General features: G+C 69.6%; 62 protein-coding genes (1 of these 62 running past the window's edge). 17 read left to right on the forward strand and 45 right to left on the reverse strand.

Annotated elements, in window-relative coordinates; genetic code table 11:
• Positions 1–129 precede the first annotated feature (129 nt).
• The 4 genes from ACFVDI_RS18910 to ACFVDI_RS18925 are packed head-to-tail and all read right to left on the reverse strand — an operon-like array spanning position 130 to position 4,833.
• Positions 130–1,521 carry an ABC transporter ATP-binding protein gene (locus ACFVDI_RS18910; protein ID WP_378908030.1) on the reverse strand — a complete coding sequence of 464 codons (1,392 nt, stop codon included), beginning with the start codon at positions 1,519–1,521 and terminating at the stop codon, positions 130–132.
• Entirely contained in the window at positions 1,518–2,345 is an 828-nt protein-coding gene (locus ACFVDI_RS18915) for an ABC transporter permease (protein ID WP_378908031.1), read from the reverse strand. Before ACFVDI_RS18915 ends, ACFVDI_RS18910 begins: the two co-directional genes overlap by 4 nt.
• On the reverse strand, positions 2,342–3,295 hold the full coding sequence (locus tag ACFVDI_RS18920) for an ABC transporter permease (protein ID WP_378908032.1): 954 nt from the start codon (positions 3,293–3,295) through the stop codon (positions 2,342–2,344). The genes ACFVDI_RS18915 and ACFVDI_RS18920 overlap by 4 nt, the downstream gene beginning before the upstream one ends.
• Positions 3,292–4,833, reverse strand: a complete 1,542-nt coding sequence (locus ACFVDI_RS18925) for an ABC transporter substrate-binding protein (protein WP_378908034.1) — start codon at positions 4,831–4,833, stop codon at positions 3,292–3,294. The genes ACFVDI_RS18920 and ACFVDI_RS18925 overlap by 4 nt, the downstream gene beginning before the upstream one ends.
• A gap of 140 nt (positions 4,834–4,973) precedes the next feature.
• Between ACFVDI_RS18925 and rpmG the strand changes: the two genes are divergently transcribed.
• Positions 4,974–5,144 (forward strand): 50S ribosomal protein L33, encoded by a 171-nt coding sequence (gene rpmG / locus ACFVDI_RS18930; RefSeq protein WP_165111447.1) that lies wholly within the window; start codon positions 4,974–4,976, stop codon positions 5,142–5,144.
• 101 nt (positions 5,145–5,245) lie between these two features.
• On the opposite strand, the gene ykgO is transcribed toward rpmG, so the two are convergent.
• The 6 genes from ykgO to ACFVDI_RS18960 all read right to left on the reverse strand — a co-directional run bounded on the left by ykgO (position 5,246) and on the right by ACFVDI_RS18960 (position 7,863).
• Entirely contained in the window at positions 5,246–5,368 is a 123-nt protein-coding gene (ykgO, locus tag ACFVDI_RS18935; RefSeq protein WP_378908036.1) for a type B 50S ribosomal protein L36, read from the reverse strand.
• Between the two features lie 15 nt (positions 5,369–5,383).
• On the reverse strand, positions 5,384–5,620 hold the full coding sequence (rpsR, locus tag ACFVDI_RS18940; protein ID WP_378908038.1) for a 30S ribosomal protein S18: 237 nt from the start codon (positions 5,618–5,620) through the stop codon (positions 5,384–5,386).
• 25 nt (positions 5,621–5,645) lie between these two features.
• Positions 5,646–5,822 carry a 50S ribosomal protein L32 gene (gene rpmF, locus ACFVDI_RS18945; protein ID WP_378908040.1) on the reverse strand — a complete coding sequence of 59 codons (177 nt, stop codon included), beginning with the start codon at positions 5,820–5,822 and terminating at the stop codon, positions 5,646–5,648.
• A 35-nt stretch (positions 5,823–5,857) separates the two neighbouring features.
• The gene (locus ACFVDI_RS18950) at positions 5,858–6,967 is read right to left on the reverse strand and encodes a GTP-binding protein (RefSeq protein WP_378908042.1); all 1,110 of its coding nucleotides are present in this window, start codon (positions 6,965–6,967) and stop codon (positions 5,858–5,860) included.
• A complete protein-coding gene (locus tag ACFVDI_RS18955) occupies positions 6,967–7,227 on the reverse strand; it encodes a type B 50S ribosomal protein L31 (RefSeq protein ID WP_378908044.1) in 261 nt (86 codons plus the stop codon). Before ACFVDI_RS18955 ends, ACFVDI_RS18950 begins: the two co-directional genes overlap by 1 nt.
• 78 nt (positions 7,228–7,305) lie before the next feature.
• Positions 7,306–7,863: a helix-turn-helix domain-containing protein gene (locus tag ACFVDI_RS18960; protein WP_378908047.1), complete on the reverse strand. Its 558-nt coding sequence runs from the start codon at positions 7,861–7,863 to the stop codon at positions 7,306–7,308.
• 73 nt (positions 7,864–7,936) lie between these two features.
• Here ACFVDI_RS18960 and ACFVDI_RS18965 point away from each other — a divergent pair, with 73 nt between their 5' ends.
• Complete coding sequence (locus ACFVDI_RS18965; protein ID WP_378908049.1) at positions 7,937–9,490, forward strand: FAD-dependent oxidoreductase; 1,554 nt, start codon at positions 7,937–7,939, stop codon at positions 9,488–9,490.
• Between the two features lie 3 nt (positions 9,491–9,493).
• Here the strand turns inward: ACFVDI_RS18965 and ACFVDI_RS18970 are convergent, their stop codons facing one another.
• The 5 genes from ACFVDI_RS18970 to rpmB form a co-directional block, all read right to left on the reverse strand.
• Positions 9,494–10,018 (reverse strand): hypothetical protein, encoded by a 525-nt coding sequence (locus tag ACFVDI_RS18970; RefSeq protein WP_378908051.1) that lies wholly within the window; start codon positions 10,016–10,018, stop codon positions 9,494–9,496.
• Positions 10,019–10,106: 88 nt separating this feature from the next.
• Positions 10,107–10,832, reverse strand: coding sequence for a TIGR03943 family putative permease subunit (locus ACFVDI_RS18975; RefSeq protein WP_378908054.1), 726 nt, complete (start codon positions 10,830–10,832; stop codon positions 10,107–10,109).
• Positions 10,833–10,911: 79 nt separating this feature from the next.
• Positions 10,912–11,898, reverse strand: a complete 987-nt coding sequence (locus ACFVDI_RS18980; protein ID WP_378908056.1) for a permease — start codon at positions 11,896–11,898, stop codon at positions 10,912–10,914.
• A gap of 163 nt (positions 11,899–12,061) precedes the next feature.
• A complete protein-coding gene (gene rpsN, locus ACFVDI_RS18985) occupies positions 12,062–12,367 on the reverse strand; it encodes a 30S ribosomal protein S14 (RefSeq protein WP_378908058.1) in 306 nt (101 codons plus the stop codon).
• A complete protein-coding gene (rpmB, locus tag ACFVDI_RS18990; protein ID WP_328530437.1) occupies positions 12,367–12,603 on the reverse strand; it encodes a 50S ribosomal protein L28 in 237 nt (78 codons plus the stop codon). Before rpmB ends, rpsN begins: the two co-directional genes overlap by 1 nt.
• Positions 12,604–12,702: 99 nt before the next feature.
• Here rpmB and ACFVDI_RS18995 point away from each other — a divergent pair, with 99 nt between their 5' ends.
• A complete protein-coding gene (locus tag ACFVDI_RS18995) occupies positions 12,703–13,113 on the forward strand; it encodes a transcriptional repressor (protein ID WP_328530436.1) in 411 nt (136 codons plus the stop codon).
• A gap of 9 nt (positions 13,114–13,122) precedes the next feature.
• On the opposite strand, the gene ACFVDI_RS19000 is transcribed toward ACFVDI_RS18995, so the two are convergent.
• The 6 genes from ACFVDI_RS19000 to dut all read right to left on the reverse strand — a co-directional run bounded on the left by ACFVDI_RS19000 (position 13,123) and on the right by dut (position 17,555).
• A complete protein-coding gene (locus tag ACFVDI_RS19000) occupies positions 13,123–14,577 on the reverse strand; it encodes a PepSY-associated TM helix domain-containing protein (protein ID WP_378908061.1) in 1,455 nt (484 codons plus the stop codon).
• Positions 14,578–14,656: 79 nt separating this feature from the next.
• Complete coding sequence (locus ACFVDI_RS19005; RefSeq protein ID WP_378908063.1) at positions 14,657–15,178, reverse strand: cell division protein FtsQ; 522 nt, start codon at positions 15,176–15,178, stop codon at positions 14,657–14,659.
• Positions 15,179–15,250: 72 nt separating this feature from the next.
• The gene (locus ACFVDI_RS19010; protein ID WP_378908065.1) at positions 15,251–15,997 is read right to left on the reverse strand and encodes a DUF3159 domain-containing protein; all 747 of its coding nucleotides are present in this window, start codon (positions 15,995–15,997) and stop codon (positions 15,251–15,253) included.
• Between the two features lie 11 nt (positions 15,998–16,008).
• The gene (locus ACFVDI_RS19015) at positions 16,009–16,380 is read right to left on the reverse strand and encodes an OB-fold nucleic acid binding domain-containing protein (protein ID WP_378908068.1); all 372 of its coding nucleotides are present in this window, start codon (positions 16,378–16,380) and stop codon (positions 16,009–16,011) included.
• Positions 16,381–16,387: 7 nt separating this feature from the next.
• The gene (locus ACFVDI_RS19020; RefSeq protein ID WP_378908070.1) at positions 16,388–17,050 is read right to left on the reverse strand and encodes a DUF3710 domain-containing protein; all 663 of its coding nucleotides are present in this window, start codon (positions 17,048–17,050) and stop codon (positions 16,388–16,390) included.
• 52 nt (positions 17,051–17,102) lie between these two features.
• Positions 17,103–17,555: a dUTP diphosphatase gene (gene dut / locus ACFVDI_RS19025; protein WP_378908072.1), complete on the reverse strand. Its 453-nt coding sequence runs from the start codon at positions 17,553–17,555 to the stop codon at positions 17,103–17,105.
• 73 nt (positions 17,556–17,628) lie between these two features.
• Here dut and ACFVDI_RS19030 point away from each other — a divergent pair, with 73 nt between their 5' ends.
• The gene (locus ACFVDI_RS19030; RefSeq protein WP_378908075.1) at positions 17,629–18,087 is read left to right on the forward strand and encodes a DUF3093 domain-containing protein; all 459 of its coding nucleotides are present in this window, start codon (positions 17,629–17,631) and stop codon (positions 18,085–18,087) included.
• 35 nt (positions 18,088–18,122) lie between these two features.
• On the forward strand, positions 18,123–18,443 hold the full coding sequence (locus ACFVDI_RS19035; RefSeq protein WP_378908077.1) for a DUF4235 domain-containing protein: 321 nt from the start codon (positions 18,123–18,125) through the stop codon (positions 18,441–18,443).
• A gap of 95 nt (positions 18,444–18,538) precedes the next feature.
• Here the strand turns inward: ACFVDI_RS19035 and ACFVDI_RS19040 are convergent, their stop codons facing one another.
• From ACFVDI_RS19040 to pafA, 11 genes are all read right to left on the reverse strand, one after another.
• Entirely contained in the window at positions 18,539–18,829 is a 291-nt protein-coding gene (locus ACFVDI_RS19040) for a DUF4193 domain-containing protein (RefSeq protein ID WP_378725909.1), read from the reverse strand.
• A gap of 265 nt (positions 18,830–19,094) precedes the next feature.
• On the reverse strand, positions 19,095–19,940 hold the full coding sequence (locus ACFVDI_RS19045) for an inositol monophosphatase family protein (RefSeq protein WP_378908079.1): 846 nt from the start codon (positions 19,938–19,940) through the stop codon (positions 19,095–19,097).
• Positions 19,941–19,965: 25 nt separating this feature from the next.
• Positions 19,966–21,087 (reverse strand): ferrochelatase, encoded by a 1,122-nt coding sequence (locus ACFVDI_RS19050; protein WP_378908081.1) that lies wholly within the window; start codon positions 21,085–21,087, stop codon positions 19,966–19,968.
• A gap of 74 nt (positions 21,088–21,161) precedes the next feature.
• Positions 21,162–23,942: a DEAD/DEAH box helicase gene (locus ACFVDI_RS19055; protein WP_378908083.1), complete on the reverse strand. Its 2,781-nt coding sequence runs from the start codon at positions 23,940–23,942 to the stop codon at positions 21,162–21,164.
• Between the two features lie 43 nt (positions 23,943–23,985).
• Positions 23,986–24,897, reverse strand: a complete 912-nt coding sequence (locus ACFVDI_RS19060) for a diacylglycerol kinase (protein ID WP_378908085.1) — start codon at positions 24,895–24,897, stop codon at positions 23,986–23,988.
• Between the two features lie 16 nt (positions 24,898–24,913).
• The gene (tatC, locus tag ACFVDI_RS19065; protein WP_378908088.1) at positions 24,914–25,759 is read right to left on the reverse strand and encodes a twin-arginine translocase subunit TatC; all 846 of its coding nucleotides are present in this window, start codon (positions 25,757–25,759) and stop codon (positions 24,914–24,916) included.
• Between the two features lie 8 nt (positions 25,760–25,767).
• A complete protein-coding gene (gene tatA / locus ACFVDI_RS19070) occupies positions 25,768–26,061 on the reverse strand; it encodes a twin-arginine translocase TatA/TatE family subunit (RefSeq protein WP_008356628.1) in 294 nt (97 codons plus the stop codon).
• A gap of 39 nt (positions 26,062–26,100) precedes the next feature.
• A complete protein-coding gene (locus tag ACFVDI_RS19075; RefSeq protein ID WP_378908094.1) occupies positions 26,101–27,159 on the reverse strand; it encodes a helix-turn-helix transcriptional regulator in 1,059 nt (352 codons plus the stop codon).
• A complete protein-coding gene (locus ACFVDI_RS19080; RefSeq protein ID WP_378908096.1) occupies positions 27,156–28,139 on the reverse strand; it encodes a helix-turn-helix transcriptional regulator in 984 nt (327 codons plus the stop codon). The genes ACFVDI_RS19075 and ACFVDI_RS19080 overlap by 4 nt, the downstream gene beginning before the upstream one ends.
• Before the next feature lie 27 nt (positions 28,140–28,166).
• The gene (locus ACFVDI_RS19085) at positions 28,167–29,144 is read right to left on the reverse strand and encodes an FKBP-type peptidyl-prolyl cis-trans isomerase (protein WP_378908101.1); all 978 of its coding nucleotides are present in this window, start codon (positions 29,142–29,144) and stop codon (positions 28,167–28,169) included.
• Positions 29,145–29,346: 202 nt separating this feature from the next.
• On the reverse strand, positions 29,347–30,708 hold the full coding sequence (gene pafA, locus ACFVDI_RS19090; protein ID WP_378908104.1) for a Pup--protein ligase: 1,362 nt from the start codon (positions 30,706–30,708) through the stop codon (positions 29,347–29,349).
• Between the two features lie 224 nt (positions 30,709–30,932).
• On the opposite strand from pafA, the gene ACFVDI_RS19095 reads away from it, so the two are divergent.
• The 3 genes from ACFVDI_RS19095 (at position 30,933) to ACFVDI_RS19105 (ending at position 34,021) form a co-directional block, all read left to right on the forward strand.
• Positions 30,933–32,387: a SulP family inorganic anion transporter gene (locus ACFVDI_RS19095; protein WP_378908232.1), complete on the forward strand. Its 1,455-nt coding sequence runs from the start codon at positions 30,933–30,935 to the stop codon at positions 32,385–32,387.
• A 98-nt stretch (positions 32,388–32,485) separates the two neighbouring features.
• On the forward strand, positions 32,486–32,926 hold the full coding sequence (locus tag ACFVDI_RS19100) for a VOC family protein (RefSeq protein ID WP_378908106.1): 441 nt from the start codon (positions 32,486–32,488) through the stop codon (positions 32,924–32,926).
• A 213-nt stretch (positions 32,927–33,139) separates the two neighbouring features.
• Positions 33,140–34,021: a DMT family transporter gene (locus ACFVDI_RS19105; protein WP_378908108.1), complete on the forward strand. Its 882-nt coding sequence runs from the start codon at positions 33,140–33,142 to the stop codon at positions 34,019–34,021.
• Between the two features lie 72 nt (positions 34,022–34,093).
• On the opposite strand, the gene prcA is transcribed toward ACFVDI_RS19105, so the two are convergent.
• The 4 genes from prcA to dop all read right to left on the reverse strand — a co-directional run bounded on the left by prcA (position 34,094) and on the right by dop (position 37,598).
• Positions 34,094–34,936 carry a proteasome subunit alpha gene (gene prcA / locus ACFVDI_RS19110; RefSeq protein ID WP_378908110.1) on the reverse strand — a complete coding sequence of 281 codons (843 nt, stop codon included), beginning with the start codon at positions 34,934–34,936 and terminating at the stop codon, positions 34,094–34,096.
• 2 nt (positions 34,937–34,938) lie between these two features.
• Complete coding sequence (gene prcB, locus ACFVDI_RS19115; RefSeq protein WP_378908113.1) at positions 34,939–35,769, reverse strand: proteasome subunit beta; 831 nt, start codon at positions 35,767–35,769, stop codon at positions 34,939–34,941.
• Between the two features lie 3 nt (positions 35,770–35,772).
• Positions 35,773–35,970 (reverse strand): ubiquitin-like protein Pup, encoded by a 198-nt coding sequence (locus ACFVDI_RS19120; protein ID WP_008356645.1) that lies wholly within the window; start codon positions 35,968–35,970, stop codon positions 35,773–35,775.
• Between the two features lie 116 nt (positions 35,971–36,086).
• Complete coding sequence (dop, locus tag ACFVDI_RS19125) at positions 36,087–37,598, reverse strand: depupylase/deamidase Dop (protein ID WP_378908115.1); 1,512 nt, start codon at positions 37,596–37,598, stop codon at positions 36,087–36,089.
• A 143-nt stretch (positions 37,599–37,741) separates the two neighbouring features.
• On the opposite strand from dop, the gene ACFVDI_RS19130 reads away from it, so the two are divergent.
• The 3 genes from ACFVDI_RS19130 (at position 37,742) to ACFVDI_RS19140 (ending at position 39,383) form a co-directional block, all read left to right on the forward strand.
• Positions 37,742–38,368: a GNAT family N-acetyltransferase gene (locus tag ACFVDI_RS19130; protein ID WP_378908118.1), complete on the forward strand. Its 627-nt coding sequence runs from the start codon at positions 37,742–37,744 to the stop codon at positions 38,366–38,368.
• A 6-nt stretch (positions 38,369–38,374) separates the two neighbouring features.
• Positions 38,375–38,995, forward strand: a complete 621-nt coding sequence (locus ACFVDI_RS19135) for a class I SAM-dependent methyltransferase (RefSeq protein ID WP_378908120.1) — start codon at positions 38,375–38,377, stop codon at positions 38,993–38,995.
• Between the two features lie 136 nt (positions 38,996–39,131).
• The gene (locus tag ACFVDI_RS19140) at positions 39,132–39,383 is read left to right on the forward strand and encodes a hypothetical protein (protein WP_378908122.1); all 252 of its coding nucleotides are present in this window, start codon (positions 39,132–39,134) and stop codon (positions 39,381–39,383) included.
• Between the two features lie 119 nt (positions 39,384–39,502).
• Here the strand turns inward: ACFVDI_RS19140 and ACFVDI_RS19145 are convergent, their stop codons facing one another.
• Both ACFVDI_RS19145 and ACFVDI_RS19150 read right to left on the reverse strand, forming a co-directional pair.
• Positions 39,503–39,844 (reverse strand): hypothetical protein, encoded by a 342-nt coding sequence (locus tag ACFVDI_RS19145; protein ID WP_378908125.1) that lies wholly within the window; start codon positions 39,842–39,844, stop codon positions 39,503–39,505.
• Positions 39,845–39,863: 19 nt separating this feature from the next.
• The gene (locus tag ACFVDI_RS19150) at positions 39,864–39,986 is read right to left on the reverse strand and encodes a hypothetical protein (protein ID WP_378908127.1); all 123 of its coding nucleotides are present in this window, start codon (positions 39,984–39,986) and stop codon (positions 39,864–39,866) included.
• 169 nt (positions 39,987–40,155) lie between these two features.
• Between ACFVDI_RS19150 and ACFVDI_RS19155 the strand changes: the two genes are divergently transcribed.
• Positions 40,156–41,325: a DUF2157 domain-containing protein gene (locus ACFVDI_RS19155; protein ID WP_378908129.1), complete on the forward strand. Its 1,170-nt coding sequence runs from the start codon at positions 40,156–40,158 to the stop codon at positions 41,323–41,325.
• Positions 41,322–41,783 (forward strand): GDYXXLXY domain-containing protein, encoded by a 462-nt coding sequence (locus ACFVDI_RS19160; protein WP_378908131.1) that lies wholly within the window; start codon positions 41,322–41,324, stop codon positions 41,781–41,783. Before ACFVDI_RS19155 ends, ACFVDI_RS19160 begins: the two co-directional genes overlap by 4 nt.
• 192 nt (positions 41,784–41,975) lie before the next feature.
• Here ACFVDI_RS19160 and ACFVDI_RS19165 read toward each other — a convergent pair whose 3' ends face one another.
• On the reverse strand, positions 41,976–42,590 hold the full coding sequence (locus tag ACFVDI_RS19165) for a TetR/AcrR family transcriptional regulator (protein ID WP_378908133.1): 615 nt from the start codon (positions 42,588–42,590) through the stop codon (positions 41,976–41,978).
• Between the two features lie 72 nt (positions 42,591–42,662).
• Between ACFVDI_RS19165 and ACFVDI_RS19170 the strand changes: the two genes are divergently transcribed.
• The gene (locus ACFVDI_RS19170; RefSeq protein ID WP_378908135.1) at positions 42,663–42,968 is read left to right on the forward strand and encodes a hypothetical protein; all 306 of its coding nucleotides are present in this window, start codon (positions 42,663–42,665) and stop codon (positions 42,966–42,968) included.
• Positions 42,969–43,122: 154 nt separating this feature from the next.
• Here ACFVDI_RS19170 and arc read toward each other — a convergent pair whose 3' ends face one another.
• The 3 genes from arc to ACFVDI_RS19185 all read right to left on the reverse strand — a co-directional run bounded on the left by arc (position 43,123) and on the right by ACFVDI_RS19185 (position 47,298).
• Complete coding sequence (arc, locus tag ACFVDI_RS19175) at positions 43,123–44,886, reverse strand: proteasome ATPase (RefSeq protein WP_328530406.1); 1,764 nt, start codon at positions 44,884–44,886, stop codon at positions 43,123–43,125.
• Between the two features lie 148 nt (positions 44,887–45,034).
• Entirely contained in the window at positions 45,035–46,036 is a 1,002-nt protein-coding gene (locus ACFVDI_RS19180; protein ID WP_378908138.1) for a tRNA (adenine-N1)-methyltransferase, read from the reverse strand.
• Positions 46,037–46,104: 68 nt separating this feature from the next.
• A complete protein-coding gene (locus tag ACFVDI_RS19185; RefSeq protein WP_378908140.1) occupies positions 46,105–47,298 on the reverse strand; it encodes a site-2 protease family protein in 1,194 nt (397 codons plus the stop codon).
• Between the two features lie 77 nt (positions 47,299–47,375).
• On the opposite strand from ACFVDI_RS19185, the gene ACFVDI_RS19190 reads away from it, so the two are divergent.
• Positions 47,376–48,257, forward strand: a complete 882-nt coding sequence (locus tag ACFVDI_RS19190; RefSeq protein WP_378908142.1) for a RecB family exonuclease — start codon at positions 47,376–47,378, stop codon at positions 48,255–48,257.
• Positions 48,258–48,358: 101 nt separating this feature from the next.
• Positions 48,359–50,575 carry an acyltransferase family protein gene (locus tag ACFVDI_RS19195; protein ID WP_378908144.1) on the forward strand — a complete coding sequence of 739 codons (2,217 nt, stop codon included), beginning with the start codon at positions 48,359–48,361 and terminating at the stop codon, positions 50,573–50,575.
• A 3-nt stretch (positions 50,576–50,578) separates the two neighbouring features.
• Here ACFVDI_RS19195 and ligD read toward each other — a convergent pair whose 3' ends face one another.
• Positions 50,579–51,538 carry a non-homologous end-joining DNA ligase gene (gene ligD, locus ACFVDI_RS19200; RefSeq protein ID WP_378908147.1) on the reverse strand — a complete coding sequence of 320 codons (960 nt, stop codon included), beginning with the start codon at positions 51,536–51,538 and terminating at the stop codon, positions 50,579–50,581.
• A 49-nt stretch (positions 51,539–51,587) separates the two neighbouring features.
• On the opposite strand from ligD, the gene ACFVDI_RS19205 reads away from it, so the two are divergent.
• Positions 51,588–52,319, forward strand: coding sequence for an AAA family ATPase (locus ACFVDI_RS19205; protein ID WP_378908149.1), 732 nt, complete (start codon positions 51,588–51,590; stop codon positions 52,317–52,319).
• 3 nt (positions 52,320–52,322) lie between these two features.
• Here the strand turns inward: ACFVDI_RS19205 and ACFVDI_RS19210 are convergent, their stop codons facing one another.
• Positions 52,323–53,768, reverse strand: a complete 1,446-nt coding sequence (locus ACFVDI_RS19210) for an RsmB/NOP family class I SAM-dependent RNA methyltransferase (protein ID WP_378908153.1) — start codon at positions 53,766–53,768, stop codon at positions 52,323–52,325.
• Positions 53,752–53,909: the 3' end of a methionyl-tRNA formyltransferase gene (fmt, locus tag ACFVDI_RS19215; protein ID WP_378908181.1), read on the reverse strand. It continues 763 nt past the right edge of the window; only the last 158 of its 921 coding nucleotides appear in the window; its start codon lies off the right edge, out of view — the gene reads right to left on this strand; the stop codon is at positions 53,752–53,754. Before fmt ends, ACFVDI_RS19210 begins: the two co-directional genes overlap by 17 nt.

Raw genomic sequence — 53,909 nt, forward strand, 5'->3', positions numbered from 1 at the left:
AAACGCTCGACTGGGATACCCCAGCCGAGCGTCTGCGTGATCTACTGACAGCCACTTAGGTCATCAGGTGTTGCAAGGACCCCTAGAATCCGCCGTACGACCCGGCCCTTCGTCTGTCTCGCGGTGTGTCTACAGCGCCACCTCGCGGTCGGCGAGCGCCGCCGAGAGGTCGAGGTCATGGGTGACCAGGAGCAGCGCGGCCCCCGATTCGGAGACCTCGCTCATGAGCGCGTCGACGGTCTGCTCCTGGGTGACCAGGTCGAGCCGTGACGTCGCCTCGTCGGCGAAGACCAGCGACGGCCTCGGCAGCATCGCCCGCACGACCGCGATCCGCTGCAGCTCACCGCCCGAGACCTGCCCCGGACGACGCCTCAGGATCTCGTACGCCAGTCCGAGCCGCTCCAGCATGGCCTCGACCCGCGACGCCTCGATGCCGTGGCGCCGCATCACGTCGCCCATCGCCCTCTCCAGGCTGACCCGCTGCGGGAACGACAGCGCCGGGTCCTGGTAGAGCTTCTGCATCCGACCCCTCCCCGCGCCCTGGCCGTACATCACCGATCCGCTGTCGACCCCGGTCAGCCCGAGCAGCGCGTTGCCGAGCGTCGTCTTGCCGGCACCGCTGGGCCCGGTGATGGCGACCCGCTCGCCGGCGCGGACCTCGAGGTCGACGCCGGCGAAGACCGCCGTGCGGGCGTACGACTTCGAGATGCCCTCGGCACGGACGAGCACGTCACCGTCACCCGGGGCACCGGTCCGCATCCACGGGTGTCTCCAGTGCACCGGCTCGGCCGCGAGCAGCCGCTTGGTGTAGTCCTCCGCCGGCGAGGTGAGCACGTCCTCGACCGGACCCGACTCGACCACAGCGGCCTCCCGCATGACCATCACCTCGCCGCCGAGCCGGCGAGCCAGCCGCAGGTCGTGAGTGATGGTGAGCAGCAGGCCGCCCTCGTCGAGGTGACCGAGGAGCAGGTCGGCGAGCCGGTCGACCGATGCCCGGTCGAGCCCTTTGGACGGCTCGTCCAGGATCAGCACCTTCGCGCCACCGACGGTGGCCGCGGCGTACGCCACTCGCTGGGCCATCCCACCCGAGAGAGTGTGCGGATAGGACGAGCCGGCTCCGGCCAGACCCACCTGCCCGAGGCGCATGTCGGCTGCCTCGAGCGCACCGACGCTTCGCGGCCTCCAGCCGGCGACACCCTCGGCGACCTGAGCCCGCACCCGCATCGTCGGGTCGAGCGCGAGCGCCGGCTCCTGCGGGAGCAGGGCGACCTCGCGACCCCACAGCGTGCGTCGCGAGTCCCGCTCGGCCAGGTCGAAGGAGGCGTCCCCGACCGCCAGGGAACCCACCGCCGACAGCTCGCGCGGCAACGTGCCCATCAGGGCATGGGCCAGGATCGACTTCCCCGACCCGCTCTCCCCGACGATCGAGAGCGGCTTGCCGGCCTCGACGTGGACGTCGGGCACGTCGGCCAGGACGAGCGACCCGGCGCGTACGACCACTCCGGTGGCTTTCAGGCTCATCGCCCCTCCTCATTCGATCGCAGCCCGAGCAGGCAGACGGTCAGGCAGAACAGCACCGCGACCGGCGCCAACGGCATCCACGGCGCCGCGTCGTAGAACGGGAACGACTCGGTGATCATCAGTCCGAGCTCCGCCCGCGGCGGCTGCAGCCCGACCTTCACGAAGCCGAGGGTCGACATCGCCAGGATCGAGGTGACCATGCCCAGCGAGGACAGCGTCACCAGGAGCGGCCGCAGAGCCGGCCAGAGGTGGCGGCGTACGACATGGACCCAGCCCAGCTGCAACAGCCCGGCGGCCTCCACCGCGGGCGAGCCGAGCACCAGGGCGCTGCGAGCACGCACCACCCGGAAGAACTCCACCCACTGCACGAGCGCGAGGCCGACGTAGAGGGCGATCATCGATCCGGGTGCGGCCAGGGCCGAGACCAGCAGCACCACGAGCAACGCCGGGACGGCGACAAAGGCCTCCGAGATCGAGCGGAGCAGGGCATCGACCCAGCCGCCGAACCACGCCGACAGCACACCGGCGACGCAGCCGAGGATCAGCGCGGTGGCGACGCACACCGCCGCGAGCAGCAGGGAGACGCGGGTCGCGTGGGCGACGCGGGAGGCGACGCTACGGCCGTAGTCGTCGGTCCCCAGCGGGTCGGCGACCGACGGTGGCTGCAGATAGCGGGCCAGGTCCTGGGCCGCCGGGTCCGGCAGCACCAGGGGTCCGACCAGCGCGAACGCGATGATCAGCCCGAGCCCCACCAGCGACGCGATCCGTGTCCAGGAGCGCACCGGACGAGCTCCGACGGTCTGTTCCAGCATCAACATGCTCATGCCGGCACCGCCCGTCCCCGCGGCCGCGGGTCGAGACCCAGCACGGCCAGATCGACCAGCGTGTTCACCAGCACGATCAGCAGCGCCAGCACGAGGGCCGACGCCTGCAGCACCGGGATGTCTCGCCAGAAGACGGCATGGACCAGCGAGTGGCCCAGCCCGTCCCAGGCGAAGAGGCTCTCGACCACGACGACTCCTTCGATGAGCACGACGAACTGCACGCCGAGGTACGGCACCAGGGAGACGGCCGCGTTGCGCAGCACGTGGCGCGCCAGCACCCACCTCTCGGGCAGTCCCTTGGTCTGCGCGAACTCCACGTAGGCCGAGCCCCGGACCTCCACGACCGCGTCGCGGGTCACCCGGGCGATGAGCCCGGACAGGCTCAGCCCGAGGGTCAGCGCCGGGAGGACGATGCCACCGTCGCCGTGCCCGACCGCCGGGAAGAGCCCCAGCTGGGCCGAGAGCACGATCATCAGCAGCAGACCGAGCAGGAACGGCGGCACGGCGCGTACGCCGGCCACCCACAGCGACGAGAACCGGTCGGCGACGCCACCGGGACGACGGGCAGCGACGACGCCGATCGCGGCACCGACGATCACCGCGATCACGATCGAGAGCACCGCCAGCTGGAGCGTGGCGGCCAGGTAGTGGCTCACCTCGGTCAGGACGGGCTGGGAGGTGACCAGAGACCGGCCCAGGTCGAGCTGGAGCAGGTCGGCGACCCACTCCCCCAGCTGCTGCCACAGCGGCCGGTCGAGCCCGAGCTCGTCACGGACCGAGGCGGCAGCGTCGGCATCGACCATGTCGTAGCCGTAGCGCCCCGCGGCGATCCGGTAGGCGATGTCCCCCGGCAGTCGCTGGGTGATCACGAAGCAGAGCGCCGAGACGCCGATCGCCACCGCCAGCGCCTGGGCGGCGCGGCGGGCGATCACACCACCGAGGCGGCTCATTCGGCCAGCTCGATGTCGGTGATCCGCCAGCTGGTCTCGAGCGCGTCGATCTGGAAGCCCTCGACGCGGTCGCTGACAGCGGCGTTCATCCGGTACCAGGAGACCGGCACCAACGGCAGCTGCTCCTGGGCGGTCGTCACGATCGTCCGGCGGTGCGCGGCCGCCTGCTCACCCTCGGCGCCGGCCATCAGGGCGGCCACTGCCTCGTCGACTGCCGGGTCGCTCCAGCCCATGGTGCCCCAGTCGGAGCCGCCCTCGGCGAAGGTGTCGGCCACGGTCGGCAGCGGGTCGGAGATCAGCGCGAAGGACTTGGCCACGAGGGCCATCTGCAGGCTGCCGTCGCCGTGCTTCGCCGGCACCTCGCTGGAGTTCGTGACCTCGACGTCGATCTTCACCCCGACCTTCTTCAGCTCGGCCTGGATCGCCGTGGCGAGCGCGGGCAGCTCCGGACGGTCCGGGTAGGTCAGCAGCTCGAGCGCGAGCGGCTTCCCGTCCTTGGCGACGGTGCCGTCGGCGCCGGCCTTCCACCCGGCCGCGGCCAGCAATGCCTTCGCCTGCTCGGCGTCGTACGTCAGCGGCTCGAGCTCCGCGTCCCAGTCCGCCAGCGTCGGGGTCAGCAGCTGGGTCGCGGCGATGTCCTTCTCCCGCAGGACCGCCTCGGTGATCGACTCGCGGTCGAGCGCCATGCTGATCGCCTGCCGGACACGTACGTCCTTCAGGGCTGGATCGGCGGCGTTCATCTTCATCAGGATGGTGCGCGGCTGCAGGGCGGAGACCATGTCCACGCCGTCGGTGCTCTCCACGCGCTCGCGGCCGGCCGGCTCCAGGCCGAAGACCACGTCTGCCTGGCCGCCGGTGGCCATGACCGCACGGCTCTCGGCCCGGCCGACCGCCTGGAACGAGACCTTCTCGACGTCGGGCTCCTCGCCTCGCCAGTCGGCGACGCGTACGGTCTCGATGCGGGAGGGAAGCGACACCTCGGCGACCTCGTACGGACCGGTCCCGACGATCTTCTCGACCTTCCCGTCCGCGTCGTAGGACGACGGAGCCAGGATCCCGGTGCTGTAGTGGGACAGCGTCGCGGGAACGGACACGTTCGGCTCGCTGAGCTCGATCACCACCGAGCTTCCGGCGGCGCGGATGGTCTCGACGCCGACATCGGCGAGCGGACTGGCGGCGTCGGCGGCCATCTTCTCGAGCACGGCGACGACGTTCTCGGGCGTCATCGGCTTGCCATCGTGGAACTCGACCCCGTCGGCGAGCTCGAAGGTCCAGACCTTGTTCGCCTCGTCGGCCGACCAGGCGGTGGCGAGGCCCGGGACGAGGTTCCCCTCCACGTCGGCCGTGACCAGCGTCTCGGTGACGTGGAGCCGGGTGAAGAAGTAGCCGTCCGAGGACGGTTCGAGGCTGTGGATCTCGAACGGCCCGGCGATCCTCAGGGTGTCGGAGGCGGCCGACTGCGACGAGCCGCACGCCGTCGCGGCGAGCGCGACGGCGGCGAGAGCCGCGGCGCCACGCAGGTGGGGGCGGGTGATCATGTTGTTGCCTTCCAGTCAGGAGGGCCCACAACCTAGTTGAGAATCGTTATCATCACCAAACCGGTTAACCGCTCGGCCGCCCCTTGGCTACAGGGCTATGATTAAGTGATAACCGTTCTCATTACAGTTAGAGGTTGAGCATGGCAAGCAGGTCATCGGACGTACGCCCCAAGATCAAGCTCCGTTCCACCGCCGGGACGGGCTACACCTACATCAGCAAGAAGAACCGCCGGAACACTCCTGACCGGCTCGTACTGCGCAAGTACGACCCGGTGGTGCGGCGCCACGTCGAGTTCCGCGAGGAACGCTGACGCTCACCGCGCCGCGCGCCGCGGTCTGTTGATCTCGGCTCTCGATGCACAACGGCGCCGAGCCCCCGTTCCCGGGGACTCGGCGCCGTCGCCGCGAGTGATCAGCCCTGACGGGCCTTCAGCCGTGGGTTGAGCTTGTTGATCACGTAGACCCGGCCACGACGGCGCACGACCTGCGAGCCCGGCTGGTCCTTCAGCGAACGGATGGAGTTGACGACCTTCATGATGCGGTTCCTCTCTCAGCCCTTGGTGCTGGTGTAGGGCAGCAGGGCCATCTCACGGGCGTTCTTGACGGCCTTGGTGACCGCGCGCTGCTGCTGCGGGGTGAGTCCGGTGACGCGGCGGGAGCGGATCTTGCCGCGGTCGGAGATGAACGTACGCAGCAGCTGCACGTCCTTGTAGTCGACATCGGTCACGCCGGGGTCGAGCAGCGGCTTACGGCGCTTGCGGACGGGCGCGGGCGGGCGCTTGGGCATGGGGTGAGCCTTTCGGGGATTCGGGTCAGCGGGCCTTGGCGGGATCGATCAGCCCACGCTGGACGGCGCGGACCAGGCGCCTGGGCACGACGTAGGTCTGTCCGTCGACGGTCACGGGCACAAGCGCGACCGGGGTCGCCTTCCAGCTCGACCGGCGGTGACGGGTGTTGCTGCGCGACATCTTGCGCTTGGGTACGGCCATGGCGGCCTCCTTCTGATGGTTGTCGAAAGTCCGGGTCAGGCGGCACGGCCGATGGGGCCGAGCCAGTCCTCGAGACCGTCCCAGGACTCCTCCCAGATCGGACCGCGCTGGGCGATCTCCTGGTCGGTGAGCAGGGCGCGCTCGAAGGCGCGCGGGATCTCGTCCGCCTCGTCGTCGATGCCGACCACGACGATCCGAGTGAGCCGATCGGCGCGGCCCCACTTCTGGGTCGAGCCGACGCTCGCCTGGCCGCCGGCGCCGTCCCACACGCAGATGTCGTCGGGCCGGGTCGGCACCCAGAAGCAGCCGCGCGAGCGGCGCGGACCGCCACCGAGGATCTCCAGCTCGTCCTGGAACCGGATCGGATGGATCGGACGGTCCGAGCGCAGGTCGAGCCGCCACGCACCGCCCTCGGGAAGCGGCGGCAGCTCGTTGCGGCGTACCTCGGCGACCCATGCCTCCACCGCGTGGTGGCGGTGCACACCGGCGACCAGGCCGGCGGCGTCCAGGAGCGAGGGGTCGGTCACCACCGGCGTACGCGGGCGGGCGAGGGTCGCCACCAGCGACTCCTCCTCCGGCTCGGGGGCCTCGGTGATGCAGACGACGTCGGCGTACTCCACGATCGCACTGGCGACCTCGGCCACGCCGCGGCGATCGTCCTCGGAGGTGGCCAGACCGCGCTCGTCGAGGAGGTCGGGACCGAGCAGGTCCTCGGCCACCGTCGTGCCCTCGAGCGCCGCGACGACGGCGGAGATGCCGATGTGGGGCGCCGTCCGCGGCGCCCAGGCGAGCACCCGGCAGACCTGGACCGCCTCGGCGGCGACCGGCAGGCAGGCCACGATGCTCCCCCAGCGTCCCTGGGCCGCGAGACGCTCGAGCGTCGGCACGATGTCCTCGCGGATCGCGCAGGCGACGCAGGCGTGGGCGAGGTTGATCTCCTCGTGCTCGATCACGCCGGTGACGTCGCTGACGACGCGGGTGAGGAGCTGGCGCTCGGGGTCGATGACGTGACGGACCGTGACCGCGTCGGGGAGGCCGAACTGCAGCGAGATCGTCGCCGAGAGCATCGCGCCCTCCTCGACCCCGCTGACCAGGATCACCGGCACCTTGGGACGGGAGAGCTTCCGCGGACGAGGCGTGCTCATCAGCCGCGCCCGTAGCGACGCTTGAACCGTTCGACCCGTCCTTCGGTGTCGACCACGCGGCCGCGGCCGGTCCAGAACGGGTGACTGGCGCTGGAGACGTCGACGTCCACGACCGGATAGGTCTCGCCGTTCTCCCAGGCGACCCGCTCGTGGTCGTCGGCGAGACGCTCGACGAGCGTCGACCGCATCAGGAAGAGCTTGTCCGCCGAGCGGTCGCGGAAGACGACCGGCCCGGAGACGGGGTGGATGCCTTGCTTCATGGGGACCTCCCGCTGTGACTAATGATAACGATTCTCATCTTACACAGGTCGGGCCGCCCGTTCACATCGCGGTGAGACTCACCCCTCGGCGGTGTGGGTGTGCATGCGTACGCCGTCACTGTTGAAGATGCTCAGCACCTGGGCCGGTCGCGAGCCGGTCGCGAACATCGCGTGCGGCACCCGGGTGTCGAACTCGGCGGCCTCGCCGCGGGTCAGCACCAGGTCACGGTCGCCCAGCAGCAGCCGCAGCTTGCCGGAGATGACGTAGAGCCACTCGTAGCCGTCATGGACCCGTGGCTCCGGCGCCTCGGTCACCGGCTGGTAGGTGATCTTGAACGTGTTCACCGGTGACCCCTCGGGAGTCAGCGGCGCGATCTCCATGCCGTCGCGGCGGACCACCGGCCGGCGCACCCGCGGGTCCGGGACCGACGGTGTCACCAGGCTGTCGAGGCCGACACCGAGATGGCGGGTCAGTGGGATCAGCAGCTCCAGGCTCGCCTGTCGCTTGCCCGACTCGAGCCGGGACAGCGTGCTCGGCGACATCTCCGCCATCGCGGCCAACTGCTCCAGGGTCCACCCCTTGCTGTGCCGGATCGCCCTGATCCGCGGGCCGACCTGCTTGAGCTCGTCGATCATGTGCTCCATCTCCCATTTGCCAATTCAGCAAGAACCCTTGCCGTTCTTTCATTGTGCCACTGAACTGGATGGCATGAACACACACCCAGAACACCTCGACGTGATCGTCATCGGCGGCGGTGCCGCCGGACTCTCCGCGGCCCTCATGCTGGGCCGCTCCCGTCGCCGGACCCTCGTGGTCGACTCCGGCCTCCCCCGCAACCGCTTCACGACGCACATGCACGGCGTCCTCGGCCACGAGGGCATCGACCCCGCGGAGCTGCTGGGCAAGGGGCGCGAGGAGCTGGCTGCGTACTCCGTGGGGGTTCGGCCCGGCCGCGTCGCCCGCCTCGACGAGACCGAAGCGGGCGTGAGCGTCCTCCTCGAGGACGGCGAGCGGCTCACCGCTCGGATCGCGATCGTCGCGACCGGGGTCACCGACGATCTTCCCGACGTCCCCGGCCTCGCCGAGCGCTGGGGCGCCACCGTGCTGCACTGCCCGTACTGCCACGGCTGGGAGGTGCGCGACCGGCGGATCGGCGTGCTGCCCACCTCACCGCTCGGCATGCACCAGGCACAGCTGATCCGGCAGTGGAGCGACGACGTCGTCGTCTTCACCGCCGGGCTCGGCCAGATCGAGGTGGCCGACGAGCGGCGGCTGCTGGCGCGCGGGATCACTCTCGTCCCCGACCCTGTCGTCGAGGTCCTCGGCGAGGGTGACCAGGTCACCGCGGTGCGTACCGCGGACGGGTCGACCACCGAGGTCGGCGCCGTCTTCACCGCCGGCACCCTGCGCCCGCACGACGGCTTCCTGACCCACCTCGGCCTCGATCGCACCGACACCCCGGTCGGCAGCTTCCTCGCCGTCGACGCGACCGGCAAGACCAGCAGCGACCGGATCTGGGCGGTCGGCAACGTCTCCAACCCGATGGCCAACGTCCCGATCAGCATGAGCGCCGGCACGATGGCCGGCAGCTTCGTGAACGCGACCCTGGTGACCGACGACTTCGACCGCGCCGTGTCGGAGCCCGCCCCGGTGGACTTCTGGCAGGAGAGGTACGCCGGCAGCGACCGGATCTGGTCCGGCAAGGTCAACACCGTGCTCGGTGACATCGCCGCCGGCCTCGAGCCCGGGACAGCGCTCGACCTGGGCTCCGGCGAGGGCGCCGATGTCATCTGGCTGGCCCAGCACGGCTGGCAGGCCACCGGCATCGACATCTCCGAGAACGCAGTCAGCCGCGGCAAGGAGGCCGCGCGGACGGCCGGTCTGGCCGAGGAGCAGGCACGGTTCGTCGTCTCCGACCTCTCCGACCCGGCCGTCCTCGACCGGGGCTACGACCTGGTCACCGCGAGCTTCTTCCACTCCCCCGTCGAGCTGCCCCGCACCGACATCCTGCGCCGGGCCGCCGATCTGGTGAACCCCGGCGGTCACCTGCTGATCACCTCGCACGCCGCCGCGCCGCCGTGGGCCGACGCCGCGGCCCACGAGCACCGCTTCCTCGACGCCAAGGAGGAGCTGGCGGAGCTCGATCTGTCCGAGGGCGCCTGGGAGTCGGTCCTCCTCGAGCACCGGCACCGTGCGGTGACCAGCCCGTCGGGCGAGCCGGCCACGCTCGAGGACGCGGTGCTCCTGCTCCGCCGCCGGTGAGTGCTAGGCGGCGCCGCAGCTCTCGGTGAGGAACTCGCCGAGACGCTCGTAGGCCATGTTCTGGGCCTCGCTGCGCTCGAGCGGGTCCTGACCGCGACCGGTGCGCAGCGCGTCCTCGACCATCATCCGCACGCCTTCGACGGCGGCCGCCGGGGTGCCCTCCGGCACCCCCATCGACTGCAGGCTCGTCGCAGCCAGGCCCAGCGCGGTCTCGTTCTCGTCGTTCGGGGTGGACATCTGCGCGGCGTGGGCGTTCGCCATGGTCTGTACGGCACCGCAGAACTCCTCCAGGGACGCGACCGGCCCGGAGGCGACCGGCGCGGCCGACGACTCCGCGCCGGACGGAGCAGCCGCGGGAGCCTCGGAGCCACCGAGGTCGCGGGTCAGCACCACGACGCCGATCGCGACCGCGATCAGCGCCCCGACGATGAGCGTTCGGGGCGGGTGCGGCAGACGGTCGCTCCAGGACCGCTCGCGCTGAGCCGCGGCCCGCCGGGCGGGGTTACCGGAGCGTCTCGGGTCGCCCATGGGTCTCACGCCGCCGCCCCCGTAGGGCGAGCGCCAGAATCCGGACGCAGCGGCGTGCTGTGCTCATGGTTCACTCGCTGACACTCGCTCACTGGTAGGTGTTGGCCGGCGCCTCGCGCGGCTCGACGGAGGAGGCTTCGATGGCCGTCTCCGACTTGCCGCCCGGCGCGGTGCCCTCGACCCAGCGGCCGGTGACCGCCACCCAGGAGTCGCGCTCCGGGGCATCGTCGTAGTCCTCCACCCGGACCCGGGAGGCGCTGGCGTCGGCGGCGCAGCACGCGATGGCGATGCGGGTGACGTACCAGTTGCCGTTCTCGTCGGTGCTGACGAAGCCGGTGAGGCGTACATCGCGGTCCTTGATCGTCGAGCCGTCCTCGACCCCGGCACGCCACATGAACTCGGCGACCTCGACGTCGACGGGGCCCTCCGAGGCCGGCAGCGGCAGGATCTCGGCGTCGGGAGCGGCCGCAACCGGGTCGTCGGCACGTCGCTCGGCGAGATAGGCGCCCAGCGACGGCGGGCTGGCGACGAAGACGATCACACCGGGCAGGATCGCCAGCCAGGTCATCGCCGGGACCTTGTGGCCGTGCCCGTCGGGCCCTTCGTGCCCGTCGTGGTCGTCGTGGTCGTCGTCCTCCTCCGGCGCCGGACGCAGCAGCATCCACACCGTCAGCCCGAGCAGCACCACGCCGGTGGCCACCAGCGGCCACTTCATCCAGCTGGTGACGTACCTCAGATAGCCGTCGCCGAGGGAGAGCCGCAGCAGGACGGCGCCGAGGAAACCGACGACGAGGGCCTGAGTAGTACGAGTCACGCGGCCACCTCCGTTGCGCGAGCGCCGTTGTACGAAGGCGGCCGCGTGTTGATTGAATGGATCGCTCGCTGGCGCTCGCTCACAGTAGCCACCATCCGATGCCGACGGCGGAGGCGACCGCCGTGATGATCACCAAGGGTACGAAACGCAGGGCGAAGCCCATGCCGAAATGGCCGGCCTCCATGGAGGCCAGCTTGATGTCCATCGCCGGGCCGACGACGAGGAAGACCAGCTTCGCGGTGTCGGAGAAGGCGGTGAACGACGCGGCGACGAAGGCGTCGGACTCCGAGCAGAGCGCCACGATGAACGCGAACAGAGCCAGCGTGGCGATCCCGAGGACGGCCTGACCGGCGACGGTGTTGACCACCGAGCGGGGTACGAAGGTGTTGACCGCCGCGGCCAGCATGGCGCCCAGGACAAGGAAGCCGGAGGCGTGCAGGAAGTCGTGGCTGACGTTGCCGAGGAAGGACCGTTCGTGAGCGTGCTCGTCGCGGCCCACCTTGGTGAGCCGCTCGAGCAGCAGCTTGCCGCGGGCCATCATGATCCAGCCGACCGCCACCGCGGTGATCAGCGAGGCCAGGAACCGGGCCAGCACCATCATCGGCTGGCCCGGGAAGGCGACCGCGGTCGAGACGAGCACGGCCGGGTTGACCGCCGGCGCAGCCAGCAGGAACGTCAGCGCGACCGCGGGCGCGACACCACGGCGGATCAGCGAGTTGGTCACCGGCACCGCGGCACACTCGCAGCCCGGCAGTCCGATCCCGGCCAGGCCGGCGACCGGGACACCGAGCACGGGGCTCTTGGGCACGATCTTGCTCAGCGCCTTCTCCGAGAGGAACGTCGAGATCACGGCGCTGAGCAGCACGCCACCGAGCAGGAACGGAGCCGACTGCACCACGATGGCGACGAAGATCGTGCCCCAGGTGTTGAACAGATCATGGTCCAGCAGCGGCAGCAGCCAGCGCTGCGAGAGCAGGATGACCAGCAGGACGATCGCGACGACCTCTGTCTGCCCCAGCCTGAACCCAGGCTTCTCGGCCGCCCGCTCCGGGGCCTTCGTACTCATGCCGCCGCCTCCGTCGAGGAAAGCAGAGAACACGGACGCGGCGGCCTGAGGCCTGTTGCCGCTCGCTGGCGCTCACTCATGGAGCGTGTGTCTAGCACAGCCCGATGACGGCCGGGTAGTGCCTCGCCGACCCGGAATGGTTCCGGTTAGGCTTTTGACGGAGTCACCAGCTCGACTTGGTGATTCCCGGCAGGTGCCCCTTGTGCGCGAGCTCGCGGAACCGGATCCGCGACACGCCCGCCTTGCGCAGGTATCCGCGCGGCCGGCCGTCGACCTGGTCACGGTTGCGCAGGCGTACGGGCGAGGAGTCGCGCGGGAGACGCGACAGGGCACGGACGGCCTCTGCCTGCTCGGCCGAGCCCGGCTCCGCGGTGCGGATCTCCTCCTTGAGGGCGGCCCGGCGCTCGGCGTACCTCTCCACGATCTCGCGGCGCTTGGCCTCGGCCGCGATCTTCGACTTCTTGGCCATCAGACCTTCTCCCCTCGGGCGCGCATCTCGGCGACGACGGCGTCGATGCCGCGTACGTCGATCTGCTTGATCGCGTTGGTGCTGAGCCGCAGGGTGACCTTCCGGCCCAGGCTCGGGACGTAGTAGGTCTTCTTCTGCAGGTTCACCTCCCACCGTCGCCGGGTCGCCTTCTTGGACCAGGGGCGGTTGTTGCCGTAGCCGGGACGGGCCCCGGTGACCTGACACGTGCGTGACATGGCAGCCTTTCGTCTTATTGAGAATCATTCCCAGTATGGCACACGACGCCCCAGCCACTGAACACGGGATCCATACCGATACCGACTAACATGGCGCTCATGGCACCAACCCAGCAGGTCAAGCGGCGCGCAACCAACCAGGGCGCCGCGGTGAAGGAGGCTCTCGCCGCCGAGGACACCTTCCGCAGCGCCCAGGACGTCTACGCCACGCTGCGAGCCAACGGCGAGAAGATCGGCCTCTCCACGGTCTACCGCCACCTGCAGATCTTCGTCGACGACGGCCTCGCCGACGTGATCCACAAGCCCGACGGTGAGTCCACCTACCGGCTGTGCGGCGACGCCTCCACGACCCATCACCACCACCTGGTGTGCCGCAGCTGCGGCAAGGCCGTGGAGATCGAAGGACCGGCCGTGGAGACCTGGGCCGACAAGGTGGCGGCGCAGAACGGCTTCACCGACGTCAACCACACCGTGGAGATCTTCGGCCTCTGCGCCGCCTGCGCCGCCTGAGTCACCTGATCAGGTGCGGCTGCGCACCGCGCCGATCGCAGCGTCGACCACGAGGAACCCGATGAGGGTCACCCCGAGCATCGGTACGAACCAGCCGACCACCGCGGCGATCGTGACGACAGCCACCATGGCCGGCCAGGGCAGACGCCGCCAGGCACCGCGTGGCGCGGGTCTGCCGAGCCTCAGGGCGCTGGCACCGCGGGGGCGCCGCAGCCACCACATCCGGTAGCCGAGCAGCGTCGCCGCGATCAGCCCGAGCGCGAGCGCCGCCAGCGCCAGCTGGTTGAGCACACCGAACAGGATGCCCATGTGCGCGCCGATGACCCAGTCGGTCAGCTTGGCCATGAGCGGCCAGTCGGTGAAGTCGACCCGGTCCAGCTGCTCGCCGGTCGCCGGATCCACGCTGATCGCGTCGTAGCGGGTGGGCCAGTCGCGCTTGTTCTCGGCCGCCGTCCAGGCGCTGCCCGGATCGGCCGGAGGCACCAGGTAGAGCGGATCGCCCAGACCGGCGTCCCGCGCGGTGTCGAGTACGCCGTCGATGCCGGCACCCTCGGAGAAGACCGCGTCCGGATCCCCCGTGGCGGCGACGGACGAGCCGTGGTGAGCGCGCTCGGCGGCCGCGCCGCCGTGCAGCGACGTGGCCGGCGTCGGCTCGGTCCACGACAGCGCGGTACGCACCTCGCCGATGTTGGCGCCGGCGAAGCGTGACCAGGTCAGCCCGGAGACCGACAGTGCCAGCACGCCCAGCAGGAGCCACACCCCGATGACGGCGTGCCACGACATCGCCCGGGAACGTCCGGTGGTCTCGGGGTCGGGCAGCACCAGCCGCCGGACCCGCCGGTCACGACGCCATCGGCCGAGCCAGAGCATCAGTCCGCCGAGCGCCACCACCCACAGCCAGCTGGCCGCGAGCTCGCTGTAGTGGCGGCCGAAGGCACCCAGGTGGAGGTTGCGGTGCAGCTCGTCGAGCCAGGCCCGGAAGCCCAGCCACTGCCCGTAGCTGCGTACCTGGCCCTGAACCTGGCCGGAGTAGGGGTTCACGAACACGGACATGTCGTAGTCGGCGGGGACGGTCTCGTCGGTGAAGACCACCCGGGTGCTGCGGTCGGCCGCGTCGGGGACGTCGACCCGGGTCACGGCGCCGTCGGGGTGGGTGGCCCGGGCGGCGGCGACCTGCTCGGCGAGCGGGACCGCCTCGCCGGCCGGGGTGGCATGCGTCAGCTCGTGGTAGGCGATCTGCTCGACCTGCGGAGCGATCGTGTAGAGCAGCCCGGTCACCGAGGCGACCAGGATGAACGGGGCGACCAGCACCCCGGCGTAGAAGTGCAGCCGTAGCACGAGCGGGCGGATCACCGGCCACCAGCCGGGCCGATGGCCCGGCTGGGTGGGCTCCGACGAGGTGGGCTCCGGCGCGCCGCGCTGATCGGCCGGCGGTGCGGGCTGGGACTGGACGGGAACGGTCATTCGAGGTGTCTCTTCTCGCAGATTTCGGGGTACGCAAGGCAGCCACCGGGTCTCACCCGGTGGTGCTCGCAGAGGGATCTCAGAGGCCGGCCGGCCTCGGCGGTCCCCTTCGCGGAGAGACATCGGCCCACAGCACCGGTCGCGGGACGAACCGGCCGGTCTCGGCGAGCAGGCGGCCGGCGACCACGACCCGGGGCACCGGCAGGCTGCGTACGACCACGGCGAGGGCACGGCGGTGCAGCACCCAGGCGACCACGGAGAGCACCGCGGCGCAGGTGTGGGCCAGGAGCATCGAGCCGCCCTCCGCGCCGAGCGGGGTGCCGAGGGCGTGCTGGTGCCCGGCGCCCGGGGCCGCCGAGAACGCCGCGAACACCTCGTGGAGCCCGAGCTGGGACAGGCCCGCCACGACCGCGCCGCCGAGGAGTCCGACCCGGCGCTGCAGCACCACGACGCCGGTGCCGAAGACGGCGAGCGCCGCGGCGGCCAGCCAGCCGGCGCCCGGCATCGCGCCACCGGCGGCCAGGTGAGCCAGCGTCGCGCCGGTGGTGATCTCGAGCGTGGCGAGCAGCGAGAGCCACACGCTTCCGCGTGTCGGCCTCACCACTCGCAGCTCCACCCGCAGCACCGTTTCCCGAGAAGGGGCTCTCCAGAAGGGGCTCTCAGAGCCCGTTGATCACTTCGCCTGCTGAACAGGGGTGTGGTTGCGGGCCAGGAGCCAGATCATGGTGCCGTAGCAGGCGATCCGCAGCGCCCAGCCGAGGCCGGTGCGGAGGATGCCGAGCGCGAGGATCGCCCAGTCCCGGTCGATCGCACCGCTCCAGGCCAGGAACCAGATCGGGCCCTGGATGGCCACGCCGATCGCACCGGGAGCCAGGAAGAGCCAGGTCAGTCGGGTGCAGAGCTTCACGATCTGCTTGTCCTGGTGCCATTCGAGCGGGTCGCCGCTGGCGACACCGATGAAGAAGCCGAAGATCGGCCAGCCGATCAGGCAGAGGCCACCGACGACGACGGTGTAGCCGAGGCTGATCAGGATGCCGGGTAGGAAGTAGGCGAGCGCCTGCTCCTCGGCCGATCCGCCCATCGACTGGGCGAGGCGGACCACGGCGAAGCCGATCAGGATGCCGAAGATGGCGTTGCCGACGTACTGCAGGCTGGAGCGCTGCACGAGCCGCGCGGCCAGGAAGATCGCCGCGGTCGCCGCCGAGGCGATCAGCGCGACCTTGAGGTCCTTGACCACCAGCCAGGCGATGGTGAAGACCAGCCCGGGCACGCCGGCCTCGAGCATCCCGCGCACACCGCCGAGCCCGGCGGACATCTGGCGGCGTACGACCGCCTCGACGGTGTCGACCGTCGGATGGTTGTGGTCGTGGTGCTCGCCGGCCTGACCGTCGCCGGCAGGGGTCTCAGAGGTGGGACTCACGTGTGGTTGGCTCATTCGTTGGGGTCCGGAATCAGCTCGTAGCGGGGATTGAACATGATGCGCTGGCCGTCGGTGCGGCCGATGCGGCCCTGCACCTGCAGCGACCTGCCTGGGTTGATGCCGGCGATGCGCCTGCGACCCAGCCAGATGAGCGTCAGCGTGCCGGAGCCGTCGAACAGCTCGGCCTCCAGCGCCGGGACGCCTCCGCGAGGTCGCAGCGTGATCGTACGCAGAGTCCCACGCAGACGCACCGTCTCACGGTCGGGCGCGTCGGCGATCGAGGCGACATCCTTGGCGACGTACGCCGCTCGGATCTCGCTCGCGTCGATCGAAGCCGTGTTGGCCCACTCGCTGAGCTTCGCGCGCAGGCGACCCTTGGACACTACGGGCTCAATTCTCGACACGGCGCGCGTTGGGCGGCAGCTTGACCTCGAGCGCCTCGCCCTTCGGCTTCGCCTCGGCACCGCGGCGCACGACGACGTGCTCGAGGAGCCGCTCCCACTCCTTGCCGGCGGTCGGCTCCATCGCCGGGCGGCCGAGCATGGTGGCGCGGAGCATCCAGCGCGGACCGTTGACGCCGATGATGCGGGTCTGCTGGACGGCCGGCTGGCCGTCGGGCAGCTTGACCTTCATCTGGGTGATCAGCTCGGTGCCCCACGGACCCTGCAGGTCGGCGGTCGCGCCGCCACGCTGCTGGACGTCCTCGCGCAGCATCGGCAGCGACTCGGTCCACAGGTCGCCGTCGCGGGGCGCGGCGAAGGCGCGCAGCTCCATGGCACCGTCGTCCGCGGTCAGCATCACGGCCGCGATCTGGCCGGACTTGTCGTCCACCTGGAGGCGCAGCTCCTTGCCCGGAGCCGGGGCGAGCATCATCGAGCCGAGGTCCACCCAGTCGTCGGTGATCAGCCCCTCGGGGGCCGAGTCGATGTCGAACGGGCCGATCTCGGGAGCGGCCGGCGCCGGCCGCTCGTCGGCCATGGGCCGCTCGCCGACCGATGCAGACGGCTCTCCCCGGTGGGAGGGCGTGGACTTGCGACGGAACTTCACGACCATCTGCTTTCAGGTTGGGGTGGATCTCGGAGGAGACTTATCTAACACTGATCGCTCAGCGGCTGGAGAAGCCCCCTGTAGAACCGTATCCCCCATCCCCACGGACGGAGTCGGGCAACTCGGAGACCTCGACAAAACGAGCCTGCTCGACACGCTGGATCACCAGCTGGGCGACACGGTCGCCCCGGCGCAGCTCGATGGGCTCGACGGGGTCGAGGTTGACCAACGCCACCTTCACCTCGCCGCGATAGCCGGCATCGACGGTGCCGGGGGCATTGACGATGGAGAGCCCGTGCTTGGCGGCCAGGCCGGATCGGGGGTGCACCAGGCCGACGTAGCCCGCGGGCAGCGCCATCGCGATCCCGGTCGGCACCAGGGCGCGCTCCCCCGGTTTGAGGCTCACGTCCACCGTCGTGCGGAGGTCGGCTCCGGCATCTCCCGGATGGGCGTAGGCAGGTGGAGGCAGCTCCGGGTCGAGACGCATCAGGGCCACTTCGAGATCAGACACAACCCGCACCTTAGATGCTTTACGGCTCACCCGATTCGTGACTGGCTTGACCGGCGTGAAAAACTCACGATTCGTGAGCACCCCGGCGTACGACGAGCGACTGACCGTGCCGCTGAGGTGGTGGGTCCAGGGCGTCATGTTCTTGGCAACCCTGTGGATCGCGGTCATCCTGTGGGTTCCGGCCGCCCTCGCCTGGGGCATCACGGCCGCGATCGTCGGTCTGTTCGCGCTGGCGATGATCGTCTACGGCAACGCCAAGATCACGATCGCCGACGGCGTCCTGCGCGCCGGACCGGCGCGCATCGAGGCACGCTTCCTCGGCGAGGCGGTCGCGCTCGACGAGCTCGACTCCCACCACCTCGCGGGCCGCGACGCCGACGCGAGAGCCTACCTGCTCCTGCGCCCCTACCTCAAGCGCGCCGTGCGGGTCACGATCGAGGACCCGGCCGACCCGACGCCCTACTGGCTGCTCTTCACCCGACACCCGGTGGCGCTCGCCAAGACGGTCAACGCGCTCCGAGCGAGTCTCTGAGACCCATCCTCGTGGGCATGGCCTAGGCTCGAGACATGTCCAAGTCCAACAAGGCTGGGTCTGATTCTGGAGCGAAGGGCGACAAGGTCTGGGCGATCATGGCCCTCGTCAGCGGAATCGGGGCCGCCAAGGTCACCAACAAGGTCCTCTCATCCGGCTGGAAGGCGTCCACCGGACGCCAGCCACCGGCCAACCCCGCCGACCCCGACGTACGCCTCGTGGAGGCCGTGCTCTGGTCGGCCGCCACCGGTGCCACCGTTGCGCTCGCGCGGATGTTCGCCCAGCGGCGCGCAGCCAACTACTACGTGAAGTCGGTCGGTCGATTGCCGAAGCAGCTGGAGAAGGACCCATCCTGAGATAGCAGAAGGCCGCACGGATTCCGTGCGGCCTTCTGCTTGTCAGCCCGGCTTACGTCGGGCTTTCCGCCGAGTCGGCGACTTTCGACTGCACATCACGCACAGTCAAAACAGATCATTCTCTTCTCGTCAGCCAGCTGGCTGCGGTGATGGACCAGGAAGCAGCTCATACAGGTGAACTCGTCCTCCTGCTTCGGCTTCACCTCGACCGCGAGCTCCTCGTGGCTGAGGTCGGCTCCCGGGAGCTCGAACGACTCGGCCGCCTCGGCCTCGTCCTCGTCAACCTTGCCCGAGTTCTTGTCATGACGACGAGCCTTGAGCTCTTCGATGCTCTCCTCGGACTGGTCCTCTTCATTTTTACGCGGTGCGTCGTAGTCCGTCGCCATCTGCGCCACTCCCCTTCTCACTCATCTTCAGTCCCCCCGCGCGCCCCCGAGGGCAGCGGCACGGCCCGTGATTGTGCACTATTCACGTGCATTTCGCACACTCAATCGGAACCGCGTCGCCGAAACGTTCTGTCATCTGGCGGTATTCCCTATCACGGGTATGGATGAGCAGCGAGTTTCGGGTGGGTGAACGCGGCTGTGCCGACGGGGCTCCGGGGCCTTCCCGGCCGCCGGCCGGTCATAGATCTACATCAACCAGCGGCTTTCAGTCGGGTACGACACCCGGGAGCGAGTCAACTGGCAGAAAACCGGCCTGAACAGCCGCTTTCCGCAATTCATCGTAGCCGTGCGCCGGTGCGACCACGACGAATCGACGACCGCCGACACCGGTCGTCGCCTCCCATCGCGCTCCCGCCGCCTCGGCGACCAGACAGGCCGCGGCGTGGTCCCACAGGTGCAGGCCCTCCTCGAGGTAGCCGTCCAGGGTCCCCTCGGCCACTCCGCAGATGTCCAGGGCCGCCGAGCCGATGCGACGAACGTCACGCACGGCCGGCAGGAAGCGCACCAGCGCCTCGGCCTGGATCCGCCGAAGAGCGGCGTCGTAGGAGAAGCCGGTGGCGATCAGACGCTGCCCGAGCTCGGCCGGCGGGCGCACCGTGACCGGCTCGCCGTCCTTGACCGCGGCCGCCGATCCGTCGGGCTGCCGGAAGGCGGCGTAGAGGGTTCCGGCGGACACGTCGACGACGGCTCCGGCGACGACCTCGCCCGCGTACTCGGCGGCGATCGAGACGGCGTAGCGGGGCAGGCCGTAGAGGAAGTTGACCGTGCCGTCGATCGGGTCGACGATCCAACGCACGCCGCTGGTGCCGGCCGTCTCCTCCCCCTCCTCACCGAAGAAGGCGTCCTGGGGACGATCTTGGGATATCAGCCGCCGGATCAGCGCCTCGGTGTCCCGGTCGGCCTCGGTGACGACATCGGTCGCGGTGGACTTGGTGGCCGCCACCTCGACCACGCCGGCAGCCCGCTCGCGGACCAGGTCGGCGGCCGCACGGGCGGTCGCCACCGCGAGCGCGAGCAGGTCTCCGGGCTTCGGGGCGGAATGATCTGTCATGGGGCCGACCCTATGCCGCGCGCGATCACTCGGAGTACTGGGGCGAGTCCTCACCGGACAGGGTCTGCAGCTGCGACCGCTGGTTGAAGCAGCAGCCCACCGGACAACGGTCGGGGCCGGGGCCCAGGTCGCCGACGGTGAGCCGCTCAGGGGCCTCTCCACGCTCCGCAGCGGCGCGCTCGAGGAGCAGGTCGCGTACGGCGGCCACGAAGCGCGGGTCCTCCCCCGCCGTCGGGCTGCGACGCGCGTGGATCCCGAGCTTCTCCGCAGTGGCCAAGGCCTCGGTGTCGAGGTCGTAGACGACCTCCATATGGTCGGAGACGAAGCCGACCGGGCACATCACCACAGCGCTGCTCCCCCCATCTTCGGGGGCCTTGCCCGCGAGCTCCTCGAGGTGGTCGTTCACGTCCGGCTCGAGCCACGGGATGTGCGGGGCGCCGGAGCGGCTGCAGTAGACGAGGTCCCACTCGTGCGTGACCCCACGCCGCTCGGCCACCTGGTCGGCGATCACGCCGGCGACGTCGAGGTGCTGGGCGACGTACGCGTTGCCGTCGGGGCCGGCGTTGTCGTTCATCGAGGTCGGGATCGAGTGGGTCACGAACAGGATCCGGGCGCTGTCGCGCTCGCCCTCGGGGAGGTCCTCGATCGAGGCGACCACGCCGTCCACGACCGGCGCCACGAAGCCCGGGTGGTTGTAGTAGCGCCGCAGCTTGTCCAGCACCGGCGCGCTCTCCACGCCACCGGTCGTGTCGCACGCCTCGAAGAGGTTCTCGCGGTACTGCCGGCACGAGGAGTAGGAGGAGTAGGCGCTGGTCGCGAAGACCGCTGCCCGCTTGATCCCGTCGGCCCGCATCTGGGCGACCGTGTCGCTCAGGTAGGGGTCCCAGTTGCGGTTGCCCCAGTAGACCGGCAGATCGATCCCGTGCTCGGCCAGGTCGCTGCGCAGCGCCGCCAGGAAGGCCCGGTTCTGGTCGTTGATCGGCGACTTCCCGCCGCGGTCGAAGTAGTGTTGCCCGACCTCGACCAGACGCTCCCGCGGGATCCCCCGCCCCCGGGTCACGTTCTCCAGGAAGGGCACCACGTCCTCGGTCTTCTCCGGCCCCCCGAAAGAGACGAACAGCAGGGCATCGTAAGGAGAGACATCCACCCGCCCATCATATTCATCCCTCCCGCTGGTCGAGCCGCTAGGCCGCCTGCGGCCGAGCGTGTCGACCAGCGGGGCTACTCCACCACCGAGGAGTACGCCACGACACCCCGCTTGAGCAGATCCATCGTCTGCCGGGCCGTACGCCGCAGCGGCGCGTCGCCGGCGGCGTCGGCGACCTGGCCGCAGAGGTCGATGAGCTGTTTGACCCAGCGGACGAAGTCACCTGCGGCGAGCTCGACCTCGCTGAGGACGTCGTCGAGCTCGTCGCCCTCGGCCCAGCGGTAGGCGGCCCAGGCGAAGCCGAGGTCGGGCTGGCGGAGGAAGTCGAGCTTGTGGTCGCGCTCGAGGGCATCGAGCTGGCCCCAGAGACGCACGGTCTCGGCGATGACGTCCTTGACCCGGCCGCCGGGGAGGCGGGGCGGGGTGGCGTCGTCGGCGCGCCGGGCCTCGTAGACCAGCACCGAGAGGGCGGCCGCGAGCTCGGCGGGGGTCAGGTCGTCCCACAGGCCCTCGCGGAGCGCCTCGGCGGCGACCAGATCCATCTCGGAGTAGAGCCGCATCAGGTGGGTGCCGCGCTCGGTGACGGTCTCGCCCTCGAGGTAGTCGAGCGCGACCAGCACGTCGCAGACCCGGTCGAAGGTGCGCGCGACCGTGTTGGTGCGCGCCTCCACCCGGCGCCGCAGCGTGTCGGTGTCGCGCGAGAGCTTCAACCAGCGCTCGGCCCAGCGGGCATGGTCCTCGCGGTCGGGGCAGTCGTGGCACGGGTGCATCTTCAGCTCGCGCCGCAGCTCGGAGATCTGGGTCTCCACCGAGCTCTTGCGCTCCTTGCGGGCGGTCGGCGAGGCCTCGTAGGGCACCGGACGCAGGTCGCGGGTCTTCTCCCGCAGCCGGGAGGCCATGTCGCGGCGCATCTGCGGGTTGCGGCCGTTGAACGACTTCGGCACCCGCAGCCGGGTCTGGGCGGCGATCGGGACGTTGAAGTCCATCATCGCCAGCCGCCGGGCCTGCCGGTCCTGGGTGACGACGTAAGGGCGCGGGCCGTCGGGGTCGAAGCCCGGGTCGACGATCACGGCATAGCCGGCGAACTTGCCCGTCGGCACGTCGATGACGTCACCGATCTTCAGCTTGGAGAGCGACTCGATGATCTCCTCGCGACGGTCGGCGCGCCGCTCACGGGAGGAGGACTTCTCGATGTCGGAGATCTTGCGGCGGATCGCGGCGTACTCCATGAAGTCACCGCGGTCGCAGGTCGCGGCCTCCTGGTAGCCGTCGAGGGCGTCCTCCGCCTTGCGCACCTGGCGGGCCAGCCCGACGACCGCCTTGTCGGCCTGGAACTGCGCGAACGACTGCTCCAGCAGCTCGCGCGAGCGCGCCCGGCCGAACTGGTGCACCAGGTTGACCGCCATGTTGTAGGACGGCCGGAAGCTGGACCGCAGCGGATACGTACGCGTCGAGGCGAGGCCGGCGAGCTCGCGCGGGTTGAGCCCCTGCTGCCAGAGCACGACGCCGTGGCCCTCGACGTCCAGGCCCCGTCGCCCCGCGCGGCCGACGAGCTGGGTGTATTCACCCGGCGAGAGGTTGACGTGGGCCTCGCCGTTCCACTTCGACAGCTTCTCGATGACCACCGTGCGAGCCGGCATGTTGATGCCGAGCGCGAGCGTCTCGGTGGCGAAGACGGCCTTCACCAGACCACGGAGGAACAGCTCCTCGACGACCTGCTTGAAGGCCGGCAGCAGCCCGGCGTGGTGAGCCGCGACACCACGGGTGAGCCCGTCCACCCAGTCGTGGTAGCCGAGCACGTGCCGGTCCTCGTCGGGCAGATCCGCGCAGGCCTCCTCGACGTAGGCGAAGATCTCGTCGCGCTCGTCGGGCGTGGTCAGCCGCAGGTTGGCCTGGATGCACTGCTGGACCGCCGCGTCGCAGCCGACCCGGGAGAAGACGAAGTTGATCGCCGGCAGCAAGTTGTCGCGCTGCAGGGCGTTGATCACCTCGACCCGCGAAGGGATCCAGACGCGCCGGCCGTTGCCGACTCGACGGTTGCCGTTGCCCTTGCGCCTGTCCTTGGGCGTACGCCGGTCCGTCATCCGTCCGGCCGCCCAGTCGTCGCGCGCCAGCTTCATCAGCTCGCCGTTGACCGGGGCGCCCTCCTTGACGAACCCGGCCGCCGCGTCGACGTCGGAGGAGGCGAAGAGGTCCATGATCCGGCGACCGGCCATCACGTGCTGGTAGAGCGGCACCGGCCGCTTCTCCTCGATGATCGTGGTGGTCTCGCCACGCACCGTGGTGAGCCACTCGCCGAACTCCTCGGCGTTGGAGACGGTGGCGCTCAGGGAGACGACCGAGACCGACTCGGGCAGGTGGATGATGACCTCCTCCCAGACAGCGCCGCGGGAGCGGTCGGCGAGGTAGTGGACCTCGTCCATGACCACGAAGCCGAGCCCCATCAGGGTGTGCGACCCCGCGTAGAGCATGTTGCGCAGCACCTCGGTGGTCATCACCACCACCGGCGCCTCGCCGTTGACCACGTTGTCGCCGGTCAGCAGGCCGACCTGGTCGGGACCGTAGCGCTTGACCAGGTCGTTGTACTTCTGGTTGGAGAGCGCCTTGATCGGCGTGGTGTAGAACGCCTTGCGGCCCGTGGCGAGCGCGAGGTGGATGGCGAACTCGCCGACGATCGTCTTGCCCGAACCGGTCGGTGCGGCGACCAGGACGCCCTTGCCGTCCTCGATCTCCTTGCACGCCTGGATCTGGAATTCGTCGAGCCCGAAATCGTAGAGCGCGGCAAAGTCCCGGAAGACGGGGTAGTCCTTGTCACGCTTGTAAGCGGCGTACTTCTCCGCTGGCGAGGCGTCCATGGTGCCGAGCCTATCGATCGACACCGACAGCGAGACGCTGGGCTCAGTCGCGCGGCGGCACCAGTACGCCGAGAGCGGACGGGACGCACTCGACCTCGAGCGGCAGCGGCCCGAGCCGCTCGCCGTCGCTGTAGGCGATCACGCCCGGCGCGGAGGCCGTGATTCGGCGGGCCCGGATGCGCTCGAAGGCCGGATGGGTGAGGTGCTTGGCCTGGCGTACGCCCGGGAAGACTCGCAGGAACTCCAGCCGCGAGACCGGCTTGATGAGGATCGCGTCCAGCAAACCGTCGGCGGGATCGCACTCCGCTGCGATCCGGAGGCCACCGCCGTAGGACTCGGTGTTGGCGATCGCCAGCAGCATCGCCTCCTGCTCTCGCACCACACCATCGATCTCGAGCCGGTAGGGCACCGGCGTCCAGCTGCGGATCACCGAGAGGGCGGCGAGGGTGTAGCGGAGGTCGCCGTGGGGCCAGCGCATCGCGTTGGCCCGCTCGTTGACCGCCGCGTCGAAGCCTGCGGCCAGGACCGTGGCGAACCAGGTCTGCGCCGAAGCGGAGCTCGAGGCATCGTGCACCGTGCGACCGAGGTCGATGCGGCGGAGGTTGTCACGCGCGACCACCTCGGCCGCGGCCAGCGGATCACCTGTGGGGATACCGAGCGCCCGGGCGAAGTCGTTGCCGGTGCCGAGCGGGACGACGCCGAGGCTGACCTCGGTGCCGGCCAGCGCCTGGACCGCGACGTGGACCATGCCGTCACCGCCGAGGGTCACCACCGTGTCGACCCCGTCGGCAACCGCCTTGCGTGCCAGCTCGAGCGCGTGGTCGGCGTCGTCGCCGATGAGGTGCTCGACCTCGGCTCCCGAAGCCGCGAGGCGGGCGGTCACCGCGTCGAGGATCTGGTCGGCGTTGCCGCGACCGGCGGTGGGGTTGGCGAGCAGAGCGATCTGGCGCGTCACGGGTGAAGACTAATGGTCAGATCACCGAAGGTACGTCGGGATCCCCGATCAGGTCCTTGCGCTTGCCGGCCTTCCGTTTGTCGTGGGCCCTGGCGATGACCTCGGAGATGCCGAACAGGACAACCATCGGGCCGGCCATGATCGTCATCGTGAACGGGTCACCCGACGGGGTCGCGACCGCGGCGAAGACGAAGGAGCCGACGATGATCCAGGCACGGTACTTGCCCAGCGCGGCGCCGGGCAGGACCCCGATCCGGTTGAGCAGGATCACGAAGACAGGGATCTCGAAGGCGATGCCGAAGACCAGGAGCGTGCGGCTCAGGAAGCTGAGGTATTCACTGAACTCGACGATGTTCGTCAGACCGTCGGGGACGAAGGCGAACAGGATCTCCAGGCCCTTGGGGAGAGTGACGTAGCCCAGCAGGACGCCGACGAGGAAGAGCGGGCCGGCGACGGCCACGAAGATCCGCGACATCTTCTTCTCGTGGGCATGCAGGCCCGGCATCAGGAACGCCCAGATCTGGTAGAGCCAGATCGGCGCGGTGCCGATCAGTGCGGCCAAACCGCACAGCTTCAGGTAGAGCATGAAGCCGCCCGCGGCGCCGTTGACGGAGCTCAGGGAGGCGGCACCGCCCTCCTGGTCCATCATCTTGACGGCCTTGAGGTAGGGGTCCATGACCAGGTCGAAGAGCTGCTCGAAGAAGAACAGCGAGACGATGAAACCGACGACCAGGGCCAGCGATGCCTTGATCACCCGCGCACGGAGCTCGCGCAGGTGGTCGGAGAGCGCCATCCGGCCGTCGTCGCCGATGGCGTGCTTGGGGGTGCCGCGAAGAATCGCGACAACACCGGCGATGGACAATGTCGGCCTCAGTTGCCGGAGAGGCGCTCGCGCTCGGCCTTGATCTCGGCCTCACGACGCTCGAGCTCGGCGATGCGCTCCTTCTCGGAGGCGGTGAGCTCGGCCGGCTTCTCGACCTTCTCGCCCTTCTCCTTCTCGTCCTCGTCGCGAAGACCCTTGGTCTCGGTCTTGAAGATGCGCAGCGCCTGACCGGTGCCGCGGGCGAGCTCGGGAAGCTTTGCGGCGCCGAAGACGAGGATCACGATCGCCAAGATGATGAGCCACTCGGCTCCCTGCGGCATACCGATCAATGGAGTGAACATGAAATACCTCATCTACGTCATAGGGGGAACGCTTGAAGTCTACGCGTTCGAACGGTACAGGCCGAGGGCCTGACGTGCAGTCGCGGCAAACGATTCAGTGAACTCTGTGCGTGTCTGTGTCTGCCGACTGTCCTCGGTCTCGACGATTTCAGCATAGGGAGCCAGTCGAAGCAGCAGCCGGGTGAGCCAGCGCTGGTCGTAGACGCGCAGTCCCACCTCGAGCCCGCCGCCCGGCAGCTCCACGGGGTCGATCACCGCGTAGTATTCGCCGACCCAGCGCGCCTCGGGCGCCAGCCGCACCCGGACGACGGTGCCGGAGTCCGTACGCAGCAGCACCCCGCTTTCGCGGTCGAGACGCTGTCCCGAGCCTGTCGCAGGGTCCGCACCTTCCTCGGTCTCCGGAGCCACCGCGATCGGCGTGTCGAGCACCTCGGCGCCCCGGATCCGGTCGAGCCGGAAGCTGCGCGGCGCCTCGGCCCGGTGGCACCAGGCGTCGAGATACTCGATGTCGCGGATCGAGACGAGCGCACGCGGATCGACGACCCGGGACGACTCCTCGTCACGCGCCGGGACCCAGTAGTCGATCCGGATCTGGCGGCCCTGGTCGATCGCGGTCGCGATCGCGGCGTGGATCTGGACGAGCGAGGTGTCGATCGACTCCTCGCCGGGATCCACGCTCCCCGCGGCGCCCTCGGCGGCCGCCTGCTCGAGCTTGGCCAGCGTGCGGTCGACGACCTCCTTGGTCTCGGCACTCACCGCTCCACCCCGAAGGGCACGCAGCGCGACGATCACGGCGGTCGCCTCGATCGGGGTGAGCCGCAGCTGGCGGTCGAGGTAGTCGGCGTTGGAGATCCGGATGACCCGGTCGCCGTCGGGCTCGGTCAGCGCGTCGATGTCGACGTCGATCAGGTCGTCGGGGTAGCCGCCGGGCAGCCCGCACATGAAGAGCACCTGCAGGTCTTTGACCAGCTGTTTCTCCTCGACACCGAGGTCGGCGGCAGCCTTGTCGAGGCGTACGTCGTCGGCTTGGGAGTAGAGGTAGGGCACCAGCGTCAGCAACCGCCCGACCTGGCCCTTGGCGCCGGTGTTGCCGCTCATCGCGAGACTCCGTCCAGGCGCGCGACCAGACGCTCGAGCCGGGCCGCGACCTCGCGACGCAGGTCCTCGGGCTCCTCGACGTAGGCGTCGGGGCCGTGGCCCAGCACCGCTCCGACCAGGTCGGCGGGCACGCGGGTCAGCACCACCCGGTCCCAGACGTCGCTGCCGTCGGGACCGGTCACACCGGACTCGATGGAGTCGGCCGCCCGACGCAGGGTGTAGCCGCTCCCCTGCCGCAGCAGCAGGACGGCCTTCCCCGTGGGCGGGGCCGGCGCCAGGTCTCGTGCGATATCGCGTACGTCCACCTCGGCCGGGACCTCGAAGGCATCGAACTCGCCGACCGCCCGAGCCTCCCCCAGGACGCGGGAGAGGCGGAAGATGCGGGTGTCGTCGCGGTCGACGTCGTGGCCCACTGCGTACCAACGGCCCGAGTAGCGCACCACACCCCACGGCTGCAGCCGCCGGTGAGAGGGCTCCGCCGCTCGCGAGCCCCGGTAGTCGAACTCGACGATCTGCCGGTCCTGGGTCGCGGCCACGAAGACGTCGAAGGAGCCTTCCTCCGCGGTCAGCCGCGGCTGCACGATCTCCAGCGCCGAGACGTCGGTCTCGAGCCCGGCGGCGTTGAGCTTGCGTACGGCCTCCGTGGTCGCCTCCGCCATCGAGGCGTTCTCCCAGACCCTGGTGGCCAGGGCCACCACGGCGAGCTCGTCGGCCTCGAGGGTGATCGGCGGCAGCGCGAACTGCTCGGGGCTGATCCGGTAGCCGATCTCGTCCTCGAAGAAGGTGTCGATCACCCCGGTCTCGATGGGCACACCGAGGCTGCGCAGCTCCTCCTTGTCGCGCTCGAACATCTTCTCGAACGCCTCACCGTGCGACGACGGGTAGAGGACCTCGCGGATCCGCTCCTTCGACACGTTGTCACGCTGCACGAGCAGCATGATGAGCAGGTTCATCAACCGCTCGGTCTTACCCGCCGCCACGGTGTGTTTCTCCCCCTAGAGACTCTGCTACGGCGTCGCCGGGGTGGACTCGGCCTTGACGACGTCGATGACGAAGTAGAGCGTGCTGTTGGCCGGGATCCCCGGCGTGCCGCCCTGGCCCGGCTTCTCCTCTGCACCGTAGCCCAGCTCCGGCGGGATCTGCAGCAGAACGCGGCTGCCGACCTTGACGCCCTCCAGGCCGTTGGTCCAGCCCGCGACCACCTGGTTGAGGGCGAACGGCACGGCCTCCTTGCTGAAGCTCTCGTCGAAGGGCTTCTTGGCGCCGTAGGTCATACCGAGGTAGTTGGCCGTGACCGTCTGGTCGGTGGTGATCTCCTCGCCGTCGCCCTCGGTGACGATGACCCGCTTGAGCACGTCGTCAGCCTTCGGCTTGGCGATGCCGGTGAAGTCGAACCCGGTCGGCTTGCCGTTCTTCTCGACGACCTTCGGGAGCTCGGTGGCGTCGACGTCGTGCGGCGTCTTGTCGGCCGCGGCCTTGACCACGTCGACGACGACCAGCAGCGTGTCGTGGTTGCCGATGCCCATCTGCGGGTTGCCGCCCTCGCCGAGCAGATCGGCCGAGCCGACGATCGCCTCGATCCGGTCGCCGACCTTGGCGCCCTTCAGGATCGTGCTCCACGGCTTGTCAGCGGGCAGCTCCTCACCCTCGGCGGCCTGGCTCTCGTAGGCCCACTCCTTGTCCAGGGTGGTGGCGTTGCCGATGTAGATCTTCGCGAACACGCCCCGGTCCTTCGGGATCTCCTCGCCGTCGCCCTCGGTCAGCGTCTTGACCTTGGGGTCCTTCGGGTAGGAGATCGCCGACTTCCACTTCAGCGTCGGAGCCTTCTCGACATCGGCCGAGACCGTGACCCCGTCGAAGCCGGACACGGTCTCGTCGCCGTAGCCCGTCTCCTTCTCGCCACAGGCGACCAGAGCCGGAAGAAGCAGGAACACAGTCAGCGCGCTCAGCGCATGGCGCAGGCGAGGCCGAGGAGCAGTGGGCACAGTGCAAACCTTCATGACGGGTAAGGGACAGACGACAGCGGAGCACACCATATCCGTACGGTGGTTGCCCCGTGGCGAAGCCACCCCGGCCAACCCTTGGACATCACGACACGCCCGTCGCTTCCGGGTCGCTCCGCTCCCTCGAAGCGGGGCTGCTGCTCGATCTGAACCGCCAACGCTCCGCTCGCCGTCGACTGACGATTCACATGCCGTCGATGAGCCGCTGCACGCGTTCGTCGTAGGCGCGCAGCGGGTCCTTGCACAGGACGGTGCGCTGGGCCTGGTCGTTGAGCTTGAGGTGGACCCAGTCGACGGTGAAGTCGCGGCGGCGCTCCTGGGCCTTCTTGATGAACTCGCCACGCAGCCGGGCGCGGGTGGTCTGCGGGGGCACCGACTTGGCCTCGAAGATCTTCAGGTCGGTGGTGGCCCGCTTGACCGCGCCCTTCTTCTCCAGCAGGTAGTAGAGCCCGCGGTTGCGGTGGATGTCGTGGTAGGCGAGGTCGAGCTGCGCGACCCGCGCGTGGCCCAGCGGGAGGCCGTGCTTGGCGCGATAGCGGTCGATCAGCTTCCACTTGATCACCCAGTCGATCTCGCGGTCGACCAGGGAGAGGTCGTCGGACTCGATCGCCTTCAGGCCGCGCTCCCACAGGTCGAGGGCGGCGATCATGGTCGGGTCGGTGATCTCGCGACGGTCGACGAACTCCCGCGCCTTGCTCAGGTATTCGTTCTGGATGTCCAGGGCGCTGGCCTCACGGCCGTTGGCCAGCCGCACCTTGCGGCGACCGGTGAGGTCGTGGGCGATCTCCCGGATCGCCCGGATCGGGTTCTCCATCGTCATGTCGCGCATGACGACGCCCTCCTCGATCATCCGCAGCACCAGGTGACAGCTCGCGATCTTGAGCATCGTGGTGGTCTCGGACATGTTCGAGTCGCCGACGATCACGTGGAGTCGGCGGTATTTCTCGGCGTCCGCGTGCGGCTCGTCGCGGGTGTTGATGATCGGCCGGGACCTCGTCGTCGCCGACGAGACGCCCTCCCAGATGTGCTCGGCACGCTGGGAGACCGCGAACCCGGCACCCCGCGGGGTGTGGGTGACCTTGCCGGCACCGACGATCAGCTGGCGGGTGACCAGGAACGGGATGAGCACGTCGGCGAGCTTGCTGAACTCGCCGGCGCGGCTGACCATGTAGTTCTCGTGGCAGCCGTAGGAGTTGCCGGCCGAGTCGGTGTTGTTCTTGAACAGGTAGATGTCGCCGGCGATGCCCTCGTCATGCAGCCGCTGCTCGGCGTCGAGGAGCAGCCCCTCCAGGATCCGCTCGCCCGCCTTGTCGTGGGTGACGGTCGAGATCACGTCGTCGCACTCGGGCGTGGCGTACTCGGGGTGGGAGCCGACGTCGAGGTAGAGCCTCGCGCCGTTGCGGAGGAACACGTTCGAGCTGCGGCCCCAGCTCACCACCTTGCGGAAGAGGTAGCGAGCCACCTCGTCCGGGCTCAGCCGCCGCTGGCCGCGGAACGTGCAGGTCACGCCGTACTCGTTCTCGATGCCGAAGATGCGCCTGTCCATACTGAAACCCTAGACGGTCGACGGTCACCGCGGAGGCGTTCGCAGGTACGACACGGTGAGCCGCGCCGCCCACCGGCACGGCGGCCCCCACCGGGCGTCGGACGGGTCGAAACTCACACCGCTCACGAAGCCGGGACCGTGGCCGCACAGCCGTACCATCGTGGCTCGTGCCATCACCCCTGCCCTCGTCCGCCTCGACCAACGACCCGGGCGTCCTCGCCGCACTGCGGTCCCCGCGGCTGCTGCGTACGGAGGTGCTGGCCGGCCTCGTCGTCGCGCTGGCGTTGATCCCCGAGGCGATCTCGTTCTCGATCATCGCCGGGGTCGACCCCCGAGTCGGGCTGTTCGCGTCCTTCACGATGGCGGTGGCCATCTCGTTCCTGGGCGGACGGCCGGCGATGATCTCGGCGGCCACCGGCGCGGTCGCGCTGGTGATCGCGCCGGTGATGCGCGAGCACGGCTACGACTACCTGATCGCGACGGTGCTGCTCGGCGGGCTGATCCAGGTCGGGCTGGCTTTCGCCGGGGTCGCCAGACTGATGCGGTTCCTCCCCCGCTCGGTGATGGTCGGCTTCGTCAACGCGCTCGCGATCCTCGTCCTCGAGGCACAGATCGTCCACATGGTCGACGTGCCCTGGCCGGTCTACCCGATGATCGCGGTCGGCATCGCGGTCATCGTCGGCTTCCCGCGGATCAACAAGGTCGTCCCGGCCCCGCTGGTCGCGATCGTCGCGCTCACCGCGTTCACCGTCATCGGGGCGGTCGACGTCCCGAACGTCGGCGACCAGGGCACGCTGCCCGACAGTCTCCCGACCTGGTTCCTGCCCGACGTACCCCTCACCTTCGACACCCTGCGGATCATCGCCCCCTACGCCCTCGGCATGGCGCTGGTCGGCCTGCTCGAGTCGCTGATGACCGCCAAGCTCGTCGACGACATCACCGACAGCCACTCCGACAAGACCCGTGAGGCGCGCGCTCAGGGCTTGGCGAATCTGATCACCGGTCTGTTCGGTGGCATGGGCGGGTGCGCCGTGGTCGGTCAGACGATGATCAACGTGAAGGTCTCCGGCGCGCGTACACGTCTGTCCACCTTCCTGGCCGGCCTCTTCCTGCTCGTCCTTGTCGTCGGGTTCGGCGACGTCGTGGCCCTGATCCCGATGGCCGCCCTGGTCGCGGTGATGATCATGGTCTCGGTCAGCGCCTTCGACTGGCACTCGGTCCGGCCGGCCACCCTGCGGCGGATGCCACGCTCGGAGACGGCGGTGATGCTCACGACCGTCGTGGTCACGGTCGCGACCCGCAACCTCGCGATCGGTGTCATCGTCGGCGTCCTGGTCGCGATGACCCTCTTCGCGCGCCGCGTCGCCCACCTCACCGACACCCACCGCGAGCTCGTCGAGGGCGCCGACGGGCGCACGACCGCGGTCTACCGGGTCACCGGCGAGCTCTTCTTCGCCTCCAGCAACGACCTCTACACCCAGTTCGAGTACGCCGCCGACCCCGAAGAGATCGTCATCGACCTCTCCGACTCCCACATCTGGGACGCCTCCACGGTCGCGGCGCTGGACGCGATCACCCACAAGTACGCGACCAAGAACAAGTCCGTACGCATCGTCGGTCTCAACCGGTCCAGCGCGGACCGCCACGAGCGGCTGACCGGGCAGCTCACCGGCCACTGACCGAAAACTGCTGCCGACCGTGTAGAGATCGGCATGCCGGCCTCGTTTCCCTGTCGAAGGCACCCGCCAACGACCAGCAGAGTACGAGGATGGCAGTCATGACACACCTGTTGCGGTTCGACCACGTCGGCGTCACCGTCGCCGACATCGAGAAGGCCACGGACTTCTTCGTCGCCCTGGGCCTGGAGGTCGAGGGGCGCGCCTTCGTCGAAGGCGAGTTCATCGACACCGTCTGCGGGATCCCGGGCGCCCGCTGCGAGGTGGTCATGCTGCGTCCGCCGGGCGGCGGCACGGCTCTCGAGCTCGCCCGGTTCGTACGTCCCGACCACGTGCCCGGATCACCGGAGGCGATGGCCAACGAGCTGGGCCTGCGCAACGTCTGCTTCGAGGTCGACGACCTGGATGCGGTCCTCGAACGGGTGGCCGCAGACGGCTACGGCCTCGTCGGGGGCGTCGGCGTCTACGAGGACGTCGTGCGGATGGCGTACGTGCGCGGGCCCGAGGGCATCGTCGTCTCGCTCAGCGACCGGGTCGGCTGACGAAGGAGGTCACCCTCCGAAAAGCCCGGGCCCCGGCCCGGGGGCGTGTGCCACACTTCGCGCCATGACCTCGAAGCACCTCGGCCTGCTTCCGCCGCCGGTCGCCTGACCGGAGCGGCCTCGCCGATCCGCCGTCGAGTGCGCGGATCGGCTCTCCTTGGCGTGCTCCAGACGCTGTCCTTCCCGTCTTGTCGAACCTGGAGCACCTCTTCGATGTCCTCTCTCCGTACCCGTTTCGGGGCCCGTCTCGGGCTCGTCCAGATCTGTCTCGCCGGAGTCCTGTGGGGCACCGGCGGCCTCGTCCTTCAGATCGTCCGTCCGATCACGCCGATGTCGGTGCTCACGGTGAGCGCCTACCGCATGCTGATCGCCGCGATCGCCCTGCTCGCCGTCCTCCTCCTCATCGGCCGCCTGTGCGACCTTCGCCTCGACCTGCGCACGGTGATCGTCGGCGCCTCGACGGGTCTGTACCAAGCGCTCTACTTCGGCTCCGTGGTCGCCGCCGGCGTGACCGTGTCCACCGTCGTCAGCCTCGGGATCGCCCCGGCGATCCTCCTGGCGGGCGAGGCCGTCGCGGCACGGCAGCGGCCGACCCACCGACAGCTCCTTGTGCTGGCGACCGCACTGACCGGACTGGTCCTGGCCTCGGCGTACGCCGGCAGCCGGGCCGGCGGCGACCGGCCGGTGACCGGGGTGCTGCTCGCGGTCGCGTCCGGATCTGCGTACGCACTCACCACCGCGGTCGGGCGCCCGCTCGCTCGGCGGCGCAGTCCGCTGCTGGTGACCGCCGGCGCCACCGGCGTCGGGGCGGTCGTCCTCGTTCCGCTGGCTCTGCTCGGCGGCGGGCCGTTCAGCTCGTCCTCGGCCGCGGTGTGGGCGTGGCTGGTCTATCTCGGCGTGGCGACGATGGCGCTGGCCTACGGCCTGCTCTACGCGGGACTGCGCACCACGCGCAGCAGTGCGGCCGGTGTGGCCAGCCTGATGGAGCCGGTTGCCGCCGCGATCGCCGCTGCAGCCGTCCTCGGCGAGCGTCTTGCCGGTCCGGCGATCGCCGGGGTCGCGCTGATCCTGGTCGCGATCGCCGGCCTCGGGTAGGCCGGGGCACGACGCGAATCCGGGGAGTCCCCGGCGCGCCTGAGGGCGTCCGAGACTCCCCGGCTTCTCGTGTCAGTCGAGCGGCGGAGCGATCGGCGGCTCGCCGTCGTCGTCGGCCGGCGGCGCCAACGGCGCCTGGTCGACGGGCTTCTCCACGGGCTTCTCGGCGGGCGCCTCGACCGCAGCGGGTTTCGCCTCCTCGACCTGCGGCGTCGCGGTCGCGGAGCCCAGGATCTCCACCAGCGTCGCCGGCCGGATCCTGCGGAACTTGCGCGGCTGCGTACGCGTGCGGTCGAGGACCGCGACCTCGAGGTTCTTCGCCTCGATCTCCCGGTCCTCGGTCTCGGTGTGACCGAGCGCGGCGACGGCCAGCTTGATCGCGTCCTCGAGGCTGGCGCCCTCGCTGTAGCGCTCCTTGAGGTAGCCACCGACCGCCTCGGCCGCACCGCCGATGGCGGCGAACCCGTGCTCGTCGACGACCTGGCCGTCGTAGGTGAGCCGGTAGAGCTGGTCGCTCTCCGCGGTGTCACCGATCTCGCCCACGAACAGCTCGACCTCGTAGGGCTTCTCCCCGCCCGAGGAGAAGATCGTGCCGAGGGTCTGGGCGTAGGCGTTGGCCAGGCCGCGGCCGGTGACGTCACGCCGGTCGTAGGCGTAGCCGCGCATGTCGGCCAGCCGAACCCCGGCGATGCGGAGATTCTCGAACTCGTTGTAGCGACCGACCGCGGCGAAGGCGATCCGGTCGTAGATCTCGCTCACCTTGTGCAGCGCCGCCGAGGGGTTCTCGGAGGCGAACACGATGCCGTCCGCGTACTGCAGCGAGACCAGGGCCCGGCCTCGGGAGATGCCCTTGCGCGCGAAGTCCGCGCGGTCGCGCATCAGCTGCTCTGGGGAGACGTAGAAGGGAGTGCTCATGATCAGGCCTCCAGCTCGGCGATGGGACCGTCGGGCCGCTGGAGCCTCCCGGCGATGACAGACTCCGCGACGGCCGCGACCTCGGCGTCGGGCAGGGTGCGCCCGCCGTCAGCCGTGATCACGTGCACCAGCGGGAACAGCCTGCGGGACAGGTCGGGGCCACCGGTGGCCGAGTCGTCGTCGGCCGCGTCGTAGAGCGCCTGGACCAGGACCGCGACCAGGGTGTCCTCGTCGAGGTCGGCCCGATAGAGCTTCTTGAGCGCGCCCTTGGCGAACAGCGAGCCCGAGCCGACACCGGCGTATCCGGTCTGCTCGTAGCGGCCGCCGGTCGGGTCGTAGCCATAGATCTTGCCCACGCCTGCATCGGGGTCGAACCCGGCGAAGAGCGGCACGACGACCAGGCCCTGCATGGCCATCGCGAGGTTGCCGCGCACGAGAGCGGAGAGGCGGCTGGCCTTGCCCTCGATGGAGAGCGTGGTGCCCTCGATCTTCTCGTAGTGCTCCAGCTCGGTCTGGAAGAGCTTGACCAGCTCGACCGCGAGCCCTGCGGAACCGGCGATGCCGACCGCGGAGTATTCGTCGGCCGGGAACACCTTGCGCATGTCGCGCTCGGCGATCAGGTTGCCCTGGGTCGCGCGCCGGTCACCGGCGATGATCACGCCACCGGGGAAGGTGGCCGCGACGATCGTGGTGCCGTGCGGCGCGATGTCACCCAGGTTGCCCGGGGCGGGGTTGTGCCCCGGGAGCAGCTCTGGCGACTGGGCGGTCAGGAAATCGGCAAAGGACGAGGTGCCCGGCGTCATGTAGGCCGCCGGGATGCGGGACTCCGACATCTGCTACTGCCCGCCCTTCTGGATGAAGGACTTCACGAAGTCCTCGGCGTTGGTCTCCAGGACGTCGTCGATCTCGTCCAGGATGTCGTCGACGTCGGAGTCAAGCGCTTCCTTGCGCTCGTTCACATCGGTCTCGGGCGCGGTCTCGACGGACTCCTCCGTCTCGGAGGACTTCTTCGGCTGCTTCTGCTCCTGTGCCATGTCTTCAACCTATCCACTAGCACCGACAAACCTGAGGAAACAATGCCCGATTTCGCTACGGGAGGAAGCAGAAGTCGAACGTTGGACCGAGATGCGGCACGGTCGCGATCTACGAGTCAGGAACCGGTCAGCCGGTTGAACAGGTCGACCGCGGTCTCCGAGGAGTCGAGCAGTCCGCCCACGTGCTTCTTGGTGCCCCGCAAGGGGTCGATGGTCGGCACCCGCTGCAGCGACTCGCGGCCGGGCAGGTCGAAGATGACCGAGTCCCAGCTGGCCGCGGCGACGTTCTCGGAGTACTTCTCCAGGCAGCGGCCGCGGAAGTAGGCACGGGTGTCGGTCGGCGGGTCGTGCATCGCCTTCTCGACCAGCTCGTCGGTCAGCAGGCGCTCGATCCGGCCGGCCCGGACGAGGCGGTGGTAGAGCCCCTTCTCGGGTCGGATGTCGGCGTACTGCAGGTCGATCAGGTGGAGCTTGGGGTCGTCCCACTCCAGGCCGTCGCGGTCGCGGTAACCGAGCAGGAGCTTGTACTTCGCCACCCAGTCGAGCTCGTTCGCGCACTCCATCGGGTCGCGCTCGAGGCGGTCGAGCACCGACTCCCAACGCTCCAGGACGTCCTTGGTCTGGTAGTCCGCGTCGGAGCCGTAGCGCTCCTCGACGAACTTCTTGGCCAGGTCCAGATACTCCATCTGCAGCTGGACACCGGTCAGCTTGCGCCCGTCCTTGAGCGTGATCAGGGTCTTCAGCGTCGGATCGTGGGAGACCGCGCGCAGCGAGGAGACCGGGCCGTCGACGCTGAGATCGCGGGTGATGTAGCCGTCCTCGATCATGGCGAGCACCAGTGACGTACTCCCGACCTTGAGATAGGTCGAGACCTCGGCCAGGTTGGCGTCGCCGAGAATCACGTGGAGGCGCCGGTACTTCTCCGGGTCGGCGTGCGGCTCGTCGCGTGTGTTGATGATCGGCCGCTTGAGGGTCGTCTCCAGCCCGACCTCGACCTCGAAGAAGTCGGCGCGCTGGGAGATCTGGAAACCGTGCTTGGGGCGCTCCTGGCCGATCCCGACCCGGCCAGCCCCGGCGAAGACCTGCCGGGAGACGAAGAACGGGGTCAGATGCTTGACGATGTCGGCGAACGCGGTGCTCCGGCGCATGAGGTAGTTCTCGTGCGCGCCGTAGGAGACGCCCTTGTTGTCGGTGTTGTTCTTGTAGAGATGGATCTGCGGGTTGCCCGGCAGCCGCGCGGCCGCGCGGGAGGCGTCGAGCATGACCTGCTCGCCGGCCTTGTCCCAGCGCACCGCGTCCAGCGGGTTGGTCACCTCGGGGCAGGAGAACTCCGGGTGGGCGTGGTCGACGTAGAGCCGGGCGCCGTTGGTGAGGATGACGTTGGCCAGTCCGAGGTCCTCGTCGGTCAGCTGGCTCGGGTCGGCCACCTGCCGGGACATGTCGAAGCCGCGCGCGTCGCGCAGCGGAGACTCCTCCTCGAAGTCCCAGCGCGCTCTCCTCGCCCTCAGGGTCGAGGATGCGTACGCATTGACGACCTGGCTCGAGGCGACCATCGGGTTCGCCTGGGGCTGTCCGGCCACGGAAATTCCGTATTCGACCTCCGTGCCCATCACCCGTCGTACGCTCATGCCTGCAAGGCTACCGGCCACGTGCGCGAAGGCACGTGAGCATCCACACGCCACGCTGAGGTTGCCCGAGGTTGTTCGGCTGGGCGGCACCGGGAGGAGACCTAGTGCAGGGAACGTGGCAGCGGTCATGGTGAGGTTGGTCCATGGGCACTCCTGAGATCCGGCGGGCCACCGCCGACGACCTCGACGATCTCTTCTCGATCTGTCTGCTGACCGGGGCATCGGGCGAGGACGCCACCGAGTTCTACGACGACCCGCGGCTGCCGGGCAACATCTACGCCGCGCCCTACATCGTGCTCCGCCTCGGGCTCGGTTTCGTGGCGGTCGACTCCGAGGGCGTGGTGGGCTACGTCGTCGGCACCCCGTTCACCCGCGCCTTCGAGAAGGAGTGCGAGGCGGACTGGTGGCCCGCGCTGCGGGTGGTCAACCCCGATCCCGGGCCTGACCACGACCGCAGCGACTGGAACGCCCGACTGCGCTCTCTGATCCATCGGCCGGCGCGTACGCCCAGCGAGCTGCTGAGCGAATATCCAGCACACCTGCACATCAACCTCCTCCCCCGCGCCCAGGGCCAAGGCGTCGGCAAGGAGCTGATCGGGATGATGCTCGGCGCCTTCCACGTCGCCGGCGTACGCGGCGCCCACCTCGGCGTCAGCACGGCCAACTCCCGTGCGATCGGGTTCTACCGGCGGGTCGGGTTCACGACGATCGCCGAGACCGAGGACACGCTGCTCCTCGGGGTCCAGTGGACCGGCGAGATGGAGGAGTGATCTCTCATGGGACTCTGGGAAGCGCGGGTGGTGCCCCACATCGTGAACCGCACCTGTGGGATCCCGCAGCTCGACCCGCTGCGTGAGCAGGCCTGCGAGGGGCTCCACGGCCAGGTCGTCGAGATCGGCTTCGGCAGCGGCAGCAACATCGGCCGCTATCCGGCCGCGGTCACCGGGATCATCGCCGTCGAGCCGTCCGACGTGGCCTGGGAGCTCTCCGCGACCCGGCGTGCCGGCGCCTCGGTCCCGGTGAGCCGCGTCGGCCTCGACGGCGCCCACCTCCCGCTCGCGGACACCTCGGTCGACACCGGACTCGTCACCTTCTCGCTGTGCACCATCCCCGACGTCGCGGGCGCGCTCACCGAGCTGCGCCGCGTCCTGCGCCCGGGTGGCACCATCGGCTTCCTCGAGCACGGCCTCTCCCCCGACCCCGCGGTCGCCCGCTGGCAGCACCGCCTCGACGGCCTCCAGCAGCGTCTCTTCGGCGGCTGCCACCTCACTCGCGACATCCCGCAACTCCTGGCCGACCAGGGATTTCAGGTCGAGCTCCTCCAGCAGGACTACCTCCCCGGCCCGGCCCCCTCCAAGCCGTGGGGATACGTGTCCGCGGGGCGCGCTTCGGCGTGACGCGACGCACATTAGCGTCACTTTGACGATACCCAGCCGCAGACGTCAAGATTTCTACCAAGCGAATCTTCGCCGCAACTCGGGACCAGCGAACCCGGGCCACCGCATGCACGTTTGAGAAAGCCTTCGCACCCTCGTGACCGATCTCTGGTCCTATGCCTTGACCCTTCTCGGAGTCGCCGGAACGGCGCTCGTCGGCAGGAAGGTCTGGTGGGCGCAGCACTTCCTGCTCGTCACCCAGATCCCCTGGACCGCCTTCGCCCTCGTCACAGGGCAGTTCGGCTTCCTGCTCGGCGTGGTCCTCAACTCCGCCATCTACGTGACCAGTGCACGTGAGTGGCAGCAGCAGCGACCTCAGCGCGCCCCGGCTCCCACCACGGCGCCCTGAGGGTCGCTCGGTCGGGCTGTCTGTTCGTCAAGGTATGCAGACGAACTGGCACTTCCCTAGCGGAGTTCCGCACGGGAAGTGCCATGTTTCCTGCATACCTCGACGAACAGTCCCCCGCCTCAGCGCTTGCGCGTACGCAGCGCGTGGGCGACGTTGACGCCGACGAGACCGGCCCAGGAGATCACCAGCGCACCGAGGTTGTCGGTGACACCGAGGGTGATGCTGATCGGGATGCCGGCGACGGCCGAACCGGCACCGAGCACGAACTGGAAGACCGAGGTGCGCGACTCGTTGCGCTCGGCGAGGGTGCGGGCGGCGGCGGTGGCACCGACCCGCTCCTGGACGGTCTTCTCGATGCGGTCGGCGAAACCGGCGACCAGCTCGGCGTCGAAGGCATCTCCCAGCTCATGACGGGTCTCCAACCCGGCCTCGATGTCCTTGCGCCCCATGTCGTCTGCCACGTCGTTCAACCTTAGAGGATCAGAAGGTGGGGTCCGTGCCGCCCGGCTCGGCTCGACCGGAGAGCGCCCGGACCAGAGCCACGACGGCAGCCACCACCACGAGCGCCGCTGCCCCGACCAGGATCAACAACCACGCTGCCACACGTCTCTCCGTCCGCATCGCGCGAGCAGTCCCCGCGAATACCCGAAGGCTATCGCCGCTGGCCCAGCCTGCGCAGCCGAAATGACCTCAGGCGTCAAGGTCGCACGGCCCGAGGAGTTGAGTACGTGGACTCACGCGCCGCTCCCCCGCGAGCCGGTGCAATGGTCACATGGACACAGACGTACGGCCCATCGCGCCGAGGCGGCTCGACTGGCTGAACAACGAGACCGCCCGGTGGGTGAGCGAGGGCCTCCTGACCGAGGACGCCGCGGAGACGATCAAGAGGCAGTACGTCGCCTCCCACGCCAACTCGCTGACGCGTGTCATCTCCTACCTCGGTGGCGCGTTCCTCGGCGTCGGGCTGGTGTGGCTCGTGGCGACCAACCTGGACGCACTGACCCCGCTGGTGCGGTTCGTCGGGATCGTCGTCATCTGGCTCGCGTTCACCGCCGCGGCGGAGACGATCCCGCTCCCCCGGCCCTTGCGCGGTGCGTTCCGCGGCATCGCGGCGATGAGCTTCGGCGGCGTGATCTTCCAGGCCGCGCAGAGCCTCCAGGTGCCGGCGTACGAGCCTTCGCTGGTGGGGTTCTGGGGACTCGGGGCGCTCGGCTACGCCTACGCGAGCGGTGCACTGGCACCGCTGGTCGTCGGCATCGTGACCACGACGATCTGGTTCGACTGGCAGGTGGTGGCGAGCAGCGAGAGCACGTTCGCCGGAGTCTTCGCGGTGCTGGTCGGGGGTGTGGTCGCCACGGCGATGGCCGCGCTGCACGACCGGCGCCTGGAGACCTTCGCCCAGGTGTGGCGGCTGGCGGGCGGCGTACTCGTCCTGGGAGGCCTCTTCGTCGCCGCCATCCCACAGATCGGCGACCGGGACCTGGCGTGGAGCCCCACCCTCGTCGTGGCGCTGGTGATCGCGGGGCTCCTGGTCGCAGTCACGGCGCTGCGCACCGCCGGGCTGTCGCGGTGGGAGGTGCTGGCCTCGGCCCTCATCGTGCCGATCGGGCTCGCGCTGGTGGCGTGGGACCCGCAGGTGGACGACCTCGGCTCGGTCTCGGGCGAGGCGTGGCTGTCCGCTTTCGTCAGCATCGCGGTGTACGTCGTCGTCGCCGGTGCGGTCGCCGTCGACGGCTCCGTGCGCGACCGGACCCTGCTCGTCGTGCTCGCCACCGGTGCGCTCGTCGTCTTCACGACCATGCAGAGCTTTGCCGTCTTCGCGCCGATCATGTCCGGCGCGACCCTCTTCCTGCTGCTCGGCGTGCTCCTGCTCGCGACCGGCTTCGTCTTCGATCGTGCCCGCCGAGGCGTGGCCGCCAACCTCAGTGAGGCCCTGTCATGAACGCTCGCACCCGAGTGGCACTCGTCTGCCTCGTCAATCTCGGTCTCGTCGGAGTCGCCGTCGCCGGCCAGCTCTCGGCACGCGCCACCGGCGAGGAGATCAGACTCCGCGTCGAACCGGTCGACCCGATCGACCCCTTCCGAGGCGCCTACGTCGACCTCTCCTATCCCGGCATCAGCACGCGTACGACCAAGGAGACCGGCGACGCGTACGTCTCGCTGACACGGCGCGGCCAGGTCTGGGAGGCCACCGGCATCGCCACCGACCGGCCGGCCGAGGGGGTTTTCCTGAAGTGCCACGACGAAGGCTGGAGCCTCAGCTGCGGCATCGAGAGCCTCTTCGTCCCGCAGGACCGGGCCCGGGAGATCGAGAGCGACGTCCGCGGCGGCCACGCCGTCGCGGTGGTGAAGGTCGACTCGCGCGGGAACGCGGCGCTCGTCTCGGTCCAGGCGCGCTGAAAGGACACCGATACGCCGCAGGGCCCGCACCCGAACGGGAGCGGGCCCCTGCGTACAGACTCTGCTACGAATATCGACCCGTGTTGGGAAGCCTGCTCGATCGAACGGCTTGGGTCTGTCGGCCTCCCGGCGACGCTGGCCATCGTTGCTGATCGCCAGCAGACATCGCACGCCACCGTGGGACCGGTCAGGTCAGCGACTGCCGAGACCCCCGGCACCCATGGCCACCCACATCACGTCCACACACCTCTCGCTGAATGTCGCATCGACGCTTCCCCGACGAACCAGTTCTCCCAAGTAGGCGCCGATCAGCAAGCTCACCACCGTGTCCGGGTCAAGGTCCGCACGAAGCTCGCCCGCCGCCATGTCGGTTCGAATCAGATCGACCAGCGCGCTGGCATACGACGTGAGCACACCCCGGAACAGGTCCGTGAACGGCGGATGCGTGTTCGCCAGGATCGCGGACACTCCGCCGCCCCCGAGGACGTCGGACATCTGGTGCCAAGTCTGATCAAGAGCCCAGCGGATTCTCTCTCGCGGGTTATCCCCCACCGGCTCCGCGGGGGGACGGATCGCGGCCTGCAGCGCGGCACGCAGCACGGCGTCACGATCGGGGCTACGTCGATAGATCGTCGTCTTCGCAACACCGGACGCGGATGCCACCGCTTCGACGGTGACTGCAGCGGGACCGCCCGAACGAAGCAGACGCAGTGCCGCCTCATTGATGCTGCGGTCGATTTCCCCGCGACGCGGACGGCCGCCGCGACCACCATCGATGGAATCACCGCTCGAGCGACCAGTGCCCATGGGACAGTCCTTCCTGGAATCGATACGCTACGCGTAGCGTTAGGTTATTGACAGCGAACAGGAGGGTCAACCATGACCACCAACGACCACCTCATCGGTTTCATCATCGCCGCCACTCTGACCTCCACGATCATCATGGGAGGCGTGACGATGGTCTACTTCCTCGACAAGCACCGCTCCGCCCGGCACACGTCCCCCACCGCTGAGCCACAAGGCACCACGCCAACTCGGAGCACCGCCGCGACCATGACCCCACTGGGTTCGCCCGCCACTGGCGCGAACTCGCGATCTGATCCCGAACCCGACCGCCCCGCCATCACACAGAGCAAGGAACCGGCGACCGGCGCTTCGGCAGGGAACAACACGGCTCACCGCTGACCACGACAAGCCTCGCTCCGGACGAAGGGCCCCGTGAGCCTTCCATGAAGGCTCACTCAGGATGGGCCCGCAGATGCTCGAATCAACCGCCCGCCACACGAAATCCGCCCGTGACCAAGACCGCAGGTCACGGGCGGATCATCAGGTGATCTGTTTACAGGTATTGACCCGTGTTGGACACCTGCTCGATCGAACGGCCGGGCTCGGTGCCCTGCTTGCCGGTGATGAGGGTGCGGATGAAGACGATCCGCTCGCCCTTCTTGCCGGAGATGCGGGCCCAGTCGTCGGGGTTGGTGGTGTTGGGGAGGTCCTCGTTCTCCTTGAACTCGTCCACGCAGGCCTGGAGCAGATGCTGCACCCGCAGGCCCTTCTGGGCGGCGTCCTCGCCGGAGTCCAGGAAGGACTTGATGGCCATCTTCTTGGCCCGGTCGACGATGTTCTGGATCATCGCGCCGGAGTTGAAGTCCTTGAAGTAGAGGATCTCCTTGTCACCGTTGGCGTAGGTGACCTCCAGGAAGCGGTTCTCCTCGGACTCCGTGTACATCCGCTCGACGACCGTGCGGATGAGCTCGTCGACGGTGGCCTGCTTGTCGCCGTTGAACTCGCCCACGTCGGTCGGGTGCAGCGGCAGGTCGGGGACCAGGTACTTCGAGAAGATGTCGCGGGCACCCTCGGCGTCGGGACGCTCGATCTTGATCTTCACGTCCAGACGGCCCGGGCGAAGGATCGCCGGGTCGATCATGTCCTCACGGTTGGAGGCACCGATGACCAGCACGTTCTCCAGCGCCTCGACACCGTCGATCTCGGAGAGGAGCTGCGGGACGATGGTGTTCTCCACGTCGGAGGAGACACCGGTGCCACGCGTACGGAACAGCGAGTCCATCTCGTCGAAGAAGACGATCACCGGGGTGCCGGCCGCGGCCTTCTCACGAGCACGCTGGAAGACCAGGCGGATGTGGCGCTCGGTCTCACCGACGTACTTGTTGAGGAGCTCGGGGCCCTTGATGTTGAGGAAGTAGGACTTGCCGTCCGCCCCCGTCTTCGCCGCGACCTTCTTCGCCAACGAGTTGGCGACGGCCTTCGCGATCAGGGTCTTGCCACATCCCGGAGGGCCGTAGAGCAGCACGCCCTTCGGCGGCTTGAGCTGGTGCTCGATGAAGAGCTCCGGGTAGAGGTAGGGCAGCTCGACCGCGTCCTGGATCTGCTCGATCTGGCCGCTGAGGCCACCGATCGACTGGTAGGAGATGTCGGGCACCTCCTCCAGGACGAGCTCCTCGACCTCGGACTTGGGGACCTTCTCGTAGACATATCCCGAGCGCGGTTCGAGGAGTAGTGAGTCACCAGCGCGGATGGCGTCGTTGAGGAGCGGCTCGGCGAGCCGCACGACGCGCTCCTCGTCGGCGTTGGCGATCACCAGGGCGCGCTCACCGTCGGCGAGCAGCTCCTTGAACATCACCACCTCGCCGACCTTCTCGAACTCCATCGCGGCCACGACGTTGAGCGCCTCGTTGAGCATGACCTCCTGGCCATAGCGCAGCTCGTCCAGGTCGACGTTGGGCGATGCGGTCACCCGGAGCTTGCGCCCCCCGGTGAAGACATCGATCGAGTCGTCCTCGTTGCGCTCGATGAAGGTGCCGAAGCCTGCTGGCGGCTGTGCCAGCCGGTCGACCTCCTCCTTGAGCTTGATGATCTGGTCTCGGGCATCCCGAAGCGTCACGGTGAGTCGCTCGTTCTGCGACGTCACGGCGGCCAGGGAGCGCTGCGCGTCTGCGAGCCGCGCCTCCAGGCCACGCGAAGATCCGGGCATCTCGGTCAGCCTGTGCCGCAGGTCGGTCACCTCAGCTTCGAGGAAACGGACATGACTCTCGAGCTCCTCGGGGCTGCGCCCCTCGGAATGGAATCCATCGGATGTCGACATCAGCACACCTCCTCTACTTCCTCGACCCTACAAGGCGGAGGGGTAGGAGAGGAGAAGGATTTACCGGTGTTGGACACTATTCGGTCGACTTCGACCGGTTCGTGTCGACCCGTGGCACGTCGGAAACACGGACGGCCACGGAGCGGACTCAGTCGAACTCGGCGCCGTCCTCCGGCGCGGCGCCGGCGACGACGTCCGCGACGGGCTCGGGAGCAGGCATGTCGGCGGGCCGCGGACCCGTGTAGTCGACCCCGTACGCGCCGGGGGCAGGTCGCCGCGTCTTGCGAGGCGCACGCTCGCCCGGTGCCAGCTTCCTGGCCGTCACCAGGAAGGCGGTGTGGCCGATCATCTTGTGACCCGGCCGGACCGCGAGGCCCTCGACGTGCCAGTCGCGCACCAGCGACTCCCACGCCTGCGGCTCGGTGAACCCGCCGTGGGCGCGGACCGTCTCGACGAAGCGGGACAGCTGGGTGGTGGTCGCGACGTAGGCGCAGACCATGCCGCCGGGGTAGAGCGACTCGGCGGCAGCGTCGATGCACTCCCACGGGGCGAGCATGTCCAGGATCAGCCGGTCGCAGCGGATCTGCTGGCGCGGGAGCTCCTCCTGGAGGTCGCCGAGGTTGAGCGACCAGTTGGGGTGGGACTCCCCCGCCGGGGTGCCGAAGAACTGGTCGACGTTCTTGCGGGCGACCTCGGCGAACTCCTCGCGGCGCTCGAAGGACGTCACCTTGCCGTATGGACCGACGGCACGCAGCAGCGAGCAGGTCAGGGCACCGGAGCCGACCCCGGCCTCCACGACCGAGGCGCCCGGGAAGATGTCGGCCATGGCGACGATCTGGGCGGCGTCCTTGGGGTAGACCACGGCGGCGCCACGCGGCATCGAGACGACGAACTCGCTCAGCAGCGGACGGAAGACCAGGTATTCACCTCCGGTTGAGGCGGTGACCGTGAAGCCCTCCTCGCGGCCGATCAGCTCGTCGTGGTCGATGTGGCCCTTGTTGGAGAAGAAGCGCTTCCCGGCGACGAGCTCGAAGTTGTGGCGGCGACCCTTGGTGTCGGTCAGCCGCACCCACTCGCCCTCACGAAGCGGCCCGCGGTGCACACCCGCTCGGGCCTCGGCCGGAATGTCTGGAATCTCAGCGCTTGACACCCGCTGAGGCTACCCGCTCCCCCGGTCAACCCGGCAAACCACGACGCCTGCCCGGGTCAGACTCAGACTCAGGCCCCCGCACGGAACGCCGCGTCGACGTCGGAGGTGACCAGGACGCCGTAGATCGAGCCGTCGGGCTCGACCAGGAGGTATTCGGGCGCCGGCGTCTTCGAGATCGCCTGGATCAGAGCCTCCCCGTCGATGTCGGCCGGGAGGGTGAGGCCGTCCTCGAGCCGGCGGGTGACCGTCGAGGTGGCCATCCACGGGCGGCGGTCCTCAGGGGTCGCCAGCAGGGCGCCCTCGTGCACCAGGCCGATCGGCTCACCGCCGCTGGTCACGGTGACGATGCTGCCGGCCTCGGCCTCCTGGGCGCGGCGCACGGCCTCCGCCAGCGGCAGGTCGGCCGGCACTGCCAGGGTGCGGCGGGCGAGGTCGCGGGCGACGAGGAGGGGGAGCCGGAGGCGTACCTTCGCGGACATGATCGCCGCGGACGCTCCGCTCCAGAGGAACACGCCGATGATGACCGCGAGGACGTAGTCCATGAGATCCGGCTGGACGCGGAGGATCTGCCCCTGGGTGAAGGGCCACAGCAGCACGATGACGGCGAGAACGCGCCCGGCCCAGCCGGCGACGAGACTGCCCCGGTTGATGTTTCCGGTCACGCTCCACACGGCCGCCTTGAGCACCCGGCCGCCGTCGAGGGGCAGACCGGGGACCAGGTTGAGCACCCCGACGAAGAGGTTGGTGACCCACAGGCCGGTCACGATCAGACCCAGCAGGCCGTTGGATGTGCGGAACGGGGCCTCGAAGGCGATCACGGAGACGCCGAACGCGGCACCCGCGACGGCCAGGGAGACCAACGGCCCGACCACGGCGATCCAGAACTCGTCGCGAGGCCGCTTCGCCTCCTTCTCCACGGAGGTCGCCCCGCCGAGGAAGTGCAGCATGATCACACCCACCGGATAGCCCAGGCGCTTGGCGACGACGGCGTGGGCCGCCTCGTGCAGCAGCACCGCACCGTAGAGGACGATCGCGAACACGAAGCCCGCGACGTACGTCAACCAGCCCAGTCCCGGCTCGACGGCCTCGATCTGGGGAGCCATCAGCCAGGCGATCAGCGCCGCGATGAGGAACCAGGACGGCGTGACCAGGACGTCGCTGCCCGCGATGGAGCCGACCTTGATCGTGCCCGGGGCTCTGGAGGTGGGCTCCGCCTCTTCGACCGGCTTGTCGCCGCCGGGGCGTGGGTCAGGGTCTGCCACGTTCCGAGCGTACTTGAGCGACGGTTGCCGAGAGGTGCCGACCCGGACTGTCGGTGCTTGCGAATAGTGTCGGCCCCATGAGCACCTCGCCAGCCGATGCGCGGTCGACCCCGGTCGACGGCGTCAACGTGCTGGGGTCGCTCTCCCCCAGCCGCGCCGGCGACTTCACCTCGTGCGCGCTGCTCTACCGGTTCCGCACCATCGACCAGCTCCCCGAGCCGCCTTCGGAGGCGGCCGCGCGCGGGACCGTGGTGCACAAGGTGCTCGAGGACCTGTTCGACCTGCCCGCTCCCGAGCGCACGCCCCGGCAGGCCAGATCGATGGTGGAGCAGGCATGGCAGGACGTACGCAGCCTCGACCCGACCCTGGCGACACTGTTCACCTCGGAGGCCGACGAGGCGCAGGCCGCCTGGCTGGAGTCGTGCCGCGAGGTGCTGCGGCGCTACTTCGACCTCGAGGACCCGCGCCGCCTGGAGCCTGCCGAGCGCGAGCACTACGTCGAGGCGCTGCTCGAGTCCAAGCTGCTGCTGCGAGGCTTCATCGACCGGGTCGACATCGCCCCCGACGGCCGGATCCGGGTGGTCGACTACAAGACCTCGCGGATCCCGAGCGACGCCTACGAGGCGAAGGCGCTGTTCCAGCTGAGGTTCTACGCGCTGGTGATCTGGCGCACCCGCGGCGTGGTGCCGGCCATGCTGCAGCTGATCTACCTCGGCTCCGGCGACATCCTGCGCTACGTGCCGGACGAGGCCGACCTGCTCGCGACCGAGCGCAAGGCCGAGGCGATCTGGCGGGCCATCCGCACCGCCCAGGAGACCGGAGAGTGGCAGCCGAGCCCGGGGAAGCTTTGCGGCTGGTGTGCGCACAAGTCGCTGTGCCCAGCCTTCGGCGGCACTCCTCCCCCGCTTCCCCCGATCCCAGGCCCTGTCACCGCGGGCGACGACCTCGATCTCGACTAGGACCCGGGCCCTAGGCGCGTCTACCAGGATCGGCAGGTTACGAGAGTTATCGTCGCGACGAATGTGACGGAGGCGCTTGGCTGAGGGAGGTGCGGCTGCCCGTGAGCTCGACGACCGGGAGCGCGACCTCGTCTCGGCAACGTCTCGACATCCAGGGCCTGCGCGCGATCGCGGTGCTCGCGGTCGTCGCGCTCCACGTCGGCTTCGGGTCCCTGACCGGCGGCTTCGTCGGCGTCGACGTCTTCTTCGCGATCTCGGGCTTCCTGATCACCCAGCAGCTGATGCGGCAGGTGCGCACCGAGGGTCGGGTCAGCCTGCTCGGCTTCTATGCGCGCCGGGCCCGGCGGATCCTGCCCGCGGCGACCGTGGTCCTGCTGGCGACGGTGGTCTACGCCGCGTTCTTCCTCGGCTTCGTACGCACCCGCGAGATCGCACTCGACGCGCTGTGGTCGGCGGCCTTCGCCGCCAACTTCCGGTTCGCGGCGCTGGAGACCGACTACTTCTCGGCCGCCCTGCCGCCGTCGCCGCTCCAGCACTTCTGGTCGCTCGCGGTGGAGGAGCAGTTCTACCTGGTCTGGCCGCTGATGATCCTGGGCTGCCTGTGGATGCTGAAGCGGCGCAGCAAACAGGCCGACCCCGATCCGCGAAGACGCAGGCGCGCGCTGGTCATCGCGCTCGGTGCCGTGATCCTGGCATCGCTGCTCGCCTCCGCCGTGCTGACCCGGACCAGCCCGGAGGCGGCGTACTTCTCGCCCTTCACCCGCGCCTGGGAGCTCGGCCTGGGCGCGATCGCGGCGATCGCGTTCCGCGACGACGGGCCGCAGGACGCCACCGCACGCTGGCGGGCGCAGGTGCTCTCGGCGTTCGGGATGTTCTTCATCGTGTGCGCCTGCCTGCAGTTCAACGACGCGACCCCGTTCCCGGGCACCCCGGCGCTCGTGCCCGTCCTCGGCAGCGTCTTCATCATCGTGGCCGGCACGCTGTGGCACGGTCCGACGGTCGTCGGCAGGCTGCTGTCGGTGCCGCCGCTGCAGGTGATCGGCAACTGGTCCTACTCGCTCTACCTGTGGCACTTCCCGGTGCTGGTCCTCGCCGAGCTGCAGCTCGGCCGGGAGCTGCACTGGTGGGAGCAGGTGCTTCTGGTTGCGCTGGCCTTCGGGCTGGCAGGCCTCTCCTACCGCTTCGTCGAGGAGCCGTTCCGGCGTGGCCTCCTGTGGCACCGCCCGGCGCTGCGCAGGGCGGGCTCGCTGGGACCGGTCGCGCTCTACCCGTTGAGCATCACCCTGGTCGCGGTGACCTGCTTCGGGGCCAACTCCTACGCCACCGGGGCCGCCCGCGACGGCTACCAGCCGGCCATCACGCTTGCCGAGGCGGACTCCTCCGGCTCCGCCGAGCAGCCCAAGGGCTCACAGCGGCCCGATCGCCCGGCGTCGAGCGACGCACCGCCGGCGGCCAAGGCGCAGGAGCCCGATCCGCTCCCGGCCCTGCTGAAGGCCTCGGTGCTCGCCGCCCGCAAGAACCAGCCCATCCCCACCAACCTGAAGCCGGGTCTCACGAACCTCTCCGACGACGTCGAGACGGTCGGCGAGTGCAACTACTACGCGACCACCGTACGCAAGCTGTGCCCGCGCGGGGACGTCGACGCAGAGAAGACGATGGTGATCATCGGTGACTCCCACGCCCGCCACTGGACGCCCGCGGTCGAGGAGATCGCCGAGCGCTCCGGCTACCGCGCCTACGTCCTGGCGATGCCGCAGTGCACCGTCTCCCTGGTCACGCCCGACAAGATCGACAGCACCGACCCGATGACCTCGTGCGACGACTTCCACGACTTCATGCTCTCCTCGGTCAAGAAGCTCCGCCCCGACCTGCTGCTGATCTCCTCGCGTCCGATCAGCGCGGCCTACCACGACTCCGCGGGCCGCCACACCGACCGCGAGGACGTACGCCGCGCCGTCTACCGCGGCTACCAGCGGCTGCTGGACCAGGTGAAGCCCGCCGCCAAGCGCACCGTGTGGCTGCGTGACGTACCGGCGCTCGAGTTCGACCCGGCCACGTGCCTGAGCAGCAACAAGACGCTCTCGCCCTGCACCTACAAGCCGCTCGAGAGCCAGCAGGACGGTGCCGACCTGCAGATCCAGGCGGCGAAGTCCGCTCGCGTCGAGACCATCGACCTCGACGACATGTTCTGTGACAGCGTGGGGATCTGCACGACGGTCGTCGGCGACACGATCACGCACCGCGACGGCCACCACCTCACCGCGACCTACGCCAAGGAGCTCGGGCGCACGCTGGGCGAGCGACTCGAGGTCTGGTGACGCTCACTCCTCCTCGGGAGGCGTCTCCGCGCCGTCGCGCTCGTCGCGGTCGGCCCACTCGAGCAGCGGCTCGATCGAGAACGGATGGTCGTCGATGTCGGCGTGCAGGTCACCGATCTCGGCGAACCGCGCCGGCACCGTACGCATCGTGAAGTCACGCGGGTCGACGTCCTTGGTCTCCTCCCAGGCGATCGGGGTGGAGACCCGGCCGTCGGCGACGCCGCGGATCGAGTAGGCGCAGGCGATCGTGTGGTCCCGGGTGTTCTGGTTGTAGTCGACGAACAGCTGCGCCGGGTCGCGATCCTTGCGCCACCACGCGGTGGTGACCAGCTTCGGCGCCCGGCGCTCGACCTCCCGGGCGAAGGCGTGCGCGGCGCGGCGTACGTCACCGAAGCCGTGCTCCGCAGGGATCCGCACGTAGACATGCATGCCGGAGCCGCCACTCGTCTTCGGGTAGCCGACCGCGCCGAGCTCGTCGAGGAGCTCGCGGACCACGCCGGCGACGGTCTGCACCGTCGAGAACGGGCAGTCGGGACCGGGGTCGAGGTCGATGCGCCACTCGTCGGGCTTCTCGGTGTCCTCGCGGCGGCTGTTCCAGGGGTGGAACTCGACCGTCGACATCTGGACCGCCCAGATCACCGCGCCGAGCTCGGTCACGCACAGCTCGTCGGCCGTGCGGCCCCAGCGCGGGAAGTAGAGACGTACGGTCTCGATCCAGTCGGGCGCTCCTTGCGGCAGCCGCTTCTGGTGCACCTTCGGCCCCGCCAGGCCCTTGGGGAACCTGTGCAGCATGCACGGCCGCTCCCACAACGCGTTGACGATCCCAGGGCCGACGGCGAGGTAGTACTGCGCCACGTCGAGCTTCGTCGCACCAGTCTCCGGGAAGTAGACCCGATCGGGGTTGGAGATCCTGACGACGCGGTTGTCGACCTCGATCTCCACCGACGGCGATGCCTTGGTCATGCTCGCCAGCGTAGGCCACGGATCCCGAGCCCCTCCTACTATTCGGGGCATGGACTTCGACCAGCCTCCCGTCGTACGCGTCGAGGCGGACACCACGCGTGCGGCGCTGCCGCCCGGCGAGTGGCCGCTGACCGTCCCGGCCGTCGCCCAGGTCGTCGAGAAGGGGCTCGATCTCGGCGCCGGCGTCACGTTCCTGGTCGGTGAGAACGGCTCGGGGAAGTCGACGATCGTGGAGGCCGTCGCCGCGGCGTACGGCCTCAATCCCGAGGGCGGCTCGCGCAACACCAACCACTCGACGCGGGCATCGGAGTCGCCGCTGAGCGACGCCCTCCGCCTCCAGCGCGGCCTGGGCTCCGCGCGCTGGGGCTTCTTCCTCCGCGCCGAGACGATGCACGGCTGGTACACCTACATGGAGGATCTGGGTGACTCCCCGGCGGGCGAGCCCGTGTTCCACGAGATGAGCCACGGCGAGTCGTTCCTCGCGGTGCTGCGCCAGCGGTTCGACTCCCCCGGCTTCTACTGCCTCGACGAGCCGGAGGCGGCGCTGTCGTTCATGTCCACGATGGGGCTGATCGCAACGCTCGACGAGGTGGTGCGAGACGGCGGTCAGGTGCTCTGCGCCACCCACTCGCCGGTGCTGGCCGCGATGCCCGGCGCCACCATCCTCGAGGTCGGCGACTGGGGTCTGCGCGAGACGACCTGGGACGACCTCGAGCTCGTACGTCACTGGCGCAGCTACCTCGACGACCCGCTCCGCTACCTGCGCCACATCCTCGACTGAGGATCACACCCGGGTGCGGCGCAGCAGTGCCAGGAACATCGCGTCGGTGCCGTGGCGGTGCGGCCAGAGCTGCACCGTGCCCTCGATCGGCCCGGCACTGTCGGGCACGTTGCCGACCGTGGCTTCGATGGGCTCGAGGCGTACGTCGGATCGGTCGCCGAGGACGCTCCGCACCACGCCGCCGGTCTCCGCAAGCACCGGCGAGCAGGTGGCGTAGAGCACCACGCCGCCCGGCCGGGTCAGGTCGATGGCGCGGTCGAGGAGGGAGCGCTGCAGGCCGGCGAGTACGTCCAGGTCGGCCGCGCCGCGCCGCCACCGCGCCTCCGGCCGGCGGCGCAGCGCCCCCAGGCCGGTGCACGGGGCATCGACGAGCACCCGGTCGAAGGTGGCGTCCTTGAACGGCGGCCTGGTCCCGTCGCCCGCGACGACCCCGGAGACACCCTCGACCGGCGATCCGGCCGAGCGGTCGGTCAGGTTGGCCAGGACGAGTCCGGCGCGGTGCGGCTGGCGCTCGTTCGCGACCAGCGTGGCGCCCTGCTGCGCGGCCAGGGCCGCCAGCAGAGCCGACTTGCCGCCCGGCCCGGCGCACAGGTCCAGCCAGGTCTCCGGCCGGTCGCCGTCGCGCTCGACGTCCGTCTCGGCCAGGGCGATGGCCACGAGCTGCGAGCCCTCGTCCTGCACGCCCGCGCGCCCCTCCGCGACCGCTTCGATCCCGGCCGGTGAGCCGGAGTCGAGGGTGACGCCGAAGGGCGAGTAGGTCGTCGGCGTACCGCCGAGCTCGTCGACCGTCGCCCGCCCCGGACGGGCGACCAGCGTGACCGACGGGGGCACGTTGTCGGCCTCGAGCAGCGCGTCGATCTGGTCGCGGCCGACGGCCTCGGCCAGCCGCTCCACGACCCAGCGCGGGTGGCTGAAGGCGACCGCGGCCCAGCCGTCGTGGTCCTTCTCACGCGCGGGTGCGACCTCGGCGACCCACTCCTCCAGCGGGTTGCGGGTGACCTTGCGCAGGACGGCGTTGACGAAGCCCGCCGGGCCCTGGCCGACCTTGGAGCGCGTCAGGTCGACGCTGGTCGAGATCGCGGCGTGGTCCGGGACCCGCATGGAGAGGACCTGGTGGGCGCCCAGCCGCAGCACGTCGAGCACCTTCGCCTCGACCTTGGCCAGTGGCCGGTCGATGCACGCGGCCAGCACGGCGTCGTAGGTGCCCTGCTGCCGCAGCGTCCCCGAGGCCAGCTCGGTCGCGAAGGCCGCGTCGCGACCCTCCAGGCCGAGGCGGCCCAGGACGTGAGGCAGCACCAGGTTCGCGTACGCCTCGTCGACCCGCACCGCCTTGAGCACCTCGAACGCCGCCAGCCGAGCCGGGTCGACGGGCTTGGTGCCGCCCCGCTCCCCTGGTCGTCGTGGTCCCTGTGGCCGCCGGCCGGGGCGCCTCCTATTCGAAGGTGACACCGGACTCCAGACGTACGCCGCGAGCCCAGTCGGCCGCCGGCATCTCCTTCTTGCCGAAGGCCTTCACGCGGCCCAGGCGTACGGCCGTCGTGCCGGTGCCGACGAGGACCTCGTTCTTGCGGACGACCAGCTCGCCGGGGG

This window comes from Nocardioides sp. NPDC057767, from assembly GCF_042798275.1.
Lineage (GTDB): Bacteria > Actinomycetota > Actinomycetes > Propionibacteriales > Nocardioidaceae > Nocardioides.

Coding starts and splice junctions, on each gene's coding strand:
- ACFVDI_RS18910 (WP_378908030.1), bottom strand. CDS start 1,521: ATGAGCCTGAAAGCCACCGGAGTGGTCGTACGCGCCGGGTCGCTCGTC.
- ACFVDI_RS18915 (WP_378908031.1), bottom strand. CDS start 2,345: ATGAGCATGTTGATGCTGGAACAGACCGTCGGAGCTCGTCCGGTGCGC.
- ACFVDI_RS18920 (WP_378908032.1), bottom strand. CDS start 3,295: ATGAGCCGCCTCGGTGGTGTGATCGCCCGCCGCGCCGCCCAGGCGCTG.
- ACFVDI_RS18925 (WP_378908034.1), bottom strand. CDS start 4,833: ATGATCACCCGCCCCCACCTGCGTGGCGCCGCGGCTCTCGCCGCCGTC.
- rpmG (WP_165111447.1), top strand. CDS start 4,974: ATGGCAAGCAGGTCATCGGACGTACGCCCCAAGATCAAGCTCCGTTCC.
- ykgO (WP_378908036.1), bottom strand. CDS start 5,368: ATGAAGGTCGTCAACTCCATCCGTTCGCTGAAGGACCAGCCGGGCTCG.
- rpsR (WP_378908038.1), bottom strand. CDS start 5,620: ATGCCCAAGCGCCCGCCCGCGCCCGTCCGCAAGCGCCGTAAGCCGCTG.
- rpmF (WP_378908040.1), bottom strand. CDS start 5,822: ATGGCCGTACCCAAGCGCAAGATGTCGCGCAGCAACACCCGTCACCGC.
- ACFVDI_RS18950 (WP_378908042.1), bottom strand. CDS start 6,967: ATGAGCACGCCTCGTCCGCGGAAGCTCTCCCGTCCCAAGGTGCCGGTG.
- ACFVDI_RS18955 (WP_378908044.1), bottom strand. CDS start 7,227: ATGAAGCAAGGCATCCACCCCGTCTCCGGGCCGGTCGTCTTCCGCGAC.
- ACFVDI_RS18960 (WP_378908047.1), bottom strand. CDS start 7,863: ATGATCGACGAGCTCAAGCAGGTCGGCCCGCGGATCAGGGCGATCCGG.
- ACFVDI_RS18965 (WP_378908049.1), top strand. CDS start 7,937: ATGAACACACACCCAGAACACCTCGACGTGATCGTCATCGGCGGCGGT.
- ACFVDI_RS18970 (WP_378908051.1), bottom strand. CDS start 10,018: ATGGGCGACCCGAGACGCTCCGGTAACCCCGCCCGGCGGGCCGCGGCT.
- ACFVDI_RS18980 (WP_378908056.1), bottom strand. CDS start 11,898: ATGAGTACGAAGGCCCCGGAGCGGGCGGCCGAGAAGCCTGGGTTCAGG.
- rpsN (WP_378908058.1), bottom strand. CDS start 12,367: ATGGCCAAGAAGTCGAAGATCGCGGCCGAGGCCAAGCGCCGCGAGATC.
- rpmB (WP_328530437.1), bottom strand. CDS start 12,603: ATGTCACGCACGTGTCAGGTCACCGGGGCCCGTCCCGGCTACGGCAAC.
- ACFVDI_RS18995 (WP_328530436.1), top strand. CDS start 12,703: ATGGCACCAACCCAGCAGGTCAAGCGGCGCGCAACCAACCAGGGCGCC.
- ACFVDI_RS19000 (WP_378908061.1), bottom strand. CDS start 14,577: ATGACCGTTCCCGTCCAGTCCCAGCCCGCACCGCCGGCCGATCAGCGC.
- ACFVDI_RS19020 (WP_378908070.1), bottom strand. CDS start 17,050: ATGGTCGTGAAGTTCCGTCGCAAGTCCACGCCCTCCCACCGGGGAGAG.
- ACFVDI_RS19035 (WP_378908077.1), top strand. CDS start 18,123: ATGTCCAAGTCCAACAAGGCTGGGTCTGATTCTGGAGCGAAGGGCGAC.
- ACFVDI_RS19040 (WP_378725909.1), bottom strand. CDS start 18,829: ATGGCGACGGACTACGACGCACCGCGTAAAAATGAAGAGGACCAGTCC.
- ACFVDI_RS19045 (WP_378908079.1), bottom strand. CDS start 19,940: ATGACAGATCATTCCGCCCCGAAGCCCGGAGACCTGCTCGCGCTCGCG.
- ACFVDI_RS19055 (WP_378908083.1), bottom strand. CDS start 23,942: ATGGACGCCTCGCCAGCGGAGAAGTACGCCGCTTACAAGCGTGACAAG.
- tatA (WP_008356628.1), bottom strand. CDS start 26,061: ATGTTCACTCCATTGATCGGTATGCCGCAGGGAGCCGAGTGGCTCATC.
- ACFVDI_RS19075 (WP_378908094.1), bottom strand. CDS start 27,159: ATGAGCGGCAACACCGGCGCCAAGGGCCAGGTCGGGCGGTTGCTGACG.
- pafA (WP_378908104.1), bottom strand. CDS start 30,708: ATGGACAGGCGCATCTTCGGCATCGAGAACGAGTACGGCGTGACCTGC.
- ACFVDI_RS19100 (WP_378908106.1), top strand. CDS start 32,486: ATGACACACCTGTTGCGGTTCGACCACGTCGGCGTCACCGTCGCCGAC.
- ACFVDI_RS19105 (WP_378908108.1), top strand. CDS start 33,140: ATGTCCTCTCTCCGTACCCGTTTCGGGGCCCGTCTCGGGCTCGTCCAG.
- prcA (WP_378908110.1), bottom strand. CDS start 34,936: ATGAGCACTCCCTTCTACGTCTCCCCAGAGCAGCTGATGCGCGACCGC.
- prcB (WP_378908113.1), bottom strand. CDS start 35,769: ATGTCGGAGTCCCGCATCCCGGCGGCCTACATGACGCCGGGCACCTCG.
- ACFVDI_RS19120 (WP_008356645.1), bottom strand. CDS start 35,970: ATGGCACAGGAGCAGAAGCAGCCGAAGAAGTCCTCCGAGACGGAGGAG.
- dop (WP_378908115.1), bottom strand. CDS start 37,598: ATGAGCGTACGACGGGTGATGGGCACGGAGGTCGAATACGGAATTTCC.
- ACFVDI_RS19130 (WP_378908118.1), top strand. CDS start 37,742: ATGGGCACTCCTGAGATCCGGCGGGCCACCGCCGACGACCTCGACGAT.
- ACFVDI_RS19135 (WP_378908120.1), top strand. CDS start 38,375: ATGGGACTCTGGGAAGCGCGGGTGGTGCCCCACATCGTGAACCGCACC.
- ACFVDI_RS19155 (WP_378908129.1), top strand. CDS start 40,156: ATGGACACAGACGTACGGCCCATCGCGCCGAGGCGGCTCGACTGGCTG.
- ACFVDI_RS19160 (WP_378908131.1), top strand. CDS start 41,322: ATGAACGCTCGCACCCGAGTGGCACTCGTCTGCCTCGTCAATCTCGGT.
- ACFVDI_RS19165 (WP_378908133.1), bottom strand. CDS start 42,590: ATGGGCACTGGTCGCTCGAGCGGTGATTCCATCGATGGTGGTCGCGGC.
- ACFVDI_RS19170 (WP_378908135.1), top strand. CDS start 42,663: ATGACCACCAACGACCACCTCATCGGTTTCATCATCGCCGCCACTCTG.
- arc (WP_328530406.1), bottom strand. CDS start 44,886: ATGTCGACATCCGATGGATTCCATTCCGAGGGGCGCAGCCCCGAGGAG.
- ACFVDI_RS19190 (WP_378908142.1), top strand. CDS start 47,376: ATGAGCACCTCGCCAGCCGATGCGCGGTCGACCCCGGTCGACGGCGTC.
- ligD (WP_378908147.1), bottom strand. CDS start 51,538: ATGACCAAGGCATCGCCGTCGGTGGAGATCGAGGTCGACAACCGCGTC.
- ACFVDI_RS19205 (WP_378908149.1), top strand. CDS start 51,588: ATGGACTTCGACCAGCCTCCCGTCGTACGCGTCGAGGCGGACACCACG.